The organism is Pseudomonas sp. AIG, assembly GCF_977020205.1.
In genome coordinates, this window is the sequence record NZ_CDROCK010000037.1 from 1 (window position 1) to 56350 (window position 56350).

54 protein-coding genes (1 of these 54 cut by a window edge) are annotated in these 56350 nt (G+C 59.4%); 33 read left to right on the forward strand and 21 right to left on the reverse strand.

The window, feature by feature from the left end; translation table 11 throughout:
* Positions 1-189: 189 nt before the first annotated feature.
* The 3 genes from ccoM to ACWR1S_RS20195 all read right to left on the reverse strand — a co-directional run bounded on the left by ccoM (position 190) and on the right by ACWR1S_RS20195 (position 1049).
* Positions 190-303: a cytochrome c oxidase subunit CcoM gene (gene ccoM / locus ACWR1S_RS20185; protein WP_003222396.1), complete on the reverse strand. Its 114-nt coding sequence runs from the start codon at positions 301-303 to the stop codon at positions 190-192.
* A gap of 145 nt (positions 304-448) precedes the next feature.
* Entirely contained in the window at positions 449-610 is a 162-nt protein-coding gene (locus ACWR1S_RS20190) for a hypothetical protein (protein WP_201227655.1), read from the reverse strand.
* Between the two features lie 97 nt (positions 611-707).
* Positions 708-1049: a hypothetical protein gene (locus tag ACWR1S_RS20195; RefSeq protein ID WP_003222394.1), complete on the reverse strand. Its 342-nt coding sequence runs from the start codon at positions 1047-1049 to the stop codon at positions 708-710.
* A 267-nt stretch (positions 1050-1316) separates the two neighbouring features.
* Here ACWR1S_RS20195 and rapA point away from each other — a divergent pair, with 267 nt between their 5' ends.
* Positions 1317-4163, forward strand: a complete 2847-nt coding sequence (gene rapA, locus ACWR1S_RS20200; protein ID WP_454564716.1) for an RNA polymerase-associated protein RapA — start codon at positions 1317-1319, stop codon at positions 4161-4163.
* Positions 4164-4418: 255 nt separating this feature from the next.
* Here rapA and ACWR1S_RS20205 read toward each other — a convergent pair whose 3' ends face one another.
* Positions 4419-5768: a spinster family MFS transporter gene (locus tag ACWR1S_RS20205; protein WP_454564717.1), complete on the reverse strand. Its 1350-nt coding sequence runs from the start codon at positions 5766-5768 to the stop codon at positions 4419-4421.
* A gap of 301 nt (positions 5769-6069) precedes the next feature.
* Here ACWR1S_RS20205 and ACWR1S_RS20210 point away from each other — a divergent pair, with 301 nt between their 5' ends.
* Both ACWR1S_RS20210 and ACWR1S_RS20215 read left to right on the forward strand, forming a co-directional pair.
* Entirely contained in the window at positions 6070-6438 is a 369-nt protein-coding gene (locus tag ACWR1S_RS20210; protein ID WP_077571423.1) for a YkgJ family cysteine cluster protein, read from the forward strand.
* 149 nt (positions 6439-6587) lie between these two features.
* The gene (locus ACWR1S_RS20215) at positions 6588-8870 is read left to right on the forward strand and encodes a putative bifunctional diguanylate cyclase/phosphodiesterase (protein WP_454564718.1); all 2283 of its coding nucleotides are present in this window, start codon (positions 6588-6590) and stop codon (positions 8868-8870) included.
* On the opposite strand, the gene ACWR1S_RS20220 is transcribed toward ACWR1S_RS20215, so the two are convergent.
* Entirely contained in the window at positions 8761-9657 is an 897-nt protein-coding gene (locus tag ACWR1S_RS20220; protein WP_454564719.1) for an NAD(P)-dependent oxidoreductase, read from the reverse strand. The genes ACWR1S_RS20215 and ACWR1S_RS20220 overlap by 110 nt on opposite strands.
* A gap of 197 nt (positions 9658-9854) precedes the next feature.
* Between ACWR1S_RS20220 and ACWR1S_RS20225 the strand changes: the two genes are divergently transcribed.
* Complete coding sequence (locus tag ACWR1S_RS20225) at positions 9855-12053, forward strand: hypothetical protein (protein WP_064119773.1); 2199 nt, start codon at positions 9855-9857, stop codon at positions 12051-12053.
* Between the two features lie 307 nt (positions 12054-12360).
* Here ACWR1S_RS20225 and ACWR1S_RS20230 read toward each other — a convergent pair whose 3' ends face one another.
* Entirely contained in the window at positions 12361-12681 is a 321-nt protein-coding gene (locus tag ACWR1S_RS20230; RefSeq protein ID WP_454564720.1) for a DUF2288 family protein, read from the reverse strand.
* A 352-nt stretch (positions 12682-13033) separates the two neighbouring features.
* Here ACWR1S_RS20230 and ACWR1S_RS20235 point away from each other — a divergent pair, with 352 nt between their 5' ends.
* The 5 genes from ACWR1S_RS20235 to ACWR1S_RS20255 all read left to right on the forward strand — a co-directional run bounded on the left by ACWR1S_RS20235 (position 13034) and on the right by ACWR1S_RS20255 (position 18034).
* Positions 13034-14161 (forward strand): branched-chain amino acid ABC transporter substrate-binding protein, encoded by a 1128-nt coding sequence (locus tag ACWR1S_RS20235; protein ID WP_034154998.1) that lies wholly within the window; start codon positions 13034-13036, stop codon positions 14159-14161.
* Between the two features lie 230 nt (positions 14162-14391).
* Positions 14392-15315 (forward strand): high-affinity branched-chain amino acid ABC transporter permease LivH, encoded by a 924-nt coding sequence (livH, locus tag ACWR1S_RS20240; RefSeq protein WP_008082254.1) that lies wholly within the window; start codon positions 14392-14394, stop codon positions 15313-15315.
* Positions 15312-16568, forward strand: coding sequence for a high-affinity branched-chain amino acid ABC transporter permease LivM (locus tag ACWR1S_RS20245; RefSeq protein WP_454564721.1), 1257 nt, complete (start codon positions 15312-15314; stop codon positions 16566-16568). Before livH ends, ACWR1S_RS20245 begins: the two co-directional genes overlap by 4 nt.
* Positions 16565-17332 (forward strand): high-affinity branched-chain amino acid ABC transporter ATP-binding protein LivG, encoded by a 768-nt coding sequence (gene livG / locus ACWR1S_RS20250; RefSeq protein WP_077571419.1) that lies wholly within the window; start codon positions 16565-16567, stop codon positions 17330-17332. The genes ACWR1S_RS20245 and livG overlap by 4 nt, the downstream gene beginning before the upstream one ends.
* Positions 17333-18034: an ABC transporter ATP-binding protein gene (locus ACWR1S_RS20255; RefSeq protein WP_008082262.1), complete on the forward strand. Its 702-nt coding sequence runs from the start codon at positions 17333-17335 to the stop codon at positions 18032-18034.
* Positions 18035-18191: 157 nt separating this feature from the next.
* On the opposite strand, the gene ACWR1S_RS20260 is transcribed toward ACWR1S_RS20255, so the two are convergent.
* Complete coding sequence (locus ACWR1S_RS20260) at positions 18192-19430, reverse strand: DUF2599 domain-containing protein (RefSeq protein ID WP_454564722.1); 1239 nt, start codon at positions 19428-19430, stop codon at positions 18192-18194.
* 33 nt (positions 19431-19463) lie between these two features.
* A complete protein-coding gene (locus tag ACWR1S_RS20265) occupies positions 19464-20855 on the reverse strand; it encodes a DUF2599 domain-containing protein (protein ID WP_454564723.1) in 1392 nt (463 codons plus the stop codon).
* A 215-nt stretch (positions 20856-21070) separates the two neighbouring features.
* On the opposite strand from ACWR1S_RS20265, the gene ACWR1S_RS20270 reads away from it, so the two are divergent.
* Genes ACWR1S_RS20270 through ACWR1S_RS20285 form a run of 4 tightly spaced genes read left to right on the forward strand, consistent with a single transcriptional unit; the run spans position 21071 to position 23517 of the window.
* A complete protein-coding gene (locus ACWR1S_RS20270; protein ID WP_454564724.1) occupies positions 21071-21376 on the forward strand; it encodes a BufA1 family periplasmic bufferin-type metallophore in 306 nt (101 codons plus the stop codon).
* Between the two features lie 25 nt (positions 21377-21401).
* Complete coding sequence (gene bufB / locus ACWR1S_RS20275) at positions 21402-22289, forward strand: MNIO family bufferin maturase (protein WP_454564725.1); 888 nt, start codon at positions 21402-21404, stop codon at positions 22287-22289.
* Positions 22286-23044 carry an HvfC/BufC N-terminal domain-containing protein gene (locus tag ACWR1S_RS20280; protein ID WP_454564726.1) on the forward strand — a complete coding sequence of 253 codons (759 nt, stop codon included), beginning with the start codon at positions 22286-22288 and terminating at the stop codon, positions 23042-23044. The genes bufB and ACWR1S_RS20280 overlap by 4 nt, the downstream gene beginning before the upstream one ends.
* Positions 23041-23517 (forward strand): DoxX family protein, encoded by a 477-nt coding sequence (locus ACWR1S_RS20285; protein WP_454564727.1) that lies wholly within the window; start codon positions 23041-23043, stop codon positions 23515-23517. Before ACWR1S_RS20280 ends, ACWR1S_RS20285 begins: the two co-directional genes overlap by 4 nt.
* 17 nt (positions 23518-23534) lie before the next feature.
* Here ACWR1S_RS20285 and ACWR1S_RS20290 read toward each other — a convergent pair whose 3' ends face one another.
* The gene (locus ACWR1S_RS20290) at positions 23535-24449 is read right to left on the reverse strand and encodes a LysR family transcriptional regulator (RefSeq protein WP_454564728.1); all 915 of its coding nucleotides are present in this window, start codon (positions 24447-24449) and stop codon (positions 23535-23537) included.
* A gap of 104 nt (positions 24450-24553) precedes the next feature.
* On the opposite strand from ACWR1S_RS20290, the gene ACWR1S_RS20295 reads away from it, so the two are divergent.
* The 3 genes from ACWR1S_RS20295 (at position 24554) to ACWR1S_RS20305 (ending at position 27577) form a co-directional block, all read left to right on the forward strand.
* A complete protein-coding gene (locus ACWR1S_RS20295; protein WP_454564729.1) occupies positions 24554-25153 on the forward strand; it encodes a short chain dehydrogenase in 600 nt (199 codons plus the stop codon).
* Between the two features lie 59 nt (positions 25154-25212).
* Entirely contained in the window at positions 25213-25866 is a 654-nt protein-coding gene (locus ACWR1S_RS20300; RefSeq protein ID WP_454564730.1) for a COG3650 family protein, read from the forward strand.
* Positions 25867-25963: 97 nt separating this feature from the next.
* Positions 25964-27577, forward strand: a complete 1614-nt coding sequence (locus ACWR1S_RS20305) for an NAD(P)/FAD-dependent oxidoreductase (RefSeq protein ID WP_454564731.1) — start codon at positions 25964-25966, stop codon at positions 27575-27577.
* A 147-nt stretch (positions 27578-27724) separates the two neighbouring features.
* Here ACWR1S_RS20305 and ACWR1S_RS20310 read toward each other — a convergent pair whose 3' ends face one another.
* Positions 27725-28819, reverse strand: coding sequence for a PLP-dependent cysteine synthase family protein (locus ACWR1S_RS20310; RefSeq protein WP_454564732.1), 1095 nt, complete (start codon positions 28817-28819; stop codon positions 27725-27727).
* 250 nt (positions 28820-29069) lie between these two features.
* Here ACWR1S_RS20310 and nhaA point away from each other — a divergent pair, with 250 nt between their 5' ends.
* From nhaA to ACWR1S_RS20335, 5 genes are all read left to right on the forward strand, one after another.
* Positions 29070-30257, forward strand: a complete 1188-nt coding sequence (gene nhaA / locus ACWR1S_RS20315; protein WP_122608760.1) for a Na+/H+ antiporter NhaA — start codon at positions 29070-29072, stop codon at positions 30255-30257.
* Positions 30258-30379: 122 nt separating this feature from the next.
* On the forward strand, positions 30380-30649 hold the full coding sequence (locus tag ACWR1S_RS20320) for a hypothetical protein (protein WP_034154984.1): 270 nt from the start codon (positions 30380-30382) through the stop codon (positions 30647-30649).
* Positions 30646-31386, forward strand: a complete 741-nt coding sequence (locus ACWR1S_RS20325) for a zeta toxin family protein (protein WP_454564733.1) — start codon at positions 30646-30648, stop codon at positions 31384-31386. The genes ACWR1S_RS20320 and ACWR1S_RS20325 overlap by 4 nt, the downstream gene beginning before the upstream one ends.
* Positions 31387-31575: 189 nt before the next feature.
* Positions 31576-32787 (forward strand): colicin E3/pyocin S6 family cytotoxin, encoded by a 1212-nt coding sequence (locus ACWR1S_RS20330; protein WP_454564734.1) that lies wholly within the window; start codon positions 31576-31578, stop codon positions 32785-32787.
* Entirely contained in the window at positions 32784-33017 is a 234-nt protein-coding gene (locus ACWR1S_RS20335) for a DUF7683 domain-containing protein (RefSeq protein WP_095119200.1), read from the forward strand. Before ACWR1S_RS20330 ends, ACWR1S_RS20335 begins: the two co-directional genes overlap by 4 nt.
* Positions 33018-33077: 60 nt before the next feature.
* Here the strand turns inward: ACWR1S_RS20335 and ACWR1S_RS20340 are convergent, their stop codons facing one another.
* Complete coding sequence (locus tag ACWR1S_RS20340) at positions 33078-33542, reverse strand: outer membrane lipoprotein (RefSeq protein ID WP_008086349.1); 465 nt, start codon at positions 33540-33542, stop codon at positions 33078-33080.
* Between the two features lie 168 nt (positions 33543-33710).
* Here ACWR1S_RS20340 and ACWR1S_RS20345 point away from each other — a divergent pair, with 168 nt between their 5' ends.
* Positions 33711-33947: a hypothetical protein gene (locus tag ACWR1S_RS20345; protein ID WP_454564735.1), complete on the forward strand. Its 237-nt coding sequence runs from the start codon at positions 33711-33713 to the stop codon at positions 33945-33947.
* 5 nt (positions 33948-33952) lie between these two features.
* Here ACWR1S_RS20345 and pdxH read toward each other — a convergent pair whose 3' ends face one another.
* The 5 genes from pdxH to dinG form a co-directional block, all read right to left on the reverse strand.
* Entirely contained in the window at positions 33953-34600 is a 648-nt protein-coding gene (pdxH, locus tag ACWR1S_RS20350) for a pyridoxamine 5'-phosphate oxidase (RefSeq protein WP_454564736.1), read from the reverse strand.
* A 24-nt stretch (positions 34601-34624) separates the two neighbouring features.
* A complete protein-coding gene (locus tag ACWR1S_RS20355; RefSeq protein ID WP_454564737.1) occupies positions 34625-35725 on the reverse strand; it encodes an OmpA family protein in 1101 nt (366 codons plus the stop codon).
* Positions 35726-35838: 113 nt separating this feature from the next.
* Positions 35839-36984, reverse strand: a complete 1146-nt coding sequence (locus ACWR1S_RS20360) for a serine hydrolase domain-containing protein (protein WP_454564738.1) — start codon at positions 36982-36984, stop codon at positions 35839-35841.
* 190 nt (positions 36985-37174) lie between these two features.
* On the reverse strand, positions 37175-39655 hold the full coding sequence (locus ACWR1S_RS20365) for a beta-galactosidase (RefSeq protein ID WP_454564739.1): 2481 nt from the start codon (positions 39653-39655) through the stop codon (positions 37175-37177).
* 95 nt (positions 39656-39750) lie between these two features.
* Complete coding sequence (dinG, locus tag ACWR1S_RS20370; RefSeq protein ID WP_038358136.1) at positions 39751-41895, reverse strand: ATP-dependent DNA helicase DinG; 2145 nt, start codon at positions 41893-41895, stop codon at positions 39751-39753.
* A gap of 99 nt (positions 41896-41994) precedes the next feature.
* On the opposite strand from dinG, the gene ACWR1S_RS20375 reads away from it, so the two are divergent.
* Positions 41995-42453 carry a CopD family protein gene (locus ACWR1S_RS20375; RefSeq protein ID WP_454564740.1) on the forward strand — a complete coding sequence of 153 codons (459 nt, stop codon included), beginning with the start codon at positions 41995-41997 and terminating at the stop codon, positions 42451-42453.
* Positions 42454-42560: 107 nt separating this feature from the next.
* Here ACWR1S_RS20375 and ACWR1S_RS20380 read toward each other — a convergent pair whose 3' ends face one another.
* The 4 genes from ACWR1S_RS20380 to ACWR1S_RS20395 form a co-directional block, all read right to left on the reverse strand.
* A complete protein-coding gene (locus tag ACWR1S_RS20380; RefSeq protein ID WP_454564741.1) occupies positions 42561-43319 on the reverse strand; it encodes a collagen-like protein in 759 nt (252 codons plus the stop codon).
* On the reverse strand, positions 43312-43593 hold the full coding sequence (locus ACWR1S_RS20385) for a DUF1145 domain-containing protein (protein WP_454564742.1): 282 nt from the start codon (positions 43591-43593) through the stop codon (positions 43312-43314). Before ACWR1S_RS20385 ends, ACWR1S_RS20380 begins: the two co-directional genes overlap by 8 nt.
* A 163-nt stretch (positions 43594-43756) precedes the next feature.
* Positions 43757-44479, reverse strand: coding sequence for an OmpA family protein (locus ACWR1S_RS20390; protein WP_034154971.1), 723 nt, complete (start codon positions 44477-44479; stop codon positions 43757-43759).
* Between the two features lie 91 nt (positions 44480-44570).
* The gene (locus tag ACWR1S_RS20395; protein ID WP_454564743.1) at positions 44571-45266 is read right to left on the reverse strand and encodes an OmpA family protein; all 696 of its coding nucleotides are present in this window, start codon (positions 45264-45266) and stop codon (positions 44571-44573) included.
* Between the two features lie 199 nt (positions 45267-45465).
* Between ACWR1S_RS20395 and ACWR1S_RS20400 the strand changes: the two genes are divergently transcribed.
* The 4 genes from ACWR1S_RS20400 to ACWR1S_RS20415 all read left to right on the forward strand — a co-directional run bounded on the left by ACWR1S_RS20400 (position 45466) and on the right by ACWR1S_RS20415 (position 47258).
* On the forward strand, positions 45466-45963 hold the full coding sequence (locus ACWR1S_RS20400; RefSeq protein ID WP_454564744.1) for a DUF6231 family protein: 498 nt from the start codon (positions 45466-45468) through the stop codon (positions 45961-45963).
* A gap of 4 nt (positions 45964-45967) precedes the next feature.
* Positions 45968-46444, forward strand: coding sequence for a YchJ family protein (locus tag ACWR1S_RS20405; protein ID WP_454564745.1), 477 nt, complete (start codon positions 45968-45970; stop codon positions 46442-46444).
* Between the two features lie 119 nt (positions 46445-46563).
* Positions 46564-47058 (forward strand): LEA type 2 family protein, encoded by a 495-nt coding sequence (locus tag ACWR1S_RS20410; protein WP_454564746.1) that lies wholly within the window; start codon positions 46564-46566, stop codon positions 47056-47058.
* The gene (locus tag ACWR1S_RS20415) at positions 47055-47258 is read left to right on the forward strand and encodes an SEC-C metal-binding domain-containing protein (protein WP_034154967.1); all 204 of its coding nucleotides are present in this window, start codon (positions 47055-47057) and stop codon (positions 47256-47258) included. The genes ACWR1S_RS20410 and ACWR1S_RS20415 overlap by 4 nt, the downstream gene beginning before the upstream one ends.
* 233 nt (positions 47259-47491) lie before the next feature.
* Here the strand turns inward: ACWR1S_RS20415 and ACWR1S_RS20420 are convergent, their stop codons facing one another.
* Entirely contained in the window at positions 47492-48049 is a 558-nt protein-coding gene (locus ACWR1S_RS20420) for a cysteine hydrolase family protein (RefSeq protein ID WP_454564758.1), read from the reverse strand.
* Positions 48050-48195: 146 nt separating this feature from the next.
* Here ACWR1S_RS20420 and ACWR1S_RS20425 point away from each other — a divergent pair, with 146 nt between their 5' ends.
* The 6 genes from ACWR1S_RS20425 to ACWR1S_RS20450 form a co-directional block, all read left to right on the forward strand.
* Positions 48196-48840: a glutathione binding-like protein gene (locus tag ACWR1S_RS20425; protein ID WP_454564747.1), complete on the forward strand. Its 645-nt coding sequence runs from the start codon at positions 48196-48198 to the stop codon at positions 48838-48840.
* 191 nt (positions 48841-49031) lie between these two features.
* Complete coding sequence (locus ACWR1S_RS20430; protein WP_454564748.1) at positions 49032-51482, forward strand: penicillin acylase family protein; 2451 nt, start codon at positions 49032-49034, stop codon at positions 51480-51482.
* A gap of 412 nt (positions 51483-51894) precedes the next feature.
* Positions 51895-52929 (forward strand): ligase-associated DNA damage response exonuclease, encoded by a 1035-nt coding sequence (locus ACWR1S_RS20435; protein ID WP_454564749.1) that lies wholly within the window; start codon positions 51895-51897, stop codon positions 52927-52929.
* Positions 52926-54614 (forward strand): ATP-dependent DNA ligase, encoded by a 1689-nt coding sequence (locus ACWR1S_RS20440; protein WP_454564750.1) that lies wholly within the window; start codon positions 52926-52928, stop codon positions 54612-54614. Before ACWR1S_RS20435 ends, ACWR1S_RS20440 begins: the two co-directional genes overlap by 4 nt.
* A 333-nt stretch (positions 54615-54947) precedes the next feature.
* Positions 54948-55730 carry a transporter substrate-binding domain-containing protein gene (locus ACWR1S_RS20445; protein ID WP_008083900.1) on the forward strand — a complete coding sequence of 261 codons (783 nt, stop codon included), beginning with the start codon at positions 54948-54950 and terminating at the stop codon, positions 55728-55730.
* Between the two features lie 56 nt (positions 55731-55786).
* A protein-coding gene (locus tag ACWR1S_RS20450; protein ID WP_064120813.1) for an ABC transporter permease crosses the window boundary here: on the forward strand, positions 55787-56350 show its 5' portion. 165 nt of this gene lie beyond the right edge of the window; the window shows 564 of its 729 coding nt (coding positions 1-564); it begins with the start codon at positions 55787-55789; its stop codon lies off the right edge, out of view.

The following is a 56350-nucleotide window of genomic DNA, read 5'->3' on the forward strand; positions in this document are numbered from 1 at the left end:
GTTACTTTTTCGGCGTCTGGAAAAAGTGACCCGCCGTCAGGGCGGAACCCTAAGCAGCCGTTACCGCAGCAACGGATATTCACAAAGCACACCCAAAGCATGGTCGGCCCAAAGGCCGCCAAGACACAAAAAAAAAGGGGCAACCGAAGTCGCCCCAAAATGCCTTGCGTGCTCATCAATCCAGAAGAATCACTTCTTGCGCTTATTCGCATCCTTCCAGATAAAAAATCCAAACCCTGCAAAAAACAGAACCATCAGCCCTACAGTCAGGACCCCGGCAAACACCACGTTATCGAAAAACATGACTGGCCTCCTGGCCCCTGCTCTGCTGCGATGGGACTAAGTTACCAAACACACAGGCGCACAAATTGACCGGGATCAATACCAGCAAAGAAGGGAGATAAAGGAGGGAAATTAAATGACCTGCATCAACGGATGCAGGGGCATATCAACGCTTTTTCGGCTTGTTTTTCGACTTTTTCTTGGTTTTTCCCAGCGGCATCGCCTGCTCGAACGCTTGGCGCACTTCGTTCAGGCGCTTCTCTTTTATGTCATGCACCCGCTTGGCGCGCTCAGTGCTGAGGTCGATCAGTTTGTCGTCTTGGCTCATGGCGTTCAGTACATCGCAGTAAAGGATCACAACTGCCACGTCACCGGCAGGACCGGGTCAATAATGCAACGTCACACCAGCGCTGACCAGCCGAAGATCAGATCTCGATATCGACCCACAAGCCTTGGCGCGGTTGATCTTCCATCAGCGGCACCACCGGCACGGTGTTGTCGGCGTTCAACTCGGTACCGGGTACCGCCAGGTGTTCTTCCGGGTCCTCATCGGCTTCGCGGCGGCGACGATCACGCTCCTGCTGGCGACGCTGTTCTTCGCGCGCCAGCAGTCGATCCTCTTCCGGATCGCGCTTTTGCAGATCGATCGTGCTTTCGTTCGAGCTTTCCTGCACCGGCACCACCGGCGGAATGTCCGGCCGCTGGCGGATCGGATCCTGCTGCGAAGTGATCGGCACAGCGCTCAAGGGGAGCATCGGTGGCAACATATAAAGGGTCTCCTGTCTGCAGGCTATCGGCTGCGGCAAAGGCGCCTTGAGCCATCCGTCGTAAATCTGTGACGCATTTGGCACCCTGCAGGAGCTGCCGCAGGCTGCGATCTTTATCAGACAGCTCAAACCTCAAGGGTTCTCAAAGATCAAAAGATCGTCCGAACGCGGCCCGAGCCTTCGGCAGCTCCTACGCCAGTAATCTTTGGCCCTGAAGCCCTCATTCCGTTAAGATAGCCCGCTTTTTCAAGGTGGGAGTCAGGCAGCATGGCGCAGCAGTATCAACCGGGGCAACGCTGGATCAGTGACAGCGAAGCAGAGCTTGGTTTAGGCACCGTTCTGGCACAGGACGGCCGCTTGTTGACCGTGCTTTACCCGGCCACTGGCGAAACCCGCCAGTACGCGCTACGGAATGCGCCCCTGACCCGCGTGCGGTTCTCGCCGGGTGACAGCATCACCCACTTCGAAGGCTGGAAGATGACCGTGCAGCAAGTCGACGATGTCGACGGGCTGATGGTCTATCACGGTCTCAACGGGCAGAACGAAGCCGTCACCCTGCCGGAAACCCAGCTGTCGAACTTCATCCAGTTCCGTCTGGCCAGCGACCGTCTGTTCGCCGGGCAGATCGACCCGCTGGCGTGGTTCTCGCTGCGTTACAACACCCTTGAACACACCAGCCGCCAGTTGCAATCATCGCTCTGGGGCCTGGGTGGCGTGCGTGCGCAACCGATCGCGCACCAATTGCACATCGCCCGTGAAGTCGCCGACCGCATCGCGCCGCGCGTTCTGCTGGCGGACGAAGTGGGTCTGGGTAAAACCATCGAAGCCGGTCTGGTGATTCATCGCCAACTGCTCTCGGGCCGCGCCAACCGCGTGCTGATCCTCGTCCCGGAAAACCTTCAGCACCAGTGGCTGGTGGAAATGCGTCGCCGCTTCAACCTGCAGGTCGCGTTGTTCGACGAAGAACGCTTCATCGAAAGCGATGCCGCCAACCCGTTCGAAGACACCCAACTGGCGCTGGTCGCGCTGGAGTGGCTGGTCGACGACGAGAAGGCGCAGGACGCACTGTTCGCCGCCGGTTGGGACCTGCTGGTGGTCGACGAAGCGCACCACCTGGTCTGGCACGAAGAAAAAGCCAGCCCGGAATATTCGCTGGTCGAGCAACTCGCCGAAGTCATCCCGGGCGTGCTGCTGCTCACCGCCACCCCGGAACAACTCGGTCAGGACAGCCACTTCGCGCGTCTGCGCCTGCTCGACCCGAACCGTTTCCATGACCTGGCTGCCTTCCGCGCCGAGAGCGAGAACTATCGCCCGGTGGCCGAAGCCGTTCAGGAATTGCTCGACAAGGGCCGTCTCTCGGCCAAAGCGCACAAAACCATTCAAGGGTTCCTCGGCAACGAAGGCGAAGCCCTGCTGACCGCGGTCAACGATGGCGACAGCGAAGCCAGCGCCCGACTCGTGCGTGAACTGCTCGATCGCCACGGCACCGGCCGCGTGCTGTTCCGTAACACCCGCGCTGCCGTGCAGGGTTTCCCGGAGCGCAAACTGCACCCGTACCCGCTGCCGTGCCCGGACGAGTACCTCGAACTGCCGTTGGGCGAACACGCCGAGCTGTACCCGGAAGTCAGCTTCCAGGCGCAGCCGGACGCCAGTGAAGAAGAACGCTGGTGGAAATTCGACCCGCGCGTCGAATGGCTGATCGATCAGCTGAAAATGCTCAAGCGCACCAAAGTGCTGGTGATCTGTGCCCACGCCGAAACCGCGATGGACCTGGAAGACGCCCTGCGCGTGCGTTCCGGCATCCCGGCCACGGTGTTCCACGAAGGCATGAACATCCTTGAGCGTGACCGCGCCGCCGCCTACTTCGCCGATGAAGAGTTCGGTGCGCAAGTGCTGATCTGCTCGGAGATCGGCAGTGAAGGTCGCAACTTCCAGTTCGCTCACCACTTGGTGCTGTTCGATCTGCCGTCGCACCCGGATTTGCTCGAGCAGCGTATCGGTCGTCTCGACCGGATCGGCCAGAAGCACATCATCGAATTGCACGTGCCGTACCTGGAAACCAGCCCGCAAGAGCGCCTGTTCCAGTGGTACCACGAAGCGCTGAACGCGTTCCTCAACACCTGCCCGACCGGCAACGCCTTGCAGCACCAGTTTGGCCCGCGCCTGCTGCCGCTGCTCGAAGAAGCCGACGACAGTGAGTGGCAAGCGCTGATCGACGAAGCGCGCAGCGAGCGCGAGCGTCTCGAAGCCGAACTGCACACCGGCCGTGACCGTTTGCTGGAGCTCAACTCCGGCGGCGCCGGCGAAGGTGAAGCTCTGGTCGAGGACATCCTCGAACAAGACGATCAGTTCGCCCTGCCGATCTACATGGAAACCCTGTTCGACGCGTTCGGCATCGACAGCGAAGACCATTCGGAAAACGCCCTGATCCTCAAGCCGAGCGAGAAAATGCTCGACGCCAGTTTCCCGCTGGGCGACGACGAAGGCGTGACCATCACCTACGACCGCAACCAGGCGCTGTCGCGCGAAGACATGCAGTTCATCACCTGGGAACACCCGATGGTGCAGGGCGGCATGGACCTGGTGCTGTCCGGTTCGATGGGCAACACCGCCGTCGCGCTGATCAAGAACAAGGCGTTGAAACCGGGCACTGTGCTGCTGGAACTGCTGTATGTCAGCGAAGTGGTAGCGCCGCGTTCGCTGCAACTGGGCCGTTACCTGCCACCGGCCGCGCTGCGCTGCCTGCTCGATGCCAACGGCAACGACCTGTCGGCTCGCGTCTCGTTTGAGACCTTGAACGACCAGTTGGAAAGCGTGCCGCGTGCCAGCGCCAACAAGTTCATCCAGGCCCAGCGCGATCAGCTGACGCCACGGATCAACGCAGGTGAAGACAAGATCGCCCCACGTCACGCCGAGCGCGTGGCCGAGGCCCGTCGCCGTCTGGCGGCCGACACCGACGAAGAACTGGCGCGCCTGACCGCGTTGCAAGCGGTCAACCCGACCGTGCGTGACAGCGAACTGGTGGCGTTGCGTGAGCAGCGCGAGCAGGGTCTGGCGATGCTGGACAAGGCTGCGTTGCGACTGGAAGCGATTCGGGTGTTGGTGGCGGGCTAATCGCCCTGCCCCACCGCTGAAAACAACAAGGCCCGCAGTGATGCGGGCCGATCGTTCCCACGCTCTGCGTGGGAATGCAGCCCGAGACGCTCCGCGTCTCTTTCGCGAGTTGGGACGCGGAGCGTCCCTTGAGGCATTCCCACGCAGAGCGTGGGAACGATCATCAAAGCAAAAGCAAAGATCGCAGCCTTCGGCAGCTCCTACAGGAAACCACATTCCCATGTAGGAGCTGCCGAAGGCTGCGATCTTTTGATCTTAAGCAGTCGCTACTGCAACCTCTGGCTCAAGCACCGCCACCAACCCTTCCTTCATCCGCTGCGCATCGCGTACAAAACACCGCGCCGCCAGAAACAGAAACACCATGGTCAAAAACAGCGCCACTGGAATCAAATACATCGCGTCATGCAGCCCAACAGCCTTGAACGCCTCGGTCATCTGCTCCGCCCCGGACGCCGCCATCGCCGTGTGCGCAAAATGATCCGACAGACCACCGACCACCACCGGCCCCAAACCGCCGCCCAGCAGATACAGCCCGGCAAAGAACAACGCCATCGCTGTCGCCCGCAAACGCGGTTCGACCACGTCCTGAATCGCCGTGTAAACACAGGTGTAGAAGTTGTAGGCAAACAGCCAGCCGACGCTGAACACCGCGACAAACACACCAATCTCGATTCGCCCTGAATGCAACGCCCACGCCGTGCACAAGGTCGAGATAATCAGGCTGAACGCCGCGAACAACAGCCGCCCATTGGCCACGCGCTGGTGAATCTTGTCGGCAATCCAGCCGCCCAGCGTCAAACCCACCAGCCCGGTGACGCCGACGATCATCCCGGTGGCCACCGCCGCGTCCTGCAACGGCATCAGGAAGTAGCGCTGCAGCATCGGCACCAGAAACGAGTTGCAGGCATACGTCGCGAAGTTGAAACACAACCCGGCCAGCACCAGCCAGAGAAAAGTCGGAACCGCCAGAATCCGCCGGATCGGCCTGTCGACTTTCTCTTGCGAGACTTGCACGGTTTCCGCCGCGCCGCGCTTCGGCTCTTTGATGAAAAACATGAAGATCGCCAGGATCAGCCCCGGCACCGCGGCAATAAAGAACGGCGCACGCCAGCTGTCGAACGCCTTGACCATCGCACCAATGGTGAAGAACGCCAGCAACAGGCCCAACGGCAAACCGAGCATGAAAATCCCCATCGCCCGTGCCCGCCGGTGCGCCGGAAACAAATCACCGATCAGCGAGTTAGCCGCCGGCGCATAACTGGCTTCGCCGATGCCGATGCCCATGCGCACGATCAGAAAGCTCCAGAAACTGCCGACCAGACCATTGACCGCCGTCAGCGCACTCCACGTCGCCAGACCCCAGCCCATCAGCTTGCTGCGCGAACCGGTATCGGCCATCCGCCCCAAAGGCAGGCCGGCGATCGCGTAAACAAGGGTGAATGCCGTGCCGACGATCCCCAGTTGAAAGTCGCTGAGGTGCCATTCCATGCGGATCGGCTCGATGATGATCGCCGGAATGGTGCGGTCGAAGAAGTTGAACAGGTTGGCGAGGAACAGCAGGAACAGAATGCGCCAGGCATTCGCCGCTTGGGTCGAGTTCTGCATGGGTCCGTCTCTTTATTGTTATAGGGCTTCACTGCCAACGCATCCGAGCCCGGAACCTGCAATCTAGTCAGCCGCGCCGAGGCTGTCTGTGATCATTCGTCTGCCTGATATCGGCCCATGGCACTGTAACGAAACGTAAGCCCTTGATAAGCCTGCAATCCCCCGAAAACCGGGGCTTTTGCGGCAAAACCTTGCCACAAAAAAATAGTTTCGCGTCCCCCTTCCCAAGTCTGCGGCAAAGCCTAGAATGGCCGCCGGATCCGTCCGGATCTCCCGATCAATCCCTTTGATACCCTCGCCCATGTCTGAAGTCAGTCCGTGTCTGAATTGCGGTGCCTGCTGTTCCCATTTTCGCGTGTCTTTCTTTTGGGGTGAGTGCTCATCTTCCGGCGGCACGGTGCCCGATGAACTGGTCACGCAGATCAGCCCAAGCCGGGTGGCGATGAACGGCACCGACTGCAAATCGCCACGCTGCACGGCGTTGGAAGGCGAAGTCGGCAGCGAGGTGAAGTGCTCGATTTATGAATTGCGCTCCAGCCCCTGCCGAGAGTTCGAATCGTCATGGGAAAACGGCGAACAGAATGTCGATTGCGACAAGGCTCGCGCGCGTTTCGGCTTGCCGCCGCTGCAACCGGACTGGGCGCAAATCCCTTTCGAACAGATCGCTTGAGCCTTTAGCGCCAATCGCTATGACGCTAATGCCGAAATCATTAGCGCCAATGTGCCACTACCCCTTCCAGTCCAAAAACCGCCTCTATACTCCTGTCATTCGCCTGCGTTCACCGCGCAGTCAGGACGACTTCAGAGACGGGGCATGCTATGGAGTGGCTTGGTTTGCAGTTTGTTACCGAGCTGCCGGAGAGCGGGCAGGTCATCCTCGATTGCAGTCACAACTCTCTCCTGGTGATGGTTGCGTATCTGGTCGCCTGCGCAGCCAGTTTCGCCACTCTGGATATGGCTGAGCGCGTTGTAAATGCCGAAGATCCGGGGTCGCGGCGGATCTGGCGCTGGATCGGCGCGACCTGCCTGGCCGGCGGCATCTGGGCCATGCATTTCATCGGCATGCTGGCTTTCCAGACACCTATCGACATTCAGTACGACCTTGGCATCACCCTTTTCTCGTTGCTGATCGCCCTGCTCGCCTCTTGGCTGGCCATGCAAACCCTGAGCGAAGCGCAGCCGAGTGCGTTGCATTGCTTGAAAACCGCGTTTGTCATCGGCCTGGGCATCGCCGGTATGCATTACGTTGGCATGGCGGCGATGAAGTCGAGCGCCACCGCCTACTATCAACCAGGACTGTTCGCGCTGTCTGTGGCGATCGCCATCGGCGCCAGTTTCGCCGCGCTGTGGGTGGCCCGCTATCTGAGCGAAGGCGGCGGCGTGGCGCATCAGTTGCTCAAGTACAGCGCTGCGCTGATTCTCGGCGCCGGCATCATCAGCATGCATTTCACCGGCATGGCTGCGCTGGATCTGGTTCTTCCCGAGGGAGGCCTGACAGCGAGCGGCGGCGATAACGGGCATCTGCAACTAGGCCTGACCGTGGCGCTGATCATCCTGCTGATCCTTGGCAGTGCGATCAGTGCAGCGCTGGCCGACAAGAAGCTGCAGAACAAAGAAGAGGATCTGCGCCGGGTCAACGCCCTGCTTAGCCAGCTCGATCAGGCGCGCATGTCGCTGCAACAAGCGGCCAACTACGACGCCCTGACCAACCTGATCAACCGCCGCGGGTTCAACCAGATCTTCGCCGAGAAACTCTGCCAGAAAGCCACCGAGGGCGGCATGCTCGCGGTGATGTTTCTCGACATCGACCACTTCAAGCGGATCAACGACAGCCTCGGTCACGACGCTGGTGACGAACTGCTCAAGGTGATCGCCCAGCACATCAAAGGCTCGGTGCGCAGCCATGAAGACGTGGTCGCGCGGTTCGGTGGCGACGAGTTCTGCATCCTCATTAACCTGCGTGAGCGCGAAGAAGCCCGCAGTATGGCCCAGCGCATCATGCTCAAAATGAAGGAGCCGATCGAACTGGCCGGGCGCCGCATGGTGATGACCACCAGCATCGGCATCAGTCTGTTTCCGGAAGATGGCAGCACCTGCGAAGAACTGCTCAAGCACGCCGATCTGGCGTTGTATCAATCCAAAGGCGCGGGACGTAATGGCCTGCACTTTTTCAGTTCCAACCTCAAGACCCGCGCCAGTTTCGAGCTGCAACTGGAAGAAGAACTGCGCCATGCCCTGCGCGAAGAAAACGGTCTGACGCTCTATTACCAACCGATCTTCGAACTGAAAACCGGCCGTGTCACCAAACTGGAAGCGCTGATCCGCTGGCAACATCCTCTGCACGGTTTGCTGACCCCGGATCGTTTTATCACCATCGCCGAAAACAACGGCCTGATCGCCGAACTGGACAACTGGGTGCTGCGCCGCGCCTGCAAGGATCTGGGTGAACTGTCACGGCATGGCTGCGAAGAGCTGAAAATCGCCTGGAACTGCTCGCCGCTCAATCTCGCCCGGGAAGAACTGGCCACTGAAATCGAAAGTGCCTTGCGCACTGCCGGTGTCGCGCCGGAACGGCTGGAACTGGAAGTCACCGAGAACGCGTTGATGGGTAACATCGCCAACACCCTGGTGCTGCTGCGGCAGATCCGCGCGCTCGGTGTGTCGCTGTCGATCGACGACTTCGGCACTGGCTACTCGTCGCTGGCTTACCTCAAGCGCCTACCGCTCAACACCTTGAAGATCGACCGCTCGTTCATCCTCGACATTCCCACGGCAACCGCCGACATGGAGATTGTCCAGGCGATCATCGTCATGGCGCACACCCTGCATTTGCAGGTGGTCACCGAAGGCGTGGAAAGCCTGGAGCAATACGAATTTCTTGAACGCTCGGGCTGCGACTTCATTCAGGGTTACCTGCTCAGCCGCCCGGTACCGCTGGACGAGCTGCGCCCGGTGCTGGAAGAAATCAATCAGCGCAAACATTCACACGCGCTCAATCCGTTGATTCTGGCGCGCGGTACATTTGCACCAGTGTCGCTGGATCCTGCGCCAAAAAGCCCTGCGCCCCATGCAGGCGCATCAATTGTGCGGCCAATCCGCTGATCGGTGTCGCCGAGCCTTGTTCGCGGGAAAACTTCACTGCCGTATCGAGATCCTTGAGCAAGGTGCGCACGTGCCACTTGATCGGTTCGAAACGGCTTTCGGCCATTTGCGGCGCCAGAATCTGCAACGGTTTTGAATCGGCGAAACCGCCGGCCAACGCTTCGGCGATCAGGCTCGCATCGACCCCGGCCTGCTCGGCCAGCGCCACCACTTCGGCGATCACCAGCGCATTGCAGGCAACGATCATCTGGTTGCAGGCCTTGGTCACCTGACCGGCACCGATGCCGCCCATGTGCGTGACACGTTGACCGAGATTGAGCAGCACCGGGCGCACGCGTTCAAGGTCCGCCGCATCACCGCCGACCATGATCGCCAGGCTACCGGCCTCGGCGCCGACCACGCCGCCGGACACGGGTGAATCCAGCCAGGACATGCCGGTTTTCTCCAGCAGTTGCGCCGCCATTTCGCGAGTGGCCGTCGGTTCCAGGCTGGAAAAATCCACCAGCAACTGATTGTTTTCCGCGCCTTCGGCGCCACCGTCCAGGCCGAACCCGCCCCCGCCCCCCCCCGCCGTATCGGCCAGACACAACATCACCACGTCGGCGTGTTCGCACAGTTCAGCCGGACTCTCAACCTGCCGGGCACCGGCCTCGACCAGTGGCGCGCATTTGTCCGGGTTGCGATTCCACACGGTCAGCGGGTAACCCGCCGCCAACAGACGCCGGCACATCGGCAGGCCCATCAGACCGATTCCGGCGAACCCCAACGAAGGTAGCGTTGACATCATTTTGCCTCTTTTCGATTAAAGATCGCCGAATAATGGCCGATTCATCAACGATCAGGAAAGGATTCCCCCCAGCGACAGTCAGGCCAAATCCCTGACGCTCGGGCTCAATACGCGCAAATAAAAGACGCGAGATCTTATTCCGTGAGGTTCGCAGGCAAAAGGCTCGCGAGCCAACCAGTCCAGGTATATGGCGCACAATGACTTCTAAAAATAATCCCGCCACTGCGGTATCCGATCTGACGTTAAGCCCCGCTGCCAACAGCCCTTCATCGTCGAAGCCATTGGTCCCGTCGCGCCCGCTGTCGACTCAGCAATACCTGTACTTCACCGAAACCAATACCGACCGCATCCTCGACAACCTCGACGGCCTGCGTGATCTGGTGTTCCCGCGCCCGCCGCACCTGGAAGGCGACAACGAGCAGCACAACGATCAGGAATTCCCCTCGGTGTGCCTGATCGGCCTCGGTCGCTGCGGCTCCAACATCGCCCTCGATGTCGCGGAGCTGGTGTACAACGCGCGCAAGTTCTACCTCAACGAATTCAACAACGAAGACCGTGCGGCGGATCGCCGACTGGCCGACAAGGGCTACAGCCCGGCGCAGTGGATCAAGAACAACCTGCGCATCGGCCCGAACAAATCCACCAAACCGGTGTTTCTGGTCGAACCGCTGGTGATGCTCGGCGACCTCGACAAAGACATCGCCGGGCGCATCCGTTTCTCACGCAAAGGCGAGAAAAGCGGCTTCCTGCGCGACTACAGCAAAATGAAGATCATGGACTTGTCCGAAGTCCACGCCGGTGGCGCCGGTAACGCGCCGATCCTCGGCCAGTACCTGGCGAAGATCATCCTCAACAAGGACACCCAGCGTTTCTCCAGCCCTGACTGGAAAATGATCCACTCGTATCTGATCGACAGCTGTGGCATCAAGGCCAACCAGTCGCGCCTGTATTTCTCGATCTTCAGTGCCGGCGGCGGTACCGGTTCCGGCATGGCTTCGGAATTCGGTCTGGCCCAGCAGCACTCGTACATGAACAAGACGTTCGACACCAAGCCGATGGACGAGCATGACGGCAAGAGCGGTCATTCGTTCGTGTTCGAACCGATCTTCACCAGCGGCATCTGCGTGCTGCCGAACATTTCCGATCACCGCAGCGAAATGTCCGAGGCGCTGCACATCAACGCCGGTCGCCTGCTGTGCAAATACCTTTCGGAAGAATGGGATTTCTCTTACAACTTCGCTAACGAAGACAGCAGCGAAGCCAGCGTCATGGGCCGTATCCGCCCATGGAACGCGATGATGCTGATCTCCAACGACATCATGCGTTACGCCGAAGAGAGCGATGACGGCAACATCCAGAACATTGATGTCAATGCGATGGAAAAGCACGCCAACCAGTACATCTCGCAGCAGATATTCAACATTCTGACGGCGCAGGCCGTCACCACGGACTACGACCAGAACTACTTCCGTCGCGCCGGCATCGACATCGGCGAAACCATTCGCCTCGACGCCAATGACCTGTTCATGAGCCTGGCCGGCCCGGTGGCGATTGCCTACGCCGAGTCGGTGGTGCCGGAAACCCCGCCGCCGAGCAGCGACAAGTTCAAGGTGTTCGACAAAGAGCCGCAGCGCCTGAACATCGACGACCTGTTCTTCCGCTCGATCGACCTGCCGCACTTCAACAAGGTCACGCAGGCGATCGAAGGCATCAGCCTGCTGCCGATCGAGTCCAAGCGTTATCGCGCTTCGCTTGAGCAGTACAAGAATTCCGGTTACGACGCCGCCGCCCTGCACGACCTGCACTTCTTCAAGAACTGCTCGTCGGTGGTTTCGATCGTCTCGCTGCCGAAAGACTACAAGCTGTCGTACATGGACCTGAACCGGTTGAAGACCCACCTCAACAGCCTGTTCCCCAACACCACGCTCAAGCGTTATGCGCTGGTGATCGGTGCTTCGGCCAACCTGTCGCTGACCACCCTGATCGCCAAGAGCCCGTGCCTGTCGGACGACTTCCTGACTTTGATCGTGGCGTTCATCAAGCGCTGCTTCGCGAAGAACCCGTACCGTTTCGACGAGACCCTGGACAACTCGATCCTCGATTTCATCATCAACGAGGAGTTCGACGAAGACCGCATCGACGACCTGCTCAACGAGTTCGAAAACCCGGCGAAGATCCTCGATACCAACTGGTACGCGATCAAACCGATGTACGAGAAGAAGTACCGCGAGCTGATCAACGACAAAGAAAAGTTTGTCTCGATCAATGACATTCGCCTGTCGCGTGATTGTGTGAAGAAGTCGATCAAGTATCTGCGTGAGATTTACCGTCACCGGATTGGCAAGACCAAGGTTATTTCGCTGAATAACCATACCGGGAAGTCGTTCACGGTCTGATCCAGGACCGAGTCGCCCCATTCGCGAGCAGGCTCGCTCCCACGATCGTTCCCACGCTCTGCGTGGGAATGCCGCCCGGGACGCTCTGCGTCCCAATGCGGACGCAGAGCGTCCATTGATGCATTCCCACGCGGAGCGTGGGAACGATCATATCCAGAAACAATTAAGCAGCCGTTAGGCTGCTTACTAAACTGTTCCCGTTACGTTTACGTCACCGTGAGGCCACCTTCGCTTGTGGTGTTTCTCTACGGCAACGTGCCATCACGCTACTCCGCTACACACTTTTCGCCGATGACCGGCCGCACCATCAAGGTGCGACGCCGGCAGCGCCTGCCCTTTCCTGGATCAGAATCCACGGCGAAACCACCACCGCCCACAGCTGTGGATCGCGTTCGAAAAGATCCAGCGCCCGCGTTTCAGACAGCTTGGCGACTTTGTCTTCGGCCAGCCAGGCAGCCACTTTCTCGCCTTCATCCGACGCCACGGCCTCAGCAGCCGCGATCAAATCCAGCGCCGCGTCGACCCACAATAGGGCACCCTTGGCGAAGAACGGCTCCAACTCTTTCCAGGTAATAGATGCGGTTTCACCAAGCAGCTTGGCATAGAGGGTGCTAGGTTCTTGATTCATGGGTGCTGTCCGGAAAAGAAATCGACGCGAATAATAACGTTGGTGGTCCGCCAGCAAAACCCGGTTGCAAAAGGCTGCACCGAACGAAAAGAGCAGGAACGCCAAGGAATGCTGCTGATTGGGCTATATGCCCACGAACGCCCCGCCGCAATTCTGTCTTTTTCATTCAAAAATGCGACACCCCCAAGTTTTGCCCCTCGGCGCCCGCTTCCCAGGCTGACAACCGGCGCTCTACACTGTACCGGTACAGTTGCCGGGGGCATTTCCGGAGGGTATCGCAAAGATATCTGACCCGGTTCTGCTGCTACGGCGCCAGAACTCAAAAAAATTACAACAGTAAGAGTGGAGCACTATGACTAAGGCTACTAAGCAGATTTCCAAACTGTTTGCCGCTATGGTTCTGGCCGGGGTTGCCAGCCATTCGTTCGCAGCTGACACCATCAAAATCGGTATCGCCGGTCCAAAAACCGGTCCAGTAGCCCAGTACGGCGACATGCAGTTCAGTGGCGCAAAAATGGCCATCGAACAAATCAACGCCAAGGGCGGCGTCGACGGCAAGAAACTCGAAGCCGTTGAATACGACGATGCCTGCGATCCGAAACAAGCGGTAGCGGTCGCGAACAAGGTCGTCAACGACGGCGTCAAGTTCGTGGTCGGTCACCTGTGCTCCAGCTCCACTCAACCGGCTTCGGACATCTACGAAGACGAAGGCGTGATCATGATCACCCCGGCTGCCACCAGCCCGGACATCACCGCCCGTGGTTACAAAATGGTCTTCCGTACCATCGGTCTGGACAGCGCCCAGGGCCCTGCCGCCGGTAACTACATTGCCGATCACGTGAAACCGAAAATCGTTGCTGTGCTGCACGACAAGCAACAATACGGTGAAGGCATCGCCACCGCCGTTAAAGCCACCCTCGAGAAGAAAGGCACCAAAGTTGCCGTGTTCGAAGGCGTCAACGCCGGCGACAAGGACTTCTCCTCGATCATCGCCAAGCTCAAGCAAGCCAACGTCGACTTCGTTTACTACGGCGGCTACCACCCTGAGCTGGGCCTGATCCTGCGTCAGTCCGCTGAAAAAGGCCTGAAAGCCAAGTTCATGGGTCCGGAAGGCGTGGGTAACGACTCCATTTCGCAGATCGCCAAAGACGCTTCCGAAGGTCTGCTGGTAACCCTGCCGAAATCCTTCGACCAGGATCCGGCCAACATCGCTCTGGCAGATGCCTTCAAGGCGAAGAAAGAAGATCCGAGCGGCCCGTTCGTGTTCCCTTCCTACTCGGCTGTTGAAGTGATTGCCGGCGGTATCACCGCAGCCAAGAGCGAAGACCCGGCCAAAGTGGCTGAAGCCATTCACGCTGGCACCTTCAAAACCCCGACTGGCGACCTGAGCTTCGACGCCAAGGGCGACCTGAAGGACTTCAAATTTGTGGTTTACGAGTGGCACTTCGGCAAACCAAAAACTGAAGTATCCCCTCAGTAAGGCGCTGCCTGACTGACTGCCAATAAAGCCCACGGCGTGCCGTGGGCTTTGTTTTACGAATGTATGGGCCGCGCTGGCGTGATCCGCCAGTCTCCCCACCTGAAAATCTCAAAACCGTCATCAGCGGTTCGCTGGCAAAACCCGGATTCGAAGTGGATATAGATCCACGGGGCCGGGCGGGAAAATGACTCCACCAGTGAAATGCGTATCAGGTTTTTAGGAGCGTTGTAATGCCTGACCTCTATCACTTCTTCCAGCAGCTGGTTAATGGTCTGACCATTGGCAGCACGTATGCCCTGATTGCCATCGGCTATACGATGGTTTACGGCATCATTGGAATGATCAACTTCGCCCACGGCGAGGTGTACATGATCGGTTCCTACGTGGCGTTCATCGCCATCGCCGGGCTGGCCATGATGGGAATCGACAACGTCCCGCTGTTGATGACCGCAGCCTTCATCGCGAGCATCGTCGTGACAAGTTCCTACGGTTACAGCATCGAACGGATCGCCTACCGCCCCCTGCGCGGCAGCAACCGTCTGATCCCGCTGATCTCCGCCATCGGTATGTCGATCTTCCTGCAGAACACGGTTCTGCTGGCGCAAGACTCCAAGGACAAATCCATCCCCAACCTGATCCCCGGGAACATTTCCTTCGGGCCAGGTGGCGCACATGAAGTGCTGATCTCCTACATGCAAATCGTGGTGTTCGTGGTGACCCTGATCGCCATGCTCGGCCTGACGCTGTTCATCTCCCGTTCTCGCCTGGGTCGCGCCTGCCGCGCCTGCGCCGAAGACATCAAGATGGCCAACCTGCTCGGCATCAACACCAACAACATCATCGCCCTGACCTTCGTCATTGGTGCTGCGCTGGCGGCCATTGCGGCTGTGCTGCTGAGCATGCAATACGGCGTGATCAACCCGAACGCCGGTTTCCTCGTCGGCCTCAAAGCCTTCACCGCGGCGGTACTCGGCGGCATCGGCAGCATCCCCGGCGCCATGCTCGGCGGGTTGGTGCTTGGGGTGGCAGAAGCGTTTGGCGCCGATATCTTCGGTGACCAATACAAGGACGTCGTGGCTTTCGGCTTGTTGGTTCTGGTGCTGTTGTTCCGTCCGACCGGCATTCTGGGCCGTCCGGAGGTTGAGAAAGTATGACTAGGAATCTTAAACAGGCACTGTTCAGTGCTTTGCTGGTGTGGGCTGTGGCCTACCCGGTACTCGGTCTGAAACTGACCATCGTCGGCATCAACCTCGAAGTGCACAACACCAGCCCGATGATTCTGGCGACCATCGCCTTCTGCTCGGTGCTGATGTTCCTGCGGGTGCTGTTCAACCAGCAGATCAGCAAGGCGTGGAAATCCTCGCCGGGTATGCCGTTGATCCCGGCCAAGGCCAGCAACTTCCTGACCCTGCCGACCACGCAACGCTACTTCATCATTGCGCTGATCATCGGTGCCCTGGTGTGGCCGTTCTTCGGCTCGCGTGGCGCGGTGGACATCGCGACGCTGATCCTGATCTACGTGATGCTTGGCCTGGGCCTGAACATCGTCGTCGGTCTGGCCGGTCTGCTCGACCTTGGTTATGTCGGCTTCTACGCCGTCGGCGCCTACAGCTACGCGCTGCTGTCGCACTACTACGGCTTGAGCTTCTGGATCTGCCTGCCGATTGCCGGCCTGATGGCGGCGACGTTCGGCTTCCTGCTGGGCTTCCCGGTGTTGCGTTTGCGCGGTGACTACTTGGCGATCGTGACCCTCGGCTTCGGCGAGATCATCCGTCTGTTCCTGCGTAACCTGACCGACATCACTGGCGGTCCGAACGGCATCAGCAACATCGAGAAACCGACGTTCTTCGGCCTGACCTTCGAGCGTAAAGCGGCGGAAGGCATGCAGACCTTCCACGAATATTTCGGCCTCGAATACAACTCGATCAACAAGGTGATTTTCCTTTACCTGGTTGCTCTGTTGCTGGCGCTGGCGGCGCTGTTCATCATCAACCGCCTGCTGCGCATGCCGATCGGCCGTGCGTGGGAAGCGCTGCGTGAAGATGAAATCGCCTGCCGTGCACTGGGTCTGAATCCGACGATCATCAAGTTGTCGGCGTTCACCCTGGGGGCGAGCTTCGCCGGTTTCGCCGGTAGCTTCTTCGCTGCCCGTCAGGGTCTGGTGACGCCAGAATCGTTCACCTTCATCGAGTCGGCGATCATCCTCGCCATCGTCGTGCTGGGTGGCATGGGCTCGCAACTGGGCGTGATTCTCGCGGCCGTGGTGATGATTCTGTTGCCGGAAATGATGCGTGAGTTCAGCGAATACCGCATGTTGATGTTCGGTGCGCTGATGGTGTTGATGATGATCTGGCGTCCACAAGGTCTGCTGCCGATGCAACGCCCACACATGGAGTTGCGAAAATGAGCCGCGAGATTCTTAAGGTTGAAAACCTGAGCATGCGCTTCGGCGGCTTGCTCGCGGTCAATGGCGTGGCCCTGACCGTCAAAGAGAAACAAGTGGTTGCATTGATCGGGCCGAACGGCGCCGGCAAGACCACCGTGTTCAACTGCCTGACCGGTTTCTACCAGCCAACGGGCGGCAGCATCCTGCTGGACGGCGAGCCGATTCAAGGCCTGCCGGGCCACAAGATCGCCCTCAAAGGCGTGGTGCGCACCTTCCAGAACGTGCGTTTGTTCAAGGACATGACGGCGGTCGAGAACCTGTTGATCGCCCAGCACCGTCACCTGAACACCAACTTCCTGGCCGGCCTGTTCAAGACCCCGGCGTTCCGCAAAAGCGAGCGCGAGGCCATGGAGTTTGCCGAGTACTGGCTGGAAAAGGTCAACCTCAAAGAGTTCGCCAACCGTACCGCCGGCACCCTGGCCTACGGTCAGCAACGGCGTCTGGAAATCGCCCGCTGCATGATGACCCGCCCGCGGATCCTCATGCTCGACGAACCGGCCGCCGGCCTGAACCCGAAGGAAACCGAAGACCTCAAGGCGCTGATCAGCGTGCTGCGTGAAGAGCACAACGTCACCGTGCTGCTGATCGAACACGACATGAAACTGGTCATGAGCATTTCCGACCACATCGTCGTGATCAACCAGGGCACGCCCCTGGCCGACGGTACGCCGGAACAGATCCGCGACAATCCTGAAGTGATCAAAGCCTACCTGGGGGAAGCGTAAATGCTGCAGTTCGAAAACGTTTCCACCTTCTACGGCAAGATCCAGGCCCTGCACAGCGTCAACGTCGAAGTCCGTCAGGGCGAGATCGTGACCCTGATCGGCGCCAACGGTGCCGGCAAGTCGACGCTGCTGATGACGCTCTGCGGTTCGCCGCAAGCGCACAGCGGCAGCATCCGCTACATGGGTGAAGAACTGGTCGGCCAGGACTCGTCGCAGATCATGCGCAAAAGCATCGCGGTGGTGCCGGAAGGTCGTCGGGTGTTTGCCCGTCTGACCGTTGAAGAAAACCTGTCCATGGGCGGCTTCTTCACCGACAAAGGCGACTATCAGGAACAGATGGACAAGGTTCTCGGCCTCTTCCCACGCCTGAAAGAACGCTTCAACCAACGCGGCGGCACCATGTCTGGTGGCGAACAGCAAATGCTCGCCATCGGCCGTGCGCTGATGAGCAAGCCGAAACTGCTGCTGCTCGACGAACCGTCGCTGGGCCTGGCACCGATCATCATCCAGCAGATTTTCGACATCATCGAAATGCTGCGCAAGGACGGTGTGACGGTGTTCCTGGTCGAGCAAAACGCCAACCAGGCGCTGAAAATCGCTGACCGGGCGTACGTTCTGGAGAACGGCCGCGTGGTCATGCAAGGCACCGGTGAAGCGCTGCTGACCGACCCGAAAGTACGCGAGGCGTACCTCGGCGGTTGATGCATGTCGCTAAACAAAAAACGGCCTTCGGGCCGTTTTTTTATGCCTGCGAAATCCCCCTGTAGGAGCTGCCGAAGGCTGCGATCTTTTGATCTTGATTTTAAAAAAAAAGATCAAAAGATCGCAGCCTTCGGCAGCTCCTACACGGGGTGTATTGTCAGTACGGGTTGCAGTGTTGGGCTACAGCGGTGGCCTGATCGACATACGGACGTGCCGGTTCAAGATTCCACTCCGGCTTGTTGCGCACAGGCTTGCCCTCGTAGGTGGCCGCGAGGTGGCAAACCATCTGCCGGCGCAGCGACCCGCCATTGACGCTGTACTGCCGCCACTGCTGATCATCCTTGTGCTTGTTGTACAACTCGGCAAACATCCGGTCGGTCTGGTCATCCTTGATCGCGCGTCCGCAAGCGGTCGGCACCACCGAAAGCGACCAGGTGTTCGGCCCCAGTTTCGGATCGGGGCGTTGTACCCAAGTGCTCGATTCGATGTACTTCTCACAGAACTGCGGCGCCGCCGGCGTTGCGGTCTGGATGCACGAAAACGAAGCCTTGCCGACCGGTGTTTTCGGGAAGTCGATCTTGATGATATTGCGGTCCTTGCCGGTCTTGGCCTTGTAGTCGCGCTGATTGGCCATCGCATCGTTCAAGCCGCGTTGATCGCTGTAGAAAAACGCCAGAATCGGCAGTTCATCGGTTTTCGGATTGCCCAGACGCAGCTCCGTCTGGGTTTGAAACTCGCGGCTGTTGATGACTTTGCGCGCGCCCATGAAGTTGCGAAAGGCGTCGACCCGCTCCTTGCTGCTCATCGGATTGCGCATGTTGAAGCCGCACTGCAACTGGTCCTGTTGCCGATTGTTGTTGTACTGGGTGAAGTGCGCGACCCAGGCACTCGGATTGCTGATCGGCGGCTTCATGGCCTGACAAACCGCTTCGGCCGGCGCAGTGTTTTTGTTGTCACCACAACCGCGGTCATTGCGATAGTCGGTCCAGGCGTCATTGGGAAAGGCACAGTAAAGGTGCACCGGCGTCTCGGGGTCGCGAATCAGATCCCTTGGCGTAATGAGGTAGCCATTTTGCGTACTCATGCCGGGGTCTTCATAACTGATGCCATCAGCGCGCATATACGAGGCGGCAAACGTCCCCAACTCCACGGCTTTCGGGCTGGGATTCCACACGTCCCATTTCTGCCCCTTTGCCGGATCCGCCCGGTGCGTGCCCCGCACCAACAGCCCGGAACAGTCGGACGCGGGGTCCTGGCCGCAACTGTCGACGGTCTTGTTGTACAACGTCTCGACCTTTTTCAGCGTCTCGTCGCATGACTCGGCATTGGCCCAGGTGGCCTGTACCAGCAGTGGCAACATCAGCAATGGGGCGATCCTGTTCAAGCGTTTTTTCATGGCTTGCATCTCCTTGATTAGCCAAACACACCTTCAACGCGGGACGGGATTGCACCCCGCTGCCCGAGTCTCGCTGTCCGACAACGCCGGGCGAAACGGCTCGAGATTCCATGGCGTCTTGGCGCGGTAATTGACCAGGACGCAACTCAATTGCTGACGCATGCTGCCGACGGATTTTTCATTGTCGCGCCAGTTGCTGTCGGCCCCTTTAAGGGCGAACAACTGGTCGTACAAAGCCCCGAGTTGCTCGTTGGGCAATGCTCGACCTGCCGCTGTGGGCACGACGCTCAAGCTCCATTCATCTTTGCGTGTGCCGGGGTCGTAACGCTTGATCCAGTTGGCTGAGGCGATGTAGTTCGGCGCAGGCGCAACGGGCGTCAGCTGCGCGCCGCCGACCACCATCGAGTCGATCACCTGATCAGCCGCGACGTAGCTGAAACGCTGCTCGGGCGGCTTGGTGAAATCCAGCCGCAGGATCGGCACGCTGTAGCCTCGTGCATGCAGCTTTTTCTGAAAGTTGCGGGCGCTGTTGAGGCCATTCTCCGGTTTCGGTGGGGCCTGATCACCGCGCGTGGCGAAGTTTTGCGTGCTGTTGACGTTGTAGATAAAGGCATCGATGTACTTCATGTTTTCGCTGCCGTCGTTGCTCGCCGTGGCGTTCTTCAACATGAACTCGTTGACCTGTGCGCTGAAGGCAAAGGGGTCCTTGTTGGTGGTGTTCGGCCGTGATTCGTGAACCCGGATCATTGCCTTCCAGTCGCTGGGTTTTTCCGCGTTCCACGAGCACTGGCCGTACTGGATCGGCCCTTTCATCAACCCAGTGTATTTCTGTGTCCACTGCTCGGCGGTGCTGACCCCGGCTTCGGCGCAGGTGCCATAGGCCAGCGCGGCATTGCGGTTGTTCATGGTGCCCTGAGCCGCACGCGGCGGTTCGCGGCTGTCGAAGAAACCGCAGCCATACCACTTGCGCTCAGGCCCGGTGCCGCCATCGAAGGCGTAGATGCAAGTGAAGCCCTGCTCCTTGACCGGTAGATTCAGCGACGCTGCATCGGTGGGTGTACGCAGGATGAAACCGGCCGGGTGAATGAGGATTCGCGTGCTCAGATCCTTGCGGATCCACGAGTAGGAGGTCGCGCCAATCTTGATCGCGTAAGGGCTGTAATCCCAAGGATTGAATGGCCCGTCGTTGACCATGCGCAAGGTCACGCCACTGCAATAGTAGAGGCCGCGTGCGGCACCGGTGTCGGGTTCCTGGCAAGCGTCTTTGAGGGTGTTGTAGTTGAGGTTGATGCGCTTGAGTGTGTCCTGCGGATCGGAGACTGTCTGGGCAGCCGCCGAACTGAGCCACAAGGGGAATGCGCAGGCCAGGGCAAAAGATAAAGTCCGGTGCGATAGCACAGCGGAGTCTGAGCGATCCTTTTTCATGAGATACCGTCCTGGTAAATCGGCCCGGGCAAAGGGGCCTTCGAGTTGACTATAGAACAGCCTTGGCAGTCCGGTGGGATAGAACAAAAAGTCAGCCTGCAGGTTATTTAAAAATAATTTGAGCATCGCTGTAACGCATCGCAGTGGGCTTTCTCTAGTGGGGTAAGCAAGCGCAAACCGCTTGTAAAAACCCTGACCAAGACTGGAGAAACATCATGACTGCTACCACCCGCACCCTGTCCGCCACTGCCCTGGTTCTGGCACTCGGTTCTGCTCTGAGCATCGCCGCCGTCTCCACCGCACACGCCGCTGACGCCGACATGGAGAAATGCTTCGGCGTGGCCATGAAAGGTCACAACGATTGCGCCGCAGGTGCAGGCACTACCTGTGCCGGCACGGCGAAAATGGACTATCAGGCCAACGCCTGGAAACTCGTTCCGAAAGGCACCTGCACCACCACTGAAAGCAAAACCTCGCCGACCGGATTCGGCCAGATGGAAGCGTTCAAAGCCAAGTCCTGATCCTTGGTATGCCTGAGTGACGATCATGCTCACAATCAATGACCATGCCCCCTCCTGCACTCAGGCAGCCCTCACCGGGCTCCCGTCCCGTGCCGGGCTGGGGCTCAAGACCGGGCACTTTCGTGAAGTGCTCGGTTCACAACCGGACATTGGCTTCTTCGAAGTCCACGCCGAAAACTACATGGTGGCCGGCGGTCCGTTTCATCATTTTCTCGGGTTGATCCGCGAGCAATATCCGCTGTCGCTGCACGGTGTCGGTTTGTCCATCGGCGCTGAAGGCCCGCTGGATCACCAGCATCTCAAGCGTCTTGCCGAGTTGATCGAACGCTATCAACCACACTCCTTTTCCGAACACCTGGCCTGGTCGAGCCATGGCCCGGTGTTTCTCAATGACTTGTTGCCGCTGACCTATGACACGCCGACGCTGAACCGCGTCTGTGAGCATATCGATCAGGTTCAGAACAGCCTCAAGCGCCCCATGCTGCTGGAGAACCCGGCGACGTATCTGGGGTTTCAGCGCTCGACCATCGATGAGCCTGACTTCATCACCGAGGTCATCCGCCGCAGCGGCTGTGGTCTGTTGCTGGACGTCAACAATGTCTACGTTTCTTGCGTGAACCATCAGCGTGATGCGCTGACTTACCTCGATGCGTTACCGCTGCACGCGGTTGGCGAAATTCATCTGGCCGGTTTTGCCGAAGATTGCGACAGCCTCGGTGATCGTTTGCTCATTGACGATCACGGCGCCCCGATCGATCAAGCCGTCTGGCGTTTGTACCGGCAAGTGCTGCAACGTATCGGCCCGGTGGCGACGTTGATCGAACGCGACAATCAAGTGCCGGCATTCGCGGTGTTACTCGCCGAGGCGCAACAGGCTGATGCGTCGCTGATGGGCGCCGGGAGTCAGTCATGAGTACTCAGGCAGCGTTCAGCGCTGCGCTGCTCGATGTGCGACTGCCGTGCCCCGATGGCCTCTGCAGCCCCAACGGGGCAGATCCCGCGAGCCGTTTTTCGGTGTATCGCAACAACGTGCAGGGCTCACTGATCAATGCGCTGGCGGACAGTTACCCGGTGGTTGTGCAATTGACAGGCGAGGAGTTTTTCCGAGCCATGGCCGCCGTTTTCGTACAAGAACAACCACCACACAATCCGTTGATGAACCGTTATGGCGAAGCGTTCGCGGACTTCATTGCCGCGTTTGAACCGGCCGCCAGCGTGCCATATCTGGCGGACGTGGCACGCCTTGAACACCTGCGCACTTGCGCCTATCACGCCACTGATGCAACTGCGGTGCGGCCGGAGCACATCACCGCTGCACTGACCGCCCCTCAGGCCTTGATCGACCTGCGCCTGCAACTTCACCCCTCTCTGCATCTGCTCGACTCAGCCTACGCCGTGGTTGCGATCTGGGCCGCTCATCAGCGGGACGCAACGCTGGAGCACATCGAGGTCAACCACGGGCAGCACGCTCTGGTGCTGCGCAACGGTCTTGAGGTCGAGGTATTTGCTCTGGAACCCGGCGCCAGCGTGTTTATTCGCCATCTGATCGATGGCCAGCCCTTGTTGGCAGCAGCGGAAAACAGCCCGGAATTCGATCTCGGCCAAACCCTCGGCCTGCTGATCGCTCGCAACGTCATCACTCACCTGAACAACAAGGAACTGCCATGAACAACCTCATCACCCGCGCCATCGCGCTGCTGGAGAAAATCCCCCGCAGTCTGATCGCCTTCATTGCACGTTTCTCGATTGCAGCGGTGTTCTGGAAGTCCGGGCAGACCAAGGTCGAGGGACTGGCCATCGACTTGATCGACGGCACTTTTCAGCTCGGTTGGCCACGTCTGGCCGACTCGACGATTCCACTGTTTAAAAGCGAATACCACGTGCCCCTGCTGTCACCGGAACTCGCCGCGCACCTGGCGGCGTTCGCCGAACACTTTTTCCCGGTGCTGATACTGATCGGCTTCGCCACACGGTTTTCGGCACTGGCGTTGTTGGGCATGACGCTGACCATTCAACTGTTTGTGTACCCCGATGCCTATCCGACTCACGGCACCTGGGCGGCGGTGTTGCTGTATCTGATGGCGACCGGCCCGGGCAAGGTGTCGATCGATCACCTGATCGCCCGCCGATTCGCAAAATAAGCAAAATCCTTTTGGGCTCAGCGCTGAAGGCGATCCAGCGCTTCACCGCTGCGCTTGAACCAGCCGATCAAATAGTCTGCGAGCACCTGCGTGCGCTTCGGCAGTCCGCCCTGATACGGATGCACCAAATACATCGGCATGCGTCGGGTCTGAAAATCTCGCAGCAGCCAGCGCAACCTGCCGTCAGCCAGTTCCGCTTGCAGCAAGTACGAGGGCAATCGCGCGATACCGGCGCCACTGAGCGCGGCTTTCTTGAGAAGGCTGTAATGGTTGCTGGCAAACGGTCCTGACACGCGAACCCGGAGCAGTTCATGCTGCTGGTGATACAGCCATTCCTCGCGCCCGCTGTAGTGGCTGTTGAGCAAACACCGATGCTCAGCCAGTGCTTGCGGCGTCAGCGGTTCACCGAAGCGCTCAAGATAAGACGGACTCGCGCAGGTCATTTCCTGCCAGGCCAGCAACGGTTTGGCCACCAGTCGATCGTCATTGGCCACCTCACTGCGGATCCCCAGATCAAAGCCGTCCCGTGACAGATCGCGGTAGCTGTTGTTCAACTCCAGCTCGATCTGCACGTCGGGGTATTTGTGCGAAAACTCCATCAGCAGACCATCGAAGAAGGTTTCCCCGAGCGACACCGGAACCGTCATACGCACGGGCCCGGCCATGTCGTCCTTCAATCGCGCCAATGCCTGACGCGCTTTTTCGACCTGGACTACAAGCGCCTGCGCCTGCGGCAATAACGCAGCGCCCGCTGCAGTCAGGCTCAAGCGCCGGGTAGTGCGTTGCAGCAAGACTACGGAAAACTGTGCTTCGAGCTGGCTGATGCGCTTGGACAACTGCCCTTTGCTACAGCCCAATTGCTGCGCTGCCAAGGTGAAACTCCCCGCTTCGATCAACACGGCGAACGCCGCCAGATCATCCATTTCGCTCATGGATTGTTTCCATTTGAAAACCAAAGGTTGCCTATTAGTGCGCTTATCTGCAGAAAAAACCACTCTAGACTGAAACCTCGTTCACTCACTTGAGGTACAGCTCGATGAAGATTCTGTTGATAGGCGCTGGCGGCACCATTGGTTCGGCGGTGGACAAAGAACTGTCGCAACGCCACGACGTGATTCGTATCGGTCGCAACAGCGGCGAATTCAATGTCGATATCAGTGACAGCGCATCGATCCGCAAGCTGTTCGAACAGACCGGCAAGTTCGATGCGCTGGTGTGCGCGGCGGGCAACGTGACCTTCGCCCCGCTGGGCGAGATGAATGAAGACAGCTTTGCCCTCGGCCTCAAAGACAAACTGATGGGCCAGGTCAACCTGCTGCTGATCGGCCGCGAATTCGCCAATGACGGCGCGTCATTCACCTTCACCACCGGCGTGCTCAGCCACGACCCGATCCGCAGCGGCGCCTCGGCAGCGCTGGTCAACGGCGCCCTAGACAGCTTCGTGCGCGCCGCCGCCATCGAACTGCCGCGCGGCCTGCGAGTGAACTCGATCAGCCCGACCGTACTGCTCGAAGCGATGGGCAGCTACGCCCCGTATTTCCGTGGCTACAAGCCGGTTCCTGCGGCGGATGTGGCATTGGCCTACGCGAAAAGTGTCGAAGGCTTGCAGACAGGTCAGACATTTCACGTGGGCTAAACCCTTGTGATGAACGGTCAGGCTGCGTAACGTGACGACACTTGTCTGGAGAGCCGAAGATGCGTGTCGCCCGTTCGTTAGTCGTTGTTGCCCTGCTGCCGTTGTTTGCCGCTTGCCAGTTGTTCGATGGCCAGCGAGAAAGTGTCTCGCACGTCGGGCAAACGCGGATGCAAGGGCAACTGACCGCCGCTGACGGCAAACTGGTGTTCCAGCCGTGCCAGGATCAGCGCCAACTGGTGGTCAATGACATCGGTGGCACCAGCATTCTGCAAGAAGCGGCGACCCTCGCCGACGAGCAAGGCAAGCTGTTCGCCGATGTGCGCGGCAAGGTCGCTGGCGACCGTCTCGATCTGACTCAGCTGTACCGCGTCGAGCGTTCCGGCACGGCCTGCGATGATCCCAACTTCAAACAACTGATCCTGCGCGCCACCGGCCATGGCCCGGAATGGAACGTCAAAGTCAGTGGCAAGGGCATGGTCATCGATCGCGAAGGCCAGCCGCCGCTTGCCGTGCCCTATGTTGAAGAACAACTGGGCGATGGCCGCTTCAATCTCAGCAGCGAAGCCAACAACCAGCGCATCGAATTGTGGGTCGCGCCGCAGCGCTGCGTCGACAGCAGCACCGGCAGTGTGCAGCACATGAGCGCCGAGTTGCGCATCGATGGCCAGGTGCAGCGCGGTTGCGGGTATTTCGGCGGATCGCGCAACGACTGAGCGTTTTAGCCTCACCGGATCCGGCCTTTGCGGCTTATAATCGCGGCCTTCAAACGCTCTGGCGCAGTTGTGCGCCCCGCGAACCCGGATCCTCGCCATGTTACGAATCACTGAACTCAAGCTGCCAATCGACCATCCCGAAGAAGACCTGCGCCCTGCCATCGTGCAGCGCCTGGGCATCGCCAGCGATGATTTGCTCGATTTCACCTTGTTCAAGCGCAGCTACGATGCGCGCAAAAAGTCCTCCGAACTGTGCTTCATCTACACCATCGATCTCGAAGTGCGCGACGAGGCCAAGGTGTTGGGCAAGTTCGCCGACGACCGTAACGTCAACGTGGCGCCGGATGTCAGCTACAAGTTCGTCGGCCAGGCGCCAAGCGACCTGAGCCAGCGCCCGATCGTCGTCGGTTTCGGCCCATGCGGAATCTTCGCCGGCCTGCTGCTGGCGCAAATGGGCTTCAAACCAATCGTCCTCGAGCGTGGCACCGAAGTTCGTCAGCGCACCAAAGACACCTGGGGCCTGTGGCGTAAAAGCGTACTCAACCCCGAGTCCAACGTGCAGTTCGGCGAAGGCGGCGCGGGGACGTTCTCCGACGGCAAGCTGTACAGCCAGATCAAGGACCCGAAGTTCCTTGGCCGCAAAGTCCTGCACGAGTTCGTCAAGGCCGGCGCGCCGGAAGAAATCCTCTACGTCAGCAAGCCGCACATCGGTACGTTCCGCCTGACCGGTATGGTTGAAAACATGCGCGAGCAGATCCGTGAACTGGGCGGTGAAGTGCGCTTCCAGGAGCGCGTCACCGACGTGCTGATCGAAGACGGCCAACTGGTCGGCGTCGAACTGGCGAGCGGTGAAACCCTGCATTCGAAACACGTGGTTCTGGCCCTCGGCCACAGCGCCCGCGACACGTTCCGCATGCTCCACAGCCGTGGCGTGTTCATGGAAGCCAAGCCGTTCTCGGTGGGTTTCCGCATCGAACACCCGCAATCGCTGATCGACCGCGCGCGATTGGGCAAATACGCCGGCCACCCGAAACTCGGCGCTGCCGACTACAAACTGGTGCACCACGCCAAGAACGGCCGTTCGGTCTACAGCTTCTGCATGTGCCCGGGCGGCACCGTGGTCGCGGCGACGTCCGAGCCGAACCGCGTGGTCACCAACGGCATGAGTCAGTACTCGCGTAACGAGCGCAACGCCAACTCCGGCATCGTTGTCGGTATTACGCCGGAAGTCGATTATCCGGGCGGACCACTGGCCGGGATCGAGTTGCAGGAACGCCTGGAATCCCACGCGTTCATTCTGGGTGGCAGCGATTACAAGGCGCCGGCGCAACTGGTTGGCGACTTCATCAACGACATTCCATCGACCGAGTTGGGTGAAGTCGAGCCGTCGTACAAACCGGGGGTGGCGCTGGGTGATCTGGCCCTGGCCTTGCCGGAATTTGCGATTGAAGCGATTCGTGAAGCCTTGCCGGCGTTCGAGAAGCAGATTCGCGGTTACTCGCTGCACGATGCGGTGTTGACCGGGATCGAGACACGCACCTCGTCGCCGCTGCGCATTACGCGTAACGAAACGCTGCAGAGCATGAACGTGAAAGGCTTGTTCCCGGCCGGTGAAGGCGCGGGTTATGCGGGCGGGATTCTGTCGGCGGGTGTTGACGGGATTCGGATTGCTGAAGCTGTGGCGCGCGATATTCTCGGTCTGACTGACTAATCATCTGAAGCAATACAAAACCCTGTGGGAGCGAGCCTGCTCGCGAAAGCGGTATTTCAGTCAACTGATGATGTTGAATGAGATGACCCCTTCGCGAGCAGGTCGAATCGTCGCACCGTCGCTCCCACATTTGTTTTGTGTGTTTCTTTAGATATTGGCGCGCAGGACTGAGGTCGGCAGCAGCTCACCGCGCTCGGCACTCGCCGCCACCGCCTCGATCAACCCGCTCAACTCATAACCCTGCGCCTTCAGCCAATCCTGATCGTAATAGGTGTCGGCATACCGCTCGCCGCCATCGCACAGAATCGCCACGATCGACCCCGACTCTCCCGCCGCTTTCATCTGCTGCGCCGCCATCAACGCACCGATCAGATTGGTCCCACTGGACCCGCCAACATGCCGTCCCAGACGCTGCGCCAGATAATGCATGGCCGCCAGCGACAAGGCGTCCGGCACTTTGACCATCGCATCGATCACCTTGGGCAGGAACGACGCTTCGACGCGCGGCCGGCCAATACCTTCAATGCGCGAACCGCAATCCAGACGCAAACTCGCATCGCCGGTCTGGTAGTAATCGAAGAACACCGAACGCTCGGCATCGGCGCACAACACGCGGGTGCAATGCTGGCGGTATCGCACGTAACGACCGAGCGTCGCGGTGGTGCCGCCAGTGCCGGGGCTGGAGATCAGCCAGCTCGGTTCCGGGTGCTTCTCGTAACGCATCTGCTGGAAAATCGACTCGGCGATGTTGTTGTTCGCGCGCCAGTCGGTGGCGCGTTCAGCGTAGGTGAACTGATCAATGAAGTGGCCGCCATGCTCGCGGGCCAGGCGCTCGGACTCGGCGTAGATCTGCGTGGGATCTTTCACCAGATGGCTCTGGCCACCGTAGAAAGCGATCTGCGCGATCTTCTCTTTGGACGTGGTCGCCGGCATCACCGCAATAAACGGCAGACCGAGCATCCGCGCGAAATACGCTTCGGAAATCGCCGTCGAACCGCTGGACGCCTCGATGACCGGCGCGCCGGGTTTCAGCCAGCCGTTACACAGCGCATAGAGAAACAGCGAGCGGGCCAGACGATGTTTGAGGCTGCCGGTCGGATGGCTGGATTCATCCTTGAAATACAACTCGATGCCCGCAAAACCCGGTAGCGGCAAAGGGATCAGGTGGGTGTCGGCGCTGCGCTGAAAATCCGCCTCGATAATGCGGATGGCTTCGCGGGCCCACTGTCGGTTGTCGCTCATGGTGATGGTTCTCATTGAATCGGCAGGAGATGAAGCTGTTCGAAAGACTCACTCATCAGCTTAGGAAAAATCCTATAGCGCGCACAGATACAGCTGAGTCTCAATATGTCAGGCAACTGCTAGGCTCAGCGTGGCTTGAGCCAGACACCTTGTAACGACATATAACAAAAAAGAATATAACTTTTGTTTTAACAACTAACAGTACGGGTTAGGGTGTCCCACCTTTTGACTTTATCGATGGAGAGCGACCTTGCCTCTGCGTAGCACTTTCACGCGTTTCTTTCAGTTGGAAGCTGCCAGCGGTCTGTTATTGATCGCCGCAGCCATCCTGGCTTTGATTATCAACAACTCGCCACTGTCGTGGCTGTATACCGGCCTGCTCGACACTCCGGTGGTGGCGCAGATCGGTGCGTTGAAAATCGCCAAACCCCTGCTGCTGTGGATCAACGACGGTCTGATGGCGATGTTCTTCCTGCTCATCGGCCTGGAAGTGAAGCGCGAAGTCCTCGACGGCCAGCTGTCGAAACCATCACAGATCGTCCTGCCCGGAGCGGCCGCGATCGGCGGCATGTTGGTGCCGGCGCTGATCTACTGGTTCCTCAACCGTGACAATCCGGCAGCCCTCGACGGCTGGGCGATCCCGACCGCCACCGACATTGCCTTCGCCCTCGGCGTGCTGGCCCTGCTCGGCAAGCGCGTGCCGGTGTCACTGAAGCTGTTCCTGATGACCCTGGCAATCATCGATGACCTCGGCGCCATCGTGATCATCGCGATCTTCTACTCCGGTGAATTGTCGACGCTGTCGCTGGGCCTCGCGGCTGCGTGCATTGCAGCGCTGGTGGCGATGAACCGGCTAGGGGTGGTCAAGCTTGGGCCGTACATGATCATCGGTTTGATCCTCTGGGTTTGCGTACTCAAGAGCGGTGTGCACGCCACGCTGGCCGGTGTGACGTTGGCCTTCTGCATCCCGCTGCGCACTAAAAACGCCGAGCCGTCGCCGTTGCTGACCCTCGAACATGCGCTGCACCCATGGGTGGCCTACGGCATCCTGCCGCTGTTCGCCTTCGCCAACGCCGGCCTTTCACTGAGCGGTGTAACCGTCGAAAGCTTCACTCACCACGTGCCAATGGGCATTGCGGTAGGCCTGCTGCTGGGCAAGACCGTTGGTGTATTCGGCCTGACATGGCTGGCCGTGAAGATTGGCATCGCCACCCTGCCCCAAGGCGCCAACTGGGGTCAGGTGCTGGGCGTGGCGATCCTGTGCGGCATCGGCTTCACCATGAGCCTGTTTGTCGGTTCACTGGCGTTTGAGCCGGGTGTGAGTGATTACGCCGGGATGGACCGGATGGGAATTTTGACCGGGTCGATTCTGGCGGCGTTGATTGGTTATGCGGTGACGGCGGCGGCGAGTCGCCGGAATACTCTGAAAAACGCTTGAGACGCATTTTTCTACAAAAGTCGAGGCCCTTCTATCCAGAGGGGCTTGGCTCTCAACCTCGCAAGTGTGCTATATCTTTGGTCGACAGCCGCACCTTTTCAGCACCGATTCTGGAGTCATCCATGTCACGTAAAGCAGAAAAACGCCCAATGACGGACGATCAGATTTCCATACAGGAGTCTCGGATTCCGGACATCGCTCTGAAGGCATTCAGCAACGCCTACAGAATGGCGCTCGCCAATGGTGCTGCAGTGCTCGTTGCTAAAGATGGTCAGCTATTTGAAGTGACAGAGAAGAGTTCTGTTGCTTTGCGCACAATAGGCACCTACGGAAATCTGAAAAGCGGCACTCGCCTGCACATCAACAAATCCTCGAAACAGGTTATTTCTTGAGCACACCGAGAATACGGATATTCGCAGGCCCGAACGGGTCAGGAAAAAGCACCTTCAATCGACTGGTTCCAGCGCATTTGCTGGGACATTACATAAATCCTGATGACATAGAACGCTCAATCAAAGATACAGGGTATTTTGACTTCACCTCCTATCGCATCGAAGCTCACAAAGAAGACATCTTTGAATTCTTTCGTGAGCACGCTCTACTCAAGAAATCCCCTCACTCATTGGCAAAGCTGGATTCCCTGAAAATCGACGGTGAAAGGCTTAGCTTCGCAAATACTGTAATCGACTCCTACGTCGCATCAGCCCTTTCCGACTTCATACGAAGATCTTTGATCAAAGAGCGAATCAGCTTTACGTTTGAAACTGTCATGTCGTCCTCTGACAAGGTCAAACTGCTCGCCGAAGCTCATGCTTCCGGTTACCGGGTTTATGTTTACTACGTCGCTACCGCCGACCCTCAGATCAACATTGCCAGGGTTGCGTATCGTGTCAAACAAGGTGGGCATAGCGTTCCTCCTGAAAAGATAGAGGCACGGTACTGGAGATCTTTGGAGCTTCTGTCTGATGCCATCCTGACCTCCAACAGAGCCTACATTTTCGACAACTCGGATGAAGGTAGCGAAGGTCTCACGCAGATTGCGGAGATCACCGATGGCGATCTGATTGAGATCAAATCAGATACTCAGCCACCTTGGTTCAAAGAGTTCGTGCTCGACAAATTACTGTAGTGCGCTGAACAAATTTTTCCTGCGGGCTCAGTCCTCTGAGTCTCGAACAACAGCCAATCTACAAATCAGCATCCGTCGAACAATCCCCACGTCTTTAGCGACGCGTCCTACAGCCACCATTCTCCTGCTTCGTTAACGTTGCGCAGCCCTTTGCGAAGGGCTGTCGATGGATGAGCGAAAGGACGATCAGTGGCTGGCAATAAGGACATTCCCCGGGTTCAAAACCCACCGCAAGGCGACGGGCATCACGTCACCTACCGCTACATGACGGCCACGGAATTGGCCGAGCGCGAGGCCAGACAAAACGCTTACGACGCCATGCTGGCGCGGCAGGAGGCTTTCGAGCGCAGCCGTGAGGTGGCGGTTAAAAAGACAGAGTCCGTTCGTGCCGGCTGCGTATTCGCCAAGTCCTGCAAATTGCCGGATGCGATTATCGATTACGCCAGTCCTTCGGGGATGGTGCCGACGGACAGCCTGAAGGACTACGGCGACCTGATCCTGCTAGGCGCGCGTGAAGCCGATGAAAGCGGCGCAGTTCCTCTCAAGAAAATCGGCGCAACTGCTGTTCCGGCCGGATTTGGCAGTCTGGTTTTGGCGGGATCGGTGTTTGAAGCACTGCCCGCTGCTATATCTAGTGCGGCTGTTGCGCCTTTAGTTGGTTTGGTTGCGTTGTTTATGCCATCGAATCTTGGCGACAGTGCGCTGTATACCGACGAGCAGTTGCGTGGACTTGAACAGGCGCGAACCCGTGTTCGGCTGAGGGTCGAACAGCAGGCCGACGGCAGCCTGAAGGGCTACGGTTTCTACACCGGCAAGAATCGCGATTGGGAAATGGTTGATGTCGTGCAGTTCAAGTTGCGCGACAGCCAGTTCATTGCTGACTTGGGCGAAGGTGTGGAACTGATCTGGACGCCGGCTGTGGATGGCTCGGACATCCTTGGTATTCCCGCGCTGGAAGCTGCACCGCAGGCACCGCACATCTGGGTTTATCCGCCGACGAAAGCGGCAGAAGGGATTCTGGTTAACCCGGTTTATCCGCCGGAGTACCGAGACTTTATTCTGGTTTTTCCACCAGGTTCGTTGGTTCAGCCGGTATATATCGTAATCAATTCCCGAGCAGGGGATCACGAGTACCATCCGCCGCCTGATTTCCTGCCAGCCTTCCCTGATGCGAAAGTTGTGGGACGCAAAACAGCTGTTCAAGGGGGCGGCGCGAAACGCAAAAGATGGAAAACCGCTAAAGGGCTTATTCTTGAATGGGACTCGATGCATGGCGCTATAGAAAAGTATGACGCCAGAGGCAAACACATTGGCGAGTTCGATCCAAACACTGGCGAACCAACGTCTACAAAAAAGAACAAAAAATCGAAAAAAGGCAAGAAAAGGAGTATTGAGCCTTGAGATTCTTAGTAGAAGCTTTTGACAAAAAAACTGACTTCCAAACATCAGTAATTGAACTGCCCGAGAATTGTACCGAGCAACTCAAATCGATCATGGGTTGGAAAACAGAGCAGCAAGGTTGGGAAGGCTACGACCTCAATCAGCAACAGATCAAAGCCATTGAGGCACTGATTCAAAAGTCCATCGAAGATCCGCGCTATTACTTTCAACTGACGTGTAATGGACATTGAAACGCAAACAAAAACCCCGACCAGTCACCTGATCGGGGTTTTCTTTACCCTGAATTCCGCTTAGTGCGAAACGCGGCTGGTCCCGCCGACGGTGGAGATGCGCACGCGTTCGCCAACGCGGAACACTTCATTCTCCTGAACCTGCTGCACATAGGCACGCATGCTGCCGTCATCTTCACGTACGGTGATTTCCACGCCTTGGGTACGGGTCAGACCTTCTTCGGTCGCAGAGCCGATCAGACCACCCGCCACCGCACCAATGACCGCAGCAACGATGCTGCCCTTGCCGCCGCCGATGGCGCTGCCGCCGACGCCACCCACCGCTGCACCGGCGATGCCGCCGATCGGGGTTTTGGTGCCTTCGATTTTCACCGGGCGCAGGGATTCGATGGTGCCCATGCGAATCGTCTGCACGCGACGCGCTTCGTCACGGGAGTAGGAGTCACCGGTCAGGCTCGATTGGCAGCCGGTAAGCAACATCGCCATCGTGGAAAAGGAAGCAACCAGCAGAACAGACTTACGCATAGCATCAACTCCAAAGGAACATATATTCATTAAACTCCGTGGCATGACGCCTGTCACGACGCCGCCCGGATAAATTGGCTTTCATTCAGGCGCGGTACAGACGCCTGCAAGGTTTCCCAACAGTAGCGCCAAATTACCGATTCTGCGCCACGGACACCAAGGATTTTCATGGATTACTTCATCATCGTCGTCACCACGGCCGCCGGTCTGTACTTCCATTGGTGGTTGTACGTGCGGATCAAACGCTGGATGGATCGCGACCTGGCGTTGTCGCTGGCGGGCAAGGATGAAGGCAAACGCGCCTTCATGCTCGAACAGTTAGCGAATGCTCAGATGCAGAAGATCAAGCGCCGGGATCTGCCGAAGTGGCTGCAAGCCGCTGCGGCAGGCTATCCCGCTCGGTAGACTGCTTAAGGTGCCAGACGTTCAAGAATCCAGTCGGCGCCCTGCACACGGTAGTTGAGGCGATCGTGCAGACGGCTCGAACGGCCCTGCCAGAACTCGATGCGCTCAGGCAGCAAGCGATAACCGCCCCAGTGTTCAGGGCAGTCGGGTTGCGTGTCGGAGAAGCGCTGCTCGGTGGCCTTGAGCAAATCTTCCAGTTCACCGCGCCCGTTGATCACCCGGCTCTGCGGTGAAGCCCAGGCACCGAGGCGGCTGCCCAGTGGCCGCACCTGATAATACGCATCGGACTCAGCAGGCGTGACCTTCACCACCCGCCCTTCGATGCGCACCTGGCGTTCGAGGGTGGGCCAGAAAAAGGTCATGGCGGCGAACGGGTTGGCCGCCAGATGCTGGCCCTTGGCGCTGTCGTAGTTGGTGAAAAAGGTGAAGCCCTGCTCGTCCAGGCCCTTGAGCAGCAGAATGCGGCAATGCGGACGCCCATCCTTGTCGACCGTGGCCAGGGTCATGGCGTTGGCTTCCACCGGCGCCTGTTCGGTTTTCACCGCGTCGGCGAACCACTGGTGGAACAACGCAAACGGCTCGGCCGGGGCTTGCGCCTCGGTCAGACCATCCCGGGTGTAATCACGACGCATATCTGCCAGAGCCTGGGTCATGGCGCATTCCTTTTCGTTAGCGGATCACTTCTTGGTGGTATCAGTCGCGGCGACTTTCTTGTCGGTCGCGGCGGCTTTGGCTGGTGTGGTTTTCTTCGCTGGAGCCTTGGCCGGGGCCTTTTTAGCTGGCGCTTTGGCAGCGGCTTTCTTGGCCGGAGCCTTTTTGGTTGCCGGCACAGCGGCCTTTTTCGCCGCAGGAGCCGGGGTTACCGGTTTGGCGGCTGGCTTGACGTCCTGCGCCGCGACCATGGTCACTGGCTTCGGCGCTGGCATGTTGTACTTGCTCAACAGGGCCACCATGGTGTTCTGCGGAGTGACCAGCAGTTCGACACGACGGTTCAGGGCACGACCTTCAACGCTGTCGTTGGCGGCGCGCGGCGCTTCCGAACCCATGCCGCGCAACATCAGACGATCACGCTGCAAACCGCTGAGACGGAAGATTGCCGCAATGGCCTGGGCACGTTCCTGACTCAGCTTGATGTTGGCGGGCGCTGCACCACTGGAGTCACTGTGGCCCAAAACCAGGACGGCAGTTTTCGGGTCGGCTTCGAGAATTTTCGCCACGCGGGTGAACGGGCCGAGGGTAACCGGCAGCAACATGGCAGGACGGTCCGGGTTGAACGAGCCTTCAACCGGCGCGGTCACGACCAGCACGTTTTCACGGCGTTCGAGTTGCAGGTTGCTGTCCTTGACCGCTTCACGCAGGCGCGGCTCGTAGTCATCCAGCCAGGCTTGCGTGACTTTCGGATCGGGCATCGGCACCGCTTTAGTGGTCGGCTGATCCTTGCCGCCGAACGGCCACCACCATTTGCTGCCGGTGTCGGCGTCAGCCTTGGCCACGGCGACCGGTTTCCTGGCTTCAGGCGCTACTTCTGCCTTCATGTCAGCCTTGGCGGCTTCATCATCGGAACCGAACGGCCAGTACCAAGGGTTGCTGCTTTCAGTTTTGGCAACCGGTGCAGTCGCCGCCGGCTTCAAAGGCGCCGGAGCCGGCTCCTTGGCTGCCACTTTGTCGGAAGAGCCGAACGGCCACCAGCTGCCGCCGTCCGCATCGTTTTTTGGGGTCTGTGCACAACCGGTGATCGCTACACACAGGGCCAGGGCGAGGGTCTTTTTAGATGACATTGAAAATCCACAAAATGAAGTAATGAAAAATCAGAGCATTTTCGCCCGGATAAACAGCCGTTTTGAAACGAAAAACCGCTTGAGGTTCCGACCCTGGGACCTCGGATGAAACTTTACAGACAAGTGGCAAGCACCCGCGCGAGCTTCTGCGCGCGCGGATCCATCAAAACGTAAGGCCCAAGGGTATTTGTCACAAAACCGAAGGCAACATCATGCTCAGGATCAGCGAAACCGATGGAGCCACCCGCGCCCGGATGGCCAAACGCCTTAGGGCCGAGGCCATAAGTGGCATTAGGCACGTCCGGTTGATCGAGCATGCAGCCCAGACCGAAACGGGTCCGGGTCAACAGTGTCTTGTCTTCGCCGAGGCTGTGTTCGCGGGTCAGCTCTTCGAGCATGTCGCTTTCGAGCAGGCTGCCGTCGAGCAGACCCGCGTAGAAACCGGCCAGACTGCGTGCATTGCCGTGGCCGTTGGCCGCCGGTTGCTGCATTCGTCGCCATTCCGGTTTGTTGGTGCTGGTGAGCACTGAAGGTGGGTTGGTAAAAGCGCGGGTGGTCATGGCAGTCGGTTCGCGCAGGGTCACTTGCAGCAGACGTTGCGCGGCGGCATCGCCAACATTGCCCTTGCCGCGAGCGATGTGCGCGACGCGGTGGAATTCTTCGTCAGCCAGACCGACGTGAAAATCCAGGCCCAACGGCTTGGCCACACGCGCAAAGATGGATTCGCCCGGCCCACGACCGTCAGCGCGACGCAGTAACTCGCCGATCAGCCAGCCATAGGTGATTGCGGCATAACCATGGCCTGTGCCCGGCGTCCACCATGGCGCCTCGGCCGCAAGGGCATCGACCATGGTTTGCCAGTCATACAGTGCTTCCGGTGCGAGCAATTCACGCAGCGCCGGCAGACCGGCCTGATGACAGAGCAATTGGCGCAGGGTGATGGATTCTTTGCCGGCGGCGGCGAATTCCGGCCAGTAGCGGGCGACCGGGGCGTCCAGTTGCAGCTTGCCTTCACCGACCAGTTGCAGCGCGGTGACGGCGGTAAAGGTTTTGGTGCAGGAGAACAGGTTGGCAATGGTGTCGCTGTGCCAGGCCTCGGCGCCATCCTTGTCGGCAGTGCCGGACCAGAGGTCGAGAACGGTTTCTCCACCGACCTTGATGCACAGGGCTGCGCCGCGTTCCTGGGGATCGTCGAACAGTGCGGCGAAAGCTTCGCGCACCGCTTCGAATTGAAGCTCGTAATGTCCCTGAATCTGCACCCGCAACTCCCCCGCGAAAACACTCTACAAAGTGGCCCGCATTGTTCCAGCCCTTGAGGGATTTGGGAACAGCTGCGGGCCAGACGGTTAAAAGCCAAGTCAAAAGATCGCAGCCTGCGGCAGCTCCTACATGGATTGCGTTTCTCTGTAGGAGCTGCCGCAGGCTGCGATCTTTTTAAAGCATCACACGTTAGTGGCCATTGCCGGAATGTCCACCGGCATGCCCTGCCCCCGGCCCTTTGCCGGCCTCGCCTTTGCGCCCGCCCTCAGCCTCATGCCCCGCCGCTGCGGCCGCTTTCTCGGCCTCTTTGCCAAGCTGATCAATGGCCTGCAAATTGCTCTTGCGCACTGTCTCGACAAACCCCTGATACGGCAGATCCGTCACGCCCACCAGACCAAAGTGACCATTCTCGCCATCGAGCAGACGCCCGGTCACCGGTTGATCGAGATACTGGAACCAATGCACACCAACAATCGACGGTTCGCTCAAGGCTTGTTTGAGGAAGTTGGCGTATGCCGGGCCGCGATCTTCTTCTTTGGCCACTGGCGTGACGCCGCCCCAGAACGGGCCGCGATCCGCCGAGCCGAAGTTGAACTCGGTGATCAGTACAGGCTTGTCCAAAGCGCTCAGCGCGGCAAAGTCATAGCCGTCCTGCGGTTTCAGCGTGTACATGTTGAAGCTCAGCACATCGCAATACTGCGCGCAGGACGCCACGGCTTCCGGGGTGCTGATGGCGAAACGGCCGCCGAGCAGCAACTGGTTCGGCGCGTGCCATTTCAGCGAGTCGGAGATAGTTTTGAAGTACGTGTCGGCGAAGACCTTCTGGAAGTATTTGAAGTCCGCCTCGATTTCTGGATGCTCCGGGTTCGGCAGCGGCGGCACAAAACCCGGGTCTTCCATCAATTCCCACGCCGGCAGATCAATACCCCACGCCTTCGACAGCCCCGCCTGATTGCGGTACTTGTCGCGCAACTGTTTGAGGAACGCACGCTTGGCCGGCACATCGGTGGTCATCTTCAACGTGCCGTAGGCCAGCGCATAACGGGACTTCGGATCGTCACCGGGGCCGGCCCAGGCCAGTTCGTTGTCGGCGTAGTAGCCGATCAGCCACGGATCGTCGCGGTGATCGCGGGCGGCGATGGCGACTGCGCGCTCGGTGGCCATGGCGAAACGCGGATCGAACGGATCGGGCATACCGCCCCACCAGTCGCTGCCGGTGCTGATGCTGGTGTAGTCGCCGACAATCGACAGCGGCAAGGTGTACGGCACGCGCTCGGCATCCGTCAGAGAATCGGCACTCCAGTTGCCGACCGTGTTGAAGCCCCAGGCTTGCAGGCGATCAAGCGTGTGGCTGGCCCACTGTTGCTCATCGACAGTGGCCGTGCACGGCTCGGCAGCTTTTTCTGTCGTTGCTTGTACAGTCTCGGTCTTGGCGGCTTCAGCGACGCCGGACTTCGGCTCCGCAGGCGCAGAGACAGGTTCTGCGGACTTCACCGCTGCAGATTCCGCGGCTTCGGACTTGGCCGCTTCAGCGACGCCGGATTTACCTTCGCTGTCTGCTTTGCACGGGTCACCGTAAACACGCTGCAAGTTGGCGCCATAGAAGTCGTACCAGCGCCCGTTTGCATAACTCCGGCCTTGATCGACACCGTTGCCGCCACGGTTGTCGCCCTCGCCAAAATGCTTGGCCAAAGGTTCATCTGGTTTGGGCAAAGATTCGAACATGTACTCACGACCGGCCACGTAGGTCTGGTTGACCTGTGGGCTGACGGTATTCACGCCCAGCGAGTAAAACGGATGCCCCTCAGGCGTGACCAGATACCAGCGGCCGTCACGTTTTTCGGTACGGAAGAAACCGCTGGCCTTGAACGCAGGGCCTTTGTTCCAGCCGCCAAATTTGTCTAGCGAAGACTTTTCGCGCTCGGCCAGCCAGGCTTTCAGCTGTTGCTGTTCCTTGGTGGCGGCGGATTTCAGTTGTTCGTCACTGCTGATCTTTTCCGGCCATTTGCTGCGGGTCGATTGCCCGTAAGCATCGACCAGATTGCCGTACACCGCTTGGGTGACCGAGTCGCCGTCCTGCACACCGAAACGCTCGAGCAGCAAGCTCTGGGCAACCTTCGGCTGATCCATCGACAGGCTCACCGAAACCACTTGGCTGCGATCAATCTCGCCGCTGCTGCTGGCCAGCAGGATCCGTTGACCATCAACAGTCATGGGCATTGGCGGCCCGGCCTTCATGCCTTGGCTCAACGGTGTCGATGCCACCAGCGGCACCAGCAGGGTCTGCGCAGGACCGGCCGGCAGGTCGACGCGGCTGACCAGTGTACGGCCGTCGTTACTCTGGATCTGCACGTAGAGCGTCACCGCCCAGTCCATTGCGCTTTGCAAACGCAAAGTCATCATGCCCGACTGCGACCAGTCCCAAGCACCGGTCTGCGGCGTCAGACGCAAGGTCGGGCGCGCCACCGGATTGAACGTCACCCGGCGCAGCACTTCGCCCTCAGGTGTTTGCTCGGCGTTGGCTTGCGGCAAATCGGCATTTTCGGTCGCGACCTTGACCACGTCAGCAGGGCGAACAAAGTTGAACAGGGTCTGCTGACCCGCAGGCGCCGCGAACAGCGGCGTGGCGAAGATCAAAGCGAATACGGCAGGCAACGAACGGCGGATCATAAGAACGGAGTTCTCCCTAACGACCAACAATGGCCAATGGAAAAGCGATGGCAGAGAGATAGACAACACGGCGGGCAAAACTGCCCACCGTTGTCTCAGGATATTTCACGACGGAAAGGAGGCAACGCATTGAGGATCGCCTTGCCGTAGCGCTGGGTAACCAGGCGCCGATCGAGCAAAGTGATGGTGCCGCGGTCTTCTTCGGTCCGCAGCAGACGCCCACAGGCCTGGACCAGCTTCAGCGAGGCATCAGGCACGGAGATTTCCATGAACGGATTACCGCCACGGGCCTCGATCCACTCCGACAACGCCGCTTCGACCGGATCGTCCGGTACCGAGAACGGGATCTTGGCGATGACCACGTGTTCACAGTACGCGCCCGGCAAGTCCACCCCTTCGGCAAAACTGGCGAGACCGAACAGCACACTGGAATCACCGCCATCGACCCGCGCCTTGTGCTTGTTCAGGGTTTCCTGTTTCGACAGGTTGCCTTGAATGAACACTTGCTTGCGCCAGTCGCGGTCGAGGCCGTCGAACACGTCTTGCATCTGTTTGCGCGAAGAGAACAGCACCAAGGTGCCGCGCGAGCCTTCGACCAGATCCGGCAGCTCGCGGATGATCGCCGCCGTGTGCGCGGCGGCATCGCGCGGATCAGCCTTCAGATCCGGCACGCGCAACACACCGGCGTCGGCGTGATGGAACGGGCTCGGCACCACAGCGGTGACGGCTTTTTTCGGCAGACCGGCGCGCATGCGGAAGCGGTCGAAAGTGCCCAGCGCGGTCAGCGTCGCCGACGTTACGAGGCAACCGTAAGCGACATTCCACAGGCTACGGCGCAAGGTTTCCGCCGCCAGAATCGGACTGGCATTGACCTCGATATCGAACAGCGAACCGCTTTCGGCCAGGGTCAGCCACCGCGCCATCGGTGGGCTGTCCTCAGGATCTTCGGCGGTAAACGCTGTCCACAGCTCCCAGTTGCCGGAAGCACGCGACAACAGACTGCCGAACAACGGATACCACTCTTCGGCCTGATTGCTGGCAATGCCGATGTTGACCTCGCCGTCCATGCCTTCCTTGAGCAGGTCGGTCAGACGGGTGAACAGATCGTTGAGACGCGAGAAACCCTTCTTCAGCTCGATGCCCATTTCGCGCATGTGCTCGGGAATCACCCCGGCGACGAAACGATGACGCGGGCGCTCACGGCCCTCGACGTCTTCGCCGGGTTTGAAATCGGCGACCTGCTCACAGGCGCTGAACATGAACTGCTGCTGGGCCTTGATCTCCCGCGCCAGCTCCGGCACTTGTTCGATCAATTTGCCGAGATCGCCCGGTAGTGGGTGCTGGGCCAGCAGTTTGGTCAGGTTCTTGGCGGTGGTTTCCAGCCAGTCGGCGGTGGACCGCAGGCGCGTGTAATGGGCGAAGTGACCGATCGCCTTGTCTGGCAAGTGGTGGCCTTCGTCGAACACATAAATGGTGTCGCGTGGATCGGGAAGCACCGCACCGCCGCCCAATGCGAGGTCAGCCAGGACCATGTCGTGGTTGGTGACGATCACGTCAACCTTGCCCATGCCTTCGCGGGCCTTGTAGAAGGCGCACTGGCCGAAGTTCGGGCAATGACGGTTGGTGCACTGGCTGTGATCGGTGGTCAGGCGCGCCCAGTCGGCGTCTTCCAGCGCATTCGGCCAGCTGTCGCGGTCGCCGTCCCATTTATTGCCGGCAAGCTTTTCGATCATGCTGGTGAACAGCTTCTGACTGGCCTCATCGACCTCGATCTTGAAGCCTTCTTCTTCAAACAGCTGGGCGGTGGCGGTTTGCGCGTGGCCTTCCTGCAAGAGCATGTCGAGTTTGGACAGGCACATGTAGCGGCCACGGCCCTTGGCCAATGCGAAGCTGAAGTTCAGCCCGCTGTTGCGCATCAGGTCGGGCAAATCCTTGTAGACGATCTGCTCTTGCAGGGCCACGGTCGCGGTGGCAATCACCAGGCGCTTGCCCGCCAGTTTGGCGGTCGGGATCGCTGCGAGGCTGTAGGCCACTGTCTTGCCGGTACCGGTACCGGCTTCCACCGCAACAATTGCGGGGTCGCCACTGCGCCGGCCTTCGTCGTCGGTGTCGATATCCCCGAGGACTTTGGCGATTTCAGCGATCATCAGGCGCTGGCCGTAACGCGGCTTGAGGCTCTTGGCCTCTAGAAAACGCGAGTAGGCGCCCTGGATCGTGGTTTTGAGTTCAGTGCTGATCATGGATTGTCGGGCGCAAAAAACGCTGGATAAATTTTCAGTGGTTTCGGATGGCGGCTATCATACCCCGCTAATTAATCCCGCGCAGAACGGAGTGCCCCAATGACACCTTTTAGCCTCGTTTACCCCCTGCATGTGCTGTCCGCATTAGTGTGGGTCGGCGGTATGTTTTTCGCCTGGATGGTCCTGCGCCCGGCGGCTGTGAAGGCCCTCGATGGCCCAGCCCGACTGACCTTGTGGGTGGAAGTGTTTCAAGGTTTTTTCCGTTGGGTCTGGGTTGCGGTGATTCTGTTGCCGATCAGCGGTGTGGGCATGTTGCATTTGCAGCAGGTCGGGTTTGAGACCGCGCCGAAGTATGTGCAGGTGATGATGGGCTTGTATGTGGTGATGACGGCGCTGTTTATCCGGATTCAGGGTTTGATGCTGCCGGAGTTGCGTAAAGCGGTGAAAGCGAAGGACTGGCCGGCGGGTGCGGCAGTGTTGGGGCGGATTCGCCGGGTGGTGGGGCTTAATCTGATTGTCGGGCTGGTGCTGGTGGCGATTGCGGCGGCAAGGCCGTGATCGTTCCCACGCTCTGCGTGGGAATGCCTCAAGGGACGCTCTGCGTCCAGTGACGCGGAGCGTCACGGGCTGCGTTCCCACGCGGAGCGTGGGAACAATCAGTGATCTTACAAGCGCTGCACAGTCACAGCTCCCGCTGCCCCCACCGGCCCAGGCTGTCCATCCGCCCCGGCCTTGCCATTCTTGCCACCATCGGCGCGATACAACAGGCAGCCCTTGGACTTGCCACCCTTCCCTGCTTTACCGCCAACACCCGCCGGGCCGCCAGCGCCGCCAGCCACATTGACCTTGATCAGCTCAGCCGGAAACTCGCGCGGTACCTCAAGACGCACCAACGCCCCCGGTGCGCCCGGTTGGCCGTCGCTGCCGTTACTGCCATCAAAACCGTGCCCGGCCGAGCCATAAGTGCAGCCCGGGTCTTCACCATTACCGCCATCGAGGCCGACAAAACCAGGGGCACCGGTGCCGCCACGGGCATCGACCAACAGTTGTGGCGCGTTCAACGCCTTGAATTGCAGATTCAGATTGCGCCCGGCACGCGCGGCTTTTTCATAGCTACCCGGCGCGCCACGTGCGGTGATCTGGCTGCCTTCACTGAGTTCAGCGCGAGAGACTTTCATTTCCAGAGCCTGTTCGGCCGGGACAATGGCGATACGCGCTTCATGACCAAGACGCAACTCGCCCACGGTCAATTCGGTCACGTTGGACGGGATCAACAAGGTGCCGTAGTCGGCCACGTCCAGACGTTCAAGTTGCAAAGTGCTGGTGGTATTGGGCAAACGCATCAGCGAATTGGTTTCGACACTGACCACCTGGGCGCAGGCCAATGGGCTGATGAATGCAGCGAGCAAGCAGAGTTTACGCATGGGAAGAAGCCTCCGGAGCGGCCGGGGCCGGGATGGATTGCAGGTGGAAAACGCCGAACAACAGGATACGGCCACGGTCACGCCAAGGGTGCGGGCGACCTTTAAGGCTGCGATTGCACAGCAGCACTTCGAGCAGATGGATCAGCAACAACAGACCGCCGGCCAGATTGACCAGCAGATGCAGCGGATGTACGAACGGCACCAGTTGATTGGCCAGCACCACGAAACAGAACAGCAGGGTCAATAACCGCCCCAGCCCCCAGAACACCTTCATACGCTCCCCCGTGTTGCGAATTATTCTTTGGGCGCACAGTAACGGCTTCTGCGGGGGATAAGCCAGAGGCACAAATGAAAAAACTTCGCTGCGCCGCCAAATGGCTGCCGGAACGCCTTTTATAATCGTCCGGCAGCTCTAGCCTGCGTCCTACAGAGGCGTCCTAGCGATTGATGTGCAACTCCACGCGACGGTTCTGCGCGCGCCCTTCATCGGTTGCGTTATCGGCCACCGGTTCACTTTCTCCGCGCCCTTCGCTGGTGAGTTTGTTCGGTGCCAGCCCCTGACTCAGCAGATACGCCGCGACACTGCTCGCACGCCGCTCCGACAAAGCCTGGTTATACGCATCCGACCCTTTGCTGTCGGTGTGACCAACGACCTTGATGCTCACCACGTCGGCATTGCGCAGTTTGTCCATCAGCGTATCGAGCTGGGCTTTTGCCGCCGGGGTCAGGTCGGACTTGTCGAAATCGAACAGCACATTGCCGGCATCGCTGAGGGTGATGACTTCGGTTTGCGGTGCGGGCTCCGGCACTTTTTCCGTGACCGGGTACTGCGGCAGCGGACAACCACGGTGATCGACCGGGGTATTTTCCGGGGTGTCCGGGCACCGGTCGCGGCGGTCGAACACGCCATCGCCGTCTTCATCGCCGTCCTGGGCATAACAGATCAGTCCGCCGGTCAGAATGCCCAGCGCCGCGCCGCCGCCGGCCCAGCCGCCACTTTCAATGGCGCCGAGACCGCCACCGACCAGCCCGCCGATAAGGCTGCAGATCGGCCACGTACGTTGATTGAGGGGTGCAGTGCCATCGCTGTGGGTGGCGCAACCGGTGAGCAAGCTGCCTAGCAGCAGCACCGGCAAGACGGACCTTGAGAAAACAGTCATTGTGAAAGCTCCTGTGTCACCGGCCCATACCGGTTACACAGGAGTAAAGACCCGCATCCGCGACTGCACAAGGCGCGGATGCGAGAGGGGCTTAACGCTGGATTTTGATTTCGGTCCGACGGTTTTGCGCACGACCGTCAGCGGTTTTGTTGTCGGCCACTGGCTGGCTTTCACCCAGGCCGGACACCGAAACAAAGCTGGCGCGTGGCACACCTTGCTGAATCAAGTAATCCACCACCGAGTGAGCACGACGATCCGACAGTTTTTTGTTGTAGGCATCGCTGCCCACGCTGTCGGTGTGACCGGTCACGGTCAGTTGTGCAGTCGAGGATTCCTGTTTCAGGCGGGTGGCGACTTTGTCGAGCACTTGCTTGTCAGAGTTGGTCAGCGTGGCTTTGTCGAACTGGAAGTGAACATCGCGGATAACAATGGTTTCTTCCTTGACCACTACAGCTTCTTCAACCACTGGCGCAGGGGCCGGTGGAGGGCAACCGTCAGCGTCAACCTGCACGCCTTTAGGCGTGTGCGGGCACTTGTCGCGACTGTCCGGCACACCATCGCCATCTTCGTCGCCATCACCGTGCACCCAGCAATAGGCCGCCGCCGTGCCACCGACCAGCAACGCGCCGTAGCCGGCCCACGCCGAACTCTCGGTCGCGCCGAGACCGGCACCGACAACACCACCGACCGCCGCACAGGTCGGCCAGTCGGTTTTCTGCAAACCTGCGCAACCAGTCAACACACTGGTTAGCAGAATCAAAGGTAATGCTGTCCGAACTATGCTCATCTGGTTTTCTCCTGAGGGATCGGCTTAGAACCGATTCAGGGAGTAAAGACCGGAGTTTTAATCTCCGCCAGCAATAGGCCACCGCTGTTTGCGAGCGTGTTCACAGGACTTCGGCACATTTGCCGCAAACAGGCGGAACAGGGCGCTTTGCCGCCACCGTCAGGCAGGCTAGTCTTGGCGGTCTGATTGAGGAGCTTTGATGAACGTCGCCATTTCTTCCCGTACGCCGCAACAGGCGTTGGCCGCTTTGCTGGATCGCTACGCCCCGGCGCGTCTGCTGCTGATTGGCGCCAGTGAGTTTCCGGCCTTGAGCGCTTTTAAACAGGCGCACCCAGACACAACCGTGGCCCACGCGGCGCCAGGTGCCTTGCCCGCGGAACTGGCGGCTCAGCGTTTCGATCTGGCGCTGATAGTCGATTGCCTGGAACATTTGCCCAAGCGCGATGGCCTGAATTTGTTAGGCGGGATTCGCAATCTCAACGCCAGCCGCATCGCCGTCCTGGCAGACCTGTCGGCCAGCGGCTGGCAGGAAACCGACTTCTATTCACTGGCGCTGCAAGCCAGTGAACGCTTTCAACGCGACGATCAAGTGCTGACCCTGTTCACCTATGATCTGCTTGACTACAAACAAGTCCCTGACTGGCTCAACTCACGGTTCTGGGCCAATCCGGAAAACTTCGGGAAATACTGGTGGTAATGCAATGAGTACAGCCATTTGCCCGTGCGGCAGCGGCAATCTGCTGGAGGCCTGCTGCGGCCATTATCACGACGGCCAACCGGCGCCGTGCGCCGAGGCACTGATGCGTTCGCGCTACAGCGCCTACGTGCTGGGTTTGATCGATTATCTGGTGGCGACCACACTGCCCGTTCAGCAAGCGGGCCTGGATCGCCAGTCGATCAGCAACTGGAGCGCGCAGAGCACCTGGCTCGGCCTTGAGGTGGAGAGTTCGGAAGTCTTCGGCGGTCAGCCGGAACACGCCTTCGTCACCTTCACCGCACGCTGGCACGACGATCAGGGCGAACACAGCCACCGCGAACGCTCCTCGTTCGTGCAGAACGCCGGGCGCTGGTACTTCATTGATCCGACGGTGCAATTAAAGCTGGGGCGCAATGACAGTTGCCCGTGCGCCAGTGGACAGAAGTTCAAGAAGTGCTGTGCGGGGTATTTCGGCGCTTGAGGTTCAAGATCAAAAGATCGCAGCCTGCGGCAGCTCCTACACAGGATTTGCGTTTCCTCTGGAGCTGCCGAAGGCTGCGATCTTTTAGCGGCTAGACTGCCCGCAAAGGGAGTAAAACCATGCTCGGTCGCTGGCGCACACTACATTTTCTGTTTTTGATGCTGATCCTGAACCTCGGCGGCTGCGCGTCGTGGTTCAGCGATGACAGCGTCGACCCGGCCGTGCATCTGGTGAAGGTCGAAGTGGTGCGCGCCAAACTGCTCGAACAGAAATTCATCCTGCACTTTCGCATCGACAACCCCAACGACAGCGACCTGACCGTGCGCGGCCTCGAATACCGCATTCATCTGGCCGACATGCTGCTGGCCGAAGGCGAGCATGAGCACTGGTTCACCGTTGGACCCAAGCGCAGTGCCTACTTCAAAGTGCCGATCCGCACCAACCTGTGGCCGAAGGTCAAAGACGTGGTGAAAATACTGAAAAATCCGAACCAGCAGATTCCCTATCGTTTGCAGGGCGAAATGGAAACCGGTTTATTCATCGCCCACTACGTGCACCTTGAGCGCAATGGCGTGATAATCCCCGCCGATTTAATTCCGGAGCAACACCGATGACCCAGCAACCTCATGTCCATGGCCCTGACTGCAACCACGATCATGACCATCATCACGAGCATGACCATGGCCACGTTCACGGCCCGAACTGCGGCCACGCCCACCAGGAACCGGTGCGCAACGCCCTGAAAGACGTCGGCCGCAACGATCCTTGCCCATGCGGCAACGGCAAGAAATTCAAGAAGTGCCACGGCGCGTGATGCCTTGGGCGAAGCCCCTCTTCGCCTGACCTGCCGCCTTCGCGAGCAAGCTCGCTCCCACAGTGACCGCGTTCCCTCAGCAGGAATGCAATTATTGCAGGAGTGAGCCTGCTCGCGATGAGGCCCGCACATCCAACATCGTTGTCGCCTGAGCGGGTTTCTTCAGCTGGAATGCAATCCCCTGTGGGAGCGAGCCTGCTCGCGAAGGGGCCGGCACATTCACTGAGTCATTTTCAGCCTGCTGCCAAAATCTGTGCACAGCTGACCACCGTCGCATACTCGCCGTGCAAATTCCCCAGCGACATCCCGTGCACCTCTTCCGCCGTGCGCAATGTGCCGAAATAATCGGCCTTGTCGAAGGTGAAACAGGCATCCTCCGCCACCCACGCATCAAACCCCAGATTCCCCGCCGTACGCGCCGTTGACTCCACTGAGTTGTTCGTCGCCACACCGACAATGATCAACTGCGAGATGCCCGCCTCGCGCAACCGCGCCTCTAATCCAGTGGCACAAAATGCATCCGTCACCTGCTTCTGAATCAGCCATTCGCCATCCAGCGGCAAAAACCTCTCCTGAAACTCCACCCCTTCCTGCTCCGGCCAAAACACCGAATCCGGTTCACGCGACAGATGTTGCACATGAATCACCGGCCTTGCACTGTGGCGCCAGAGCCCCAGCAGATCCAGGATTCGCGCTTCTGCCTGCGGATTATTGCGCCGCCCCAAACGCGGCTGCAGGATGCCTTTTTGCTGGTCGATGATGATCAGTGCAGCGTTGGCCTGAAGCTCCATGGCGATTTTTCTCACGCGGGGTCATTGAATTTTGCGCAGTTCAGCATCACCTCTTCCTGTTAAGCAAGCTATCGAACGCACACGGGACGACCTGACGCCGGCGTTTGCTGTCCGCACGCAAGTCCATTTCTGCTTTGGAGTTCTCCATGATCGACCTGTATTACTGGACCACCCCCAACGGCCACAAGATCTCTCTGTTCCTCGAAGAAGCCGGCCTGCCGTACAACGTGCACCCGATCAACATCGGTCAGGGTGAGCAGTTTCAGCCACACTTTCTGAAAATCGCCCCGAACAACCGCATCCCGGCCATCGTCGATCATGAACCGGCCGATGGCGGCGAACCGTTGTCGCTGTTCGAATCCGGGGCGATTCTTTTGTATCTGGCGGAGAAGACCGGGAAATTTCTGCCCCAAGACCTGCGCGGTCGGCAAACGGCGCTGCAATGGCTGTTCTGGCAAATGGGCGGACTGGGGCCGATGGCCGGGCAGAATCACCACTTCAGCCAGTTCGCCCCGGAGAAAATCCCCTACGCGATCAAGCGCTACATCGACGAGACCGCGCGGTTGTATGGCGTATTGAACAAGCAACTGGCTGATAACGAATTCGTCGCCGGCAGCGAATACAGCATTGCCGACATGGCGATCTATCCGTGGATCGTCTCGCACAAATGGCAAAGCCAGAACCTTGAAGACTTCCCGCATGTGCAGCGCTGGTTCAACCGCATCAAGGATCGCCCGGCGACGGTGAAGGCCTACGCGTTGGTGCAGAAAATCAATCCACCGAAGGCTTGATTGAACGGCAAAAGATCGCAGCCTTCGGCATCTCCTACAGGGGAATGCATGCTTATATAGGAGCTGCCGCAGGCTGCGATCTTTTCCATTCGACAGAAATACGCAAATAACCCCCGCCCCCGCTTGCGCGGCCACCTCCTGCTCACTAACGTAGCGCCTTTACTGACGCTACCCCCCGCAGGAGCTTTGCCATGGCCTCGCCAGCCCTCACACATTTTCTTCCCCGGTTCGGCGTTGCCGCAGCAGTGGCCGGTGTTTTGGGCCTGTCCGGTTGCCAGACCTGGAACGCCCAGGACACCCTCCCGCCGACCTCCGGCGTGCAGCCGCTCAAGGGCCTGGCGCAGAACGTGTCGGTACGCCGCAATGCCATGGGCATGCCGTTGATCGAGAGCAACACCTTCCACGACGCGCTGTTCAGCCTCGGCTATGTGCACGCCAGCGACCGCATCAATCAGATGGTTACCTTGCGCCTGTTGGCGCAGGGCCGTCTGGCGGAAATGTCCGGCGCCTCGATGCTCGACGCCGACCGCTACATGCGCGCGGTCAATCTGAAGAAAAGCGCCGGCGAGCTGTACAAGGCCTCGTCGCCACGCCTCAAGCGTTTCTTCGAAGTGTATGCGCGGGGTGTCAACGCCTACCTGTTCCGCTACGCCGACAAGTTGCCGGGCGACCTCGCCTCCAGCGGTTACAAGCCTGAATACTGGAAACCGGAAGATTCGGCGCTGATTTTCGCCCTGCTGAATTTCAGCCAGTCGGCCAACCTGCCGGAAGAAATCGAATCCTTGGTGCTCGCGCAAACCGTGACCAGCGACAAACTCGCCTGGCTGACACCGTCCGCACCCGACGAAAACCTGCCACTGGCCGAGGCCGATAAACTGCAAGGCCTCAAGCTCAACGGGCAGATCCCGGGACTGACCGAGCTGAGCAGCGCCAGCCAGCAACTGTCGGCGCTGAACCTGCTCGGTACGACGTCATCGAACAACTGGGCAATTGCCCCGCAACGCAGCCGCAGCGGCAAGAGCCTGCTGGCCAGCGACGCCCATGGCCCGCTGGCCGCGCCATCGCTGTGGAGCTTCGTGCAGATTCGCGCACCGAAATATCAGGCCGCCGGTGTGACCGTCGCCGGTCTGCCGCTGGTCCTCGGCGGCTTCAACGGTAAAGTGGCGTGGAGCATGACCAGCGTGCTCGGCGATAACCAGGACCTGTTCCTGGAAAAAATCCGTCGTCAGAGCAGCAGTTTGACCTACGAGGTCAACGGCAAATGGCAGCCGCTGGGCGTGCGCAACGAAACCTATTTCGTCAAAGGTCAGCGACCGATTCGCGAAGCGGTGTACGAAACCCGTCACGGTGCGCTGCTCAACAGTGCCCAGGCCGCGGCGCAAGGCAACGGTTTCGGCCTGGCCTTGCAGACGCCGAGCTTCACCGATGACAAATCGCTGGATGCTTTTTTTGATCTGACCCGTGCGCAAACTGTTGAACGGGCTTCGGACGCCAGCCGTGAAATCCGCGCGATCGCGCTGAATCTGGTGTTCGCCGATGCGAGCAACATTGGCTGGCAAGTCACCGGGCGCTTCCCGAATCGCCGCGAAGGTGAAGGTTTGCTGCCATCGCCGGGCTGGGAAGGTCGTTACGACTGGGACGGATATGCCGACCCGATGCTGCACCCGTACGATCAGGACCCCGCGCAAGGCTGGCTCGGCACCGCCAACCAGCGCGTGATTCCTCATGGTTACGGCATGCAGTTGTCGAACTCCTGGGCAGCACCGGAACGTGGCGAACGTCTGGCGGAACTGGCTGGCAGCGGCAAGCACGACAGCCGCAGCGTGATTGCCATGCAATACGACCAGACCACCACATTTGCCGCCAAGTTGAAGAAAGTCTTCGAAGCGCCGGGCATGAAACAACCGTTGAAACAGGCGATTGATGCCCTGCCGGAAGCGGATCGCAGCAAGGCGCGTGAAGCGTTTACACGGTTGATGGCATTCGACGGCAAGCTCAGCCCGACCTCGGCGGATGCGGCGATTTACGAACTGTTCCTGCAAGAAAGCATGAAGCAAATCTTCCTCGACGAACTCGGCCCGGAGTCGAGCCCGGCGTGGAAAGCGTTTATCGCCAATGGTGATTTGTCCTACGCGGCGCAGGCCGATCATTTGTTGGGACGTGAAGACAGCCCGTTCTGGAACGACATCCGCACGCCGCAGAAAGAAGACAAAGCGCTGATTCTTGCGCGCAGCTTCGCCGCGGCGATCAGCGCTGGCGACAGTCAGTTGGGCGGCGATCATCGGGTCTGGCAATGGGGCAAGTTGCACAGCTATGCGTGGAAGAACGGCAATGGCCAGACCGTGCGCGGGCCACTGGCGGCCGGTGGCGATCATACGACGTTGAACACGTCGGCGTACGCCTGGGGTCAGGACTTCACCACCACGCGGGCGCCGTCGATGCGCTTTATTGTCGACTTCGGCCAGACTGAGCCGTTGATGGGACAGAACGGTACGGGGCAATCGGGGAATCCGGTGAGTCCGAATTACCTGAACGGGATTGATGCGTGGCTGAAGGGGCAGTACATCGGCTTGCCGATGCAGCCGCAGAACTTTGACCGGGTGTATGGCAAAACCCGTTTGACTCTTACTCCCGGCAAATAAGGCAAAGGTCAAAAGCCCCTCACCCTAACCCTCTCCCGGAGGGAGAGGGGACTGATTGGGGGATGCTTGAGTCATACGCCGACCTGAACGTGCACTGCCGAATCCAGAATCAACTCGGTTCGTGCCTTGCCGAATCCGTAATCGACTCGGTCTTTCAGGTCGATGTAGCTGGCCAGACACCTCAGTCGGCCCCCTCTCCCTCCGGGAGAGGGCTGGGGTGAGGGGCTTTTGATCTGGTCCAGAGTCTGTGTTCGACTCGGTATTTCACGTCGGCGTAGCTCTCCCAGACACCTCGGTCAGCTCCCTCTCCCCCTGGGAGAGGGCTGGGGTGAGGGTGGCTTTTCAAAGTCGATAGAACTTCCAGACACGCGCCAGCCTCATAGCTAACAAGCCCCCCATTCCTGGTAACGACATGGACCTTGTTATCGCCCGCCCCGAAGGTCTCTATTGCCCTGCCGGGGATTTCTACATTGATCCGTGGCGCCCCGTCGAGCGCTCGGTGATTACCCATGCCCACGGCGATCACGCCCGCACCGGCAACCAGCATTACCTAGCCAGCAGCGCCAGCGAAGGGATTCTGCGCGCGCGACTCGGTCAGGACATCAACCTGCAAACCCTCGCCTACGGCCAACGCCTGACCCACCACGGTGTCACCCTGAGCTTTCACCCTGCCGGGCATGTCCTCGGCTCGGCACAGGTGCGCCTCGAATACGGCGGTGAAGTCTGGGTCGCATCGGGCGATTACAAGATCGAACCGGACGGCACCTGCGCCCCGTTCGAACCGGTGCGCTGCCACACCTTCATCACCGAATCGACCTTCGGCCTGCCGATTTATCGCTGGCAGCCACAGGCGCAGGTGTTCAGCGAGATCAACCAGTGGTGGGCCGCCAACATCGCCGCCGGCAAGGCCAGCGTGTTGTTCTGCTACTCGTTCGGCAAGGCCCAGCGGATTCTCCACGGCATCGACGCAAGCCTCGGTCCGATCCTCAGCCACGGCGCGGTCGAGCCGCTGAATCGGGTCTACCGCGAGGCGGGCGTGTACCTGCCGCCGACGATCTACGCCGGCGACGTGAAAAAAAGCGACCCGATCATGCGCCAGGCCCTGGTCATCGCCCCACCCTCGGCGGGAGGCAGCACCTGGATGCGCCGCTTCGGCGAGTTCAGCGATGCGTTTGCCAGCGGCTGGATGCGTTTGCGCGGCACCCGCCGGCGGCGCGGTGTCGATCGCGGTTTCGTCCTCTCCGATCACGCCGACTGGCCCGGCCTGTTATGGGCCATCGAACAGACCGGTGCGGAACGGGTGATGGTCACCCACGGCTCGATCGGCGTGCTGGTGCGGCATCTGCGTGAAAAAGGCCTGGATGCCCAAGGTTTCAACACCGAATACGGCGATGACGAAGAAGAAAACATCGCCACCGAACCGACCATCGCCGAGATGCCAGCATGAAAGCATTCGCCGAGTTGTACGCTGAACTCGACGCGACCACGTCAAGCAACGCCAAACTGGCGGCGATGCAGACCTACTTCGCCCAGGCCGAACCGCATGACGCCGCGTGGGCGGTGTACTTTCTGTCCGGTGGCCGGCCCCGGCAACTGGTGCCGGTGAGAATCCTGCGCGAGCTCGCCGTCGAGGTCTCCGGCCTGGAACCGTGGTTGTTCGAAGAAAGCTATCAAGCGGTCGGCGACCTGGCAGAAACCATTTCTCTGGTGCTCGCCGAAAACCCGTACAGCTCCGACGCCGGCCTCGCCGAATGGATCGAAGAAAAACTGCTGCCGCTGCGCGGTGAAACCCCGGAGTTCCTGAGCCGACAACTGCCGGCCCTTTGGGCGCAACTGGATCGATCAAGCCTGATGCTGTGCATCAAATTGATCACCGGCAGTTTCCGCGTCGGCGTGTCGAAATTGCTGGTCACCCGGGCGTTGGCCTCAATGGCCGGGCTGGACAGCAAAAGAGTGGCGCAGCGTCTGGTCGGTTACACCGATCTGTCGAACCGGCCGAGCGCGGCCAGTTACCTGAAACTGATTGCCCCTGAATCGAGCGATGAACATGCCCAGCGCGGTGGCCAGCCCTACCCGTTTTTCCTTGCCCATGCCTTGTCGCAACCGGTGGAAGAATTCGAAGCGCTGATCGGCCCGGCCAGCGATTGGCAGATTGAATGGAAATGGGATGGCATTCGCGCGCAAGTGGTCAAGCGCGAGGGGCGGCTATGGATTTGGTCGCGGGGCGAGGAACTGGTCACCGAGCGTTTTCCCGAATTGGATGTGCTGGTACACGGCTTGCCCGACGGCACGGTGATCGATGGCGAAATCGTCGTGTGGAAAAGCACGCATCCGAGCACCGAAGACGCCTTTGATCCGCAATCGACCGAACCGCCAGCCGTGCAGCCCTTCGCTCTGCTGCAACAACGCATCGGCCGCAAGACCCTCGACAAGAAAATCCTCGAAGACGTGCCGGTGGTGGTGCTCGCCTACGACTTGCTCGAATGGCAGGGCGAAGACTGGCGCAACCAGCCGCAAGCCAAACGCCGTGCGCAGCTGGAAGAGGTCATCGCCCGCTGTAACAGTCCGGTGCTGCTGGCCTCACCGGTGCTGACCGGCACTGATTGGTTCGACCTCGCCCGCCAACGCGAGTCTTCGCGGCGACTGGGTGTCGAGGGAATGATGCTCAAGGCGCGCGACGCGTTGTATGGCGTGGGGCGAACCAAGGACATGGGCGTCTGGTGGAAGTGGAAAGTCGATCCGTTCAGTGTCGATGCGGTGCTGATTTACGCCCAGCGCGGCCATGGCCGGCGGGCCAGTCTGTACAGCGATTACACCTTTGCCGTGTGGGACGGCCCGCCCGAGTCCAGCCAACGGGCGCTGGTGCCGTTTGCCAAGGCGTATTCGGGGCTGACCGATGAGGAAATGCGTCAGGTCGACAGCATTGTGCGCAAGACCACGGTGGAGAAATTCGGTCCGGTCAGCAGTGTGAAGCCGAGTCTGGTGTTTGAGCTGGGCTTTGAAGGCATCGCCCTGTCACGCCGACACAAGAGCGGGATCGCTGTGCGGTTTCCGCGGATGCTGCGCTGGCGTCAGGACAAGACCGTGGATGAGGCGGATAGCCTTGCCACCCTGCAGGATCTGCTGGCCTGACCCCTTTTCCCGGGACAGTGATTTTTTGATCGTTCCTACGCTCCACGTGGGAATGCCTCAACGGACGCTCCGCGTTAGGCTTGGGAGGGGACGCGGAGCGTCCCAGGCTGCATTCCCACGCAGAGCGTGGAAACGATCAGCCCTAAATCAGTGCAAGCTATTTTCAGTGCCCGTTTGCGGGCACTGATTCGCTAATCCAATCGCTGCGCCAACCTTTTAAAACACTTGTTCGGGACTCTGGTTCGGAAATTGCTACTTTCTATAGGTCGTACGCGTTCCAGTAACAATAATTCTGCGCCACAAGCGCTCATATTGGTTCTTAGGGATTGAATAATGAAAAAAGCATTGCTGACCCTTTCTGCACTGGCGTTGTGCATGGCCGCTGGCTCCGCGCTGGCCAAGGAATACAAAGAGCTGCGCTTTGGCGTTGACCCTTCGTACGCACCGTTCGAGTCGAAAGCGGCCGACGGCAGCCTGGTGGGCTTCGACATCGACCTGGGCAACGCGATCTGCGCCGAACTGAAGGTCAAGTGCAAGTGGGTCGAAAGTGACTTCGACGGCATGATTCCGGGCCTCAAGGCCAACAAATTCGACGGTGTGATCTCGTCGATGACCGTGACCCCGGCCCGCGAAAAAGTCATCGACTTCTCCAGCGAACTGTTCTCCGGCCCGACCGCTTACGTGTCGAAAAAAGGCTCCGGCATCACCGCCGATGTCGCCTCGCTGAAGGGTAAAACCGTCGGTTACGAGCAAGGCACCATTCAGGAAGCCTACGCCAAAGCCGTGCTGGACAAGGCCGGCGTGAAAACTCAGGCCTATCAGAACCAGGACCAGGTGTATTCCGACCTGACCTCCGGCCGTCTCGACGCCGGTATTCAGGACATGCTGCAAGCCGAACTGGGCTTTTTGAAGTCGCCACAGGGCGCCGACTATGACGTCAGCAAGCCGGTCGACAACGAATTGCTGCCAGCCAAAACCGCTGTCGGTATTAAGAAAGGTAACACTGAGCTGAAGGCGCTTTTAGATAAAGGTATCAAAGCGTTACACGATGACGGCAAATACGCCGAGATTCAAAAGAAACACTTTGGCGATCTGAATCTGTACAGCGGCAAATAATGCCCCGGCGCCCATCCTCGATGGGCGCCTTTTCCATCCGCTCAGGTTGCTGATTTATGTTCGAAAACCTCTTACAAAATCTGGGGCTCGCAGCCTTCAGCCTCAAGGGTTTTGGCCCTTTGCTGTTGGAAGGCACCTGGATGACCATCAAATTGTCGGCGTTGTCGCTGCTGGTAGCCGTGTTGCTCGGCCTGCTCGGCGCCAGTGCCAAACTGTCAAAAATAAAACTGGTGCGCCTGCCCGCCCAGCTCTACACCACGCTGATTCGCGGGGTGCCGGACCTGGTGCTGATGCTGCTGATCTTCTACAGCCTGCAAACCTGGCTGACGACACTGACCGATTACATGGAATGGGAATACATCGAAATCGACCCGTTCAGCGCCGGGGTGCTGACCCTGGGCTTCATTTATGGTGCGTATTTCACCGAAACCTTTCGTGGTGCGATCCTCGCGGTGCCACGCGGTCAGGTTGAAGCCGCCACCGCGTATGGCCTCAAACGCGGCCAGCGCTTTCGCTTTGTGGTGTTTCCGCAAATGATGCGCTTCGCCCTGCCGGGAATCGGCAACAACTGGATGGTGATGCTCAAGGCCACGGCGCTGGTGTCGATCATTGGCCTCGCC

Coding starts and splice junctions, on each gene's coding strand:
- ccoM (WP_003222396.1), bottom strand. CDS start 303: ATGTTTTTCGATAACGTGGTGTTTGCCGGGGTCCTGACTGTAGGGCTG.
- ACWR1S_RS20190 (WP_201227655.1), bottom strand. CDS start 610: ATGAGCCAAGACGACAAACTGATCGACCTCAGCACTGAGCGCGCCAAG.
- ACWR1S_RS20195 (WP_003222394.1), bottom strand. CDS start 1,049: ATGTTGCCACCGATGCTCCCCTTGAGCGCTGTGCCGATCACTTCGCAG.
- rapA (WP_454564716.1), top strand. CDS start 1,317: ATGGCGCAGCAGTATCAACCGGGGCAACGCTGGATCAGTGACAGCGAA.
- ACWR1S_RS20205 (WP_454564717.1), bottom strand. CDS start 5,768: ATGCAGAACTCGACCCAAGCGGCGAATGCCTGGCGCATTCTGTTCCTG.
- ACWR1S_RS20210 (WP_077571423.1), top strand. CDS start 6,070: ATGTCTGAAGTCAGTCCGTGTCTGAATTGCGGTGCCTGCTGTTCCCAT.
- ACWR1S_RS20215 (WP_454564718.1), top strand. CDS start 6,588: ATGGAGTGGCTTGGTTTGCAGTTTGTTACCGAGCTGCCGGAGAGCGGG.
- ACWR1S_RS20220 (WP_454564719.1), bottom strand. CDS start 9,657: ATGATGTCAACGCTACCTTCGTTGGGGTTCGCCGGAATCGGTCTGATG.
- ACWR1S_RS20225 (WP_064119773.1), top strand. CDS start 9,855: ATGACTTCTAAAAATAATCCCGCCACTGCGGTATCCGATCTGACGTTA.
- ACWR1S_RS20230 (WP_454564720.1), bottom strand. CDS start 12,681: ATGAATCAAGAACCTAGCACCCTCTATGCCAAGCTGCTTGGTGAAACC.
- ACWR1S_RS20235 (WP_034154998.1), top strand. CDS start 13,034: ATGACTAAGGCTACTAAGCAGATTTCCAAACTGTTTGCCGCTATGGTT.
- livH (WP_008082254.1), top strand. CDS start 14,392: ATGCCTGACCTCTATCACTTCTTCCAGCAGCTGGTTAATGGTCTGACC.
- ACWR1S_RS20245 (WP_454564721.1), top strand. CDS start 15,312: ATGACTAGGAATCTTAAACAGGCACTGTTCAGTGCTTTGCTGGTGTGG.
- livG (WP_077571419.1), top strand. CDS start 16,565: ATGAGCCGCGAGATTCTTAAGGTTGAAAACCTGAGCATGCGCTTCGGC.
- ACWR1S_RS20255 (WP_008082262.1), top strand. CDS start 17,333: ATGCTGCAGTTCGAAAACGTTTCCACCTTCTACGGCAAGATCCAGGCC.
- ACWR1S_RS20260 (WP_454564722.1), bottom strand. CDS start 19,430: ATGAAAAAACGCTTGAACAGGATCGCCCCATTGCTGATGTTGCCACTG.
- ACWR1S_RS20265 (WP_454564723.1), bottom strand. CDS start 20,855: ATGAAAAAGGATCGCTCAGACTCCGCTGTGCTATCGCACCGGACTTTA.
- ACWR1S_RS20270 (WP_454564724.1), top strand. CDS start 21,071: ATGACTGCTACCACCCGCACCCTGTCCGCCACTGCCCTGGTTCTGGCA.
- bufB (WP_454564725.1), top strand. CDS start 21,402: ATGCTCACAATCAATGACCATGCCCCCTCCTGCACTCAGGCAGCCCTC.
- ACWR1S_RS20280 (WP_454564726.1), top strand. CDS start 22,286: ATGAGTACTCAGGCAGCGTTCAGCGCTGCGCTGCTCGATGTGCGACTG.
- ACWR1S_RS20285 (WP_454564727.1), top strand. CDS start 23,041: ATGAACAACCTCATCACCCGCGCCATCGCGCTGCTGGAGAAAATCCCC.
- ACWR1S_RS20290 (WP_454564728.1), bottom strand. CDS start 24,449: ATGAGCGAAATGGATGATCTGGCGGCGTTCGCCGTGTTGATCGAAGCG.
- ACWR1S_RS20295 (WP_454564729.1), top strand. CDS start 24,554: ATGAAGATTCTGTTGATAGGCGCTGGCGGCACCATTGGTTCGGCGGTG.
- ACWR1S_RS20300 (WP_454564730.1), top strand. CDS start 25,213: ATGCGTGTCGCCCGTTCGTTAGTCGTTGTTGCCCTGCTGCCGTTGTTT.
- ACWR1S_RS20305 (WP_454564731.1), top strand. CDS start 25,964: ATGTTACGAATCACTGAACTCAAGCTGCCAATCGACCATCCCGAAGAA.
- ACWR1S_RS20310 (WP_454564732.1), bottom strand. CDS start 28,819: ATGAGCGACAACCGACAGTGGGCCCGCGAAGCCATCCGCATTATCGAG.
- ACWR1S_RS20320 (WP_034154984.1), top strand. CDS start 30,380: ATGTCACGTAAAGCAGAAAAACGCCCAATGACGGACGATCAGATTTCC.
- ACWR1S_RS20340 (WP_008086349.1), bottom strand. CDS start 33,542: ATGCGTAAGTCTGTTCTGCTGGTTGCTTCCTTTTCCACGATGGCGATG.
- ACWR1S_RS20345 (WP_454564735.1), top strand. CDS start 33,711: ATGGATTACTTCATCATCGTCGTCACCACGGCCGCCGGTCTGTACTTC.
- pdxH (WP_454564736.1), bottom strand. CDS start 34,600: ATGACCCAGGCTCTGGCAGATATGCGTCGTGATTACACCCGGGATGGT.
- ACWR1S_RS20355 (WP_454564737.1), bottom strand. CDS start 35,725: ATGTCATCTAAAAAGACCCTCGCCCTGGCCCTGTGTGTAGCGATCACC.
- ACWR1S_RS20365 (WP_454564739.1), bottom strand. CDS start 39,655: ATGATCCGCCGTTCGTTGCCTGCCGTATTCGCTTTGATCTTCGCCACG.
- dinG (WP_038358136.1), bottom strand. CDS start 41,895: ATGATCAGCACTGAACTCAAAACCACGATCCAGGGCGCCTACTCGCGT.
- ACWR1S_RS20375 (WP_454564740.1), top strand. CDS start 41,995: ATGACACCTTTTAGCCTCGTTTACCCCCTGCATGTGCTGTCCGCATTA.
- ACWR1S_RS20380 (WP_454564741.1), bottom strand. CDS start 43,319: ATGCGTAAACTCTGCTTGCTCGCTGCATTCATCAGCCCATTGGCCTGC.
- ACWR1S_RS20385 (WP_454564742.1), bottom strand. CDS start 43,593: ATGAAGGTGTTCTGGGGGCTGGGGCGGTTATTGACCCTGCTGTTCTGT.
- ACWR1S_RS20390 (WP_034154971.1), bottom strand. CDS start 44,479: ATGACTGTTTTCTCAAGGTCCGTCTTGCCGGTGCTGCTGCTAGGCAGC.
- ACWR1S_RS20395 (WP_454564743.1), bottom strand. CDS start 45,266: ATGAGCATAGTTCGGACAGCATTACCTTTGATTCTGCTAACCAGTGTG.
- ACWR1S_RS20400 (WP_454564744.1), top strand. CDS start 45,466: ATGAACGTCGCCATTTCTTCCCGTACGCCGCAACAGGCGTTGGCCGCT.
- ACWR1S_RS20405 (WP_454564745.1), top strand. CDS start 45,968: ATGAGTACAGCCATTTGCCCGTGCGGCAGCGGCAATCTGCTGGAGGCC.
- ACWR1S_RS20410 (WP_454564746.1), top strand. CDS start 46,564: ATGCTCGGTCGCTGGCGCACACTACATTTTCTGTTTTTGATGCTGATC.
- ACWR1S_RS20415 (WP_034154967.1), top strand. CDS start 47,055: ATGACCCAGCAACCTCATGTCCATGGCCCTGACTGCAACCACGATCAT.
- ACWR1S_RS20420 (WP_454564758.1), bottom strand. CDS start 48,049: ATGGAGCTTCAGGCCAACGCTGCACTGATCATCATCGACCAGCAAAAA.
- ACWR1S_RS20425 (WP_454564747.1), top strand. CDS start 48,196: ATGATCGACCTGTATTACTGGACCACCCCCAACGGCCACAAGATCTCT.
- ACWR1S_RS20430 (WP_454564748.1), top strand. CDS start 49,032: ATGGCCTCGCCAGCCCTCACACATTTTCTTCCCCGGTTCGGCGTTGCC.
- ACWR1S_RS20435 (WP_454564749.1), top strand. CDS start 51,895: ATGGACCTTGTTATCGCCCGCCCCGAAGGTCTCTATTGCCCTGCCGGG.
- ACWR1S_RS20440 (WP_454564750.1), top strand. CDS start 52,926: ATGAAAGCATTCGCCGAGTTGTACGCTGAACTCGACGCGACCACGTCA.
- ACWR1S_RS20445 (WP_008083900.1), top strand. CDS start 54,948: ATGAAAAAAGCATTGCTGACCCTTTCTGCACTGGCGTTGTGCATGGCC.